The sequence below is a fragment of the Chlamydiales bacterium genome (assembly GCA_016185065.1).
GTDB lineage: Bacteria > Chlamydiota > Chlamydiia > Chlamydiales > Rhabdochlamydiaceae.
In genome coordinates this window covers 1-57671 of sequence record JACPOL010000008.1, presented here as the reverse complement: position 1 = coordinate 57671, position 57671 = coordinate 1, and the positions used below count along the sequence as shown (strand labels likewise).

The 57671-nt window shown below is 48.2% G+C and carries 52 protein-coding genes (1 of these 52 running past the window's edge); 22 read left to right on the top strand and 30 right to left on the bottom strand.

Features of this window, described 5'->3' with window-relative positions:
• From HYX48_04220 to HYX48_04165, 12 genes are all read right to left on the bottom strand, one after another.
• A protein-coding gene (locus HYX48_04220) for a leucine-rich repeat domain-containing protein (GenBank protein MBI2743103.1) crosses the window boundary here: on the bottom strand, positions 1-1275 show its 5' portion. The gene continues 306 nt to the left of window position 1, outside the view; the window shows 1275 of its 1581 coding nt (coding positions 1-1275); its start codon is at positions 1273-1275; its stop codon lies beyond the left edge, outside the window.
• Positions 1272-2975, bottom strand: a complete 1704-nt coding sequence (locus HYX48_04215) for a leucine-rich repeat domain-containing protein (GenBank protein ID MBI2743102.1) — start codon at positions 2973-2975, stop codon at positions 1272-1274. The genes HYX48_04220 and HYX48_04215 overlap by 4 nt, the downstream gene beginning before the upstream one ends.
• Positions 2972-4708 carry a hypothetical protein gene (locus HYX48_04210; protein ID MBI2743101.1) on the bottom strand — a complete coding sequence of 579 codons (1737 nt, stop codon included), beginning with the start codon at positions 4706-4708 and terminating at the stop codon, positions 2972-2974. The genes HYX48_04215 and HYX48_04210 overlap by 4 nt, the downstream gene beginning before the upstream one ends.
• Positions 4705-5931, bottom strand: coding sequence for a hypothetical protein (locus tag HYX48_04205; GenBank protein ID MBI2743100.1), 1227 nt, complete (start codon positions 5929-5931; stop codon positions 4705-4707). The genes HYX48_04210 and HYX48_04205 overlap by 4 nt, the downstream gene beginning before the upstream one ends.
• Positions 5928-7607 carry a hypothetical protein gene (locus tag HYX48_04200; protein ID MBI2743099.1) on the bottom strand — a complete coding sequence of 560 codons (1680 nt, stop codon included), beginning with the start codon at positions 7605-7607 and terminating at the stop codon, positions 5928-5930. Before HYX48_04200 ends, HYX48_04205 begins: the two co-directional genes overlap by 4 nt.
• Complete coding sequence (locus HYX48_04195; GenBank protein ID MBI2743098.1) at positions 7604-9295, bottom strand: hypothetical protein; 1692 nt, start codon at positions 9293-9295, stop codon at positions 7604-7606. The genes HYX48_04200 and HYX48_04195 overlap by 4 nt, the downstream gene beginning before the upstream one ends.
• The gene (locus HYX48_04190; GenBank protein MBI2743097.1) at positions 9292-10947 is read right to left on the bottom strand and encodes a hypothetical protein; all 1656 of its coding nucleotides are present in this window, start codon (positions 10945-10947) and stop codon (positions 9292-9294) included. Before HYX48_04190 ends, HYX48_04195 begins: the two co-directional genes overlap by 4 nt.
• Positions 10944-12119 carry a hypothetical protein gene (locus HYX48_04185; GenBank protein MBI2743096.1) on the bottom strand — a complete coding sequence of 392 codons (1176 nt, stop codon included), beginning with the start codon at positions 12117-12119 and terminating at the stop codon, positions 10944-10946. Before HYX48_04185 ends, HYX48_04190 begins: the two co-directional genes overlap by 4 nt.
• A gap of 149 nt (positions 12120-12268) precedes the next feature.
• A complete protein-coding gene (gene acpP, locus HYX48_04180; GenBank protein ID MBI2743095.1) occupies positions 12269-12502 on the bottom strand; it encodes an acyl carrier protein in 234 nt (77 codons plus the stop codon).
• Positions 12503-12545: 43 nt separating this feature from the next.
• A complete protein-coding gene (fabG, locus tag HYX48_04175) occupies positions 12546-13295 on the bottom strand; it encodes a 3-oxoacyl-ACP reductase FabG (GenBank protein ID MBI2743094.1) in 750 nt (249 codons plus the stop codon).
• On the bottom strand, positions 13296-14243 hold the full coding sequence (gene fabD / locus HYX48_04170; protein ID MBI2743093.1) for an ACP S-malonyltransferase: 948 nt from the start codon (positions 14241-14243) through the stop codon (positions 13296-13298). It abuts the gene before it with no gap.
• On the bottom strand, positions 14240-15238 hold the full coding sequence (locus tag HYX48_04165) for a ketoacyl-ACP synthase III (protein ID MBI2743092.1): 999 nt from the start codon (positions 15236-15238) through the stop codon (positions 14240-14242). The genes fabD and HYX48_04165 overlap by 4 nt, the downstream gene beginning before the upstream one ends.
• A gap of 142 nt (positions 15239-15380) precedes the next feature.
• Here HYX48_04165 and recR point away from each other — a divergent pair, with 142 nt between their 5' ends.
• The 10 genes from recR (at position 15381) to HYX48_04115 (ending at position 24825) form a co-directional block, all read left to right on the top strand.
• On the top strand, positions 15381-15980 hold the full coding sequence (gene recR / locus HYX48_04160) for a recombination protein RecR (GenBank protein ID MBI2743091.1): 600 nt from the start codon (positions 15381-15383) through the stop codon (positions 15978-15980).
• 1 nt (position 15981) lies between these two features.
• Positions 15982-17208 (top strand): DUF1343 domain-containing protein, encoded by a 1227-nt coding sequence (locus tag HYX48_04155; GenBank protein ID MBI2743090.1) that lies wholly within the window; start codon positions 15982-15984, stop codon positions 17206-17208.
• Between the two features lie 79 nt (positions 17209-17287).
• Entirely contained in the window at positions 17288-19654 is a 2367-nt protein-coding gene (bamA, locus tag HYX48_04150; GenBank protein MBI2743089.1) for an outer membrane protein assembly factor BamA, read from the top strand.
• 26 nt (positions 19655-19680) lie between these two features.
• Positions 19681-20307, top strand: coding sequence for an OmpH family outer membrane protein (locus HYX48_04145; GenBank protein ID MBI2743088.1), 627 nt, complete (start codon positions 19681-19683; stop codon positions 20305-20307).
• Positions 20308-20311: 4 nt separating this feature from the next.
• A complete protein-coding gene (gene lpxD / locus HYX48_04140; GenBank protein ID MBI2743087.1) occupies positions 20312-21403 on the top strand; it encodes a UDP-3-O-(3-hydroxymyristoyl)glucosamine N-acyltransferase in 1092 nt (363 codons plus the stop codon).
• A 419-nt stretch (positions 21404-21822) separates the two neighbouring features.
• Complete coding sequence (locus tag HYX48_04135) at positions 21823-22224, top strand: hypothetical protein (protein MBI2743086.1); 402 nt, start codon at positions 21823-21825, stop codon at positions 22222-22224.
• A 6-nt stretch (positions 22225-22230) separates the two neighbouring features.
• The gene (locus tag HYX48_04130; protein ID MBI2743085.1) at positions 22231-23151 is read left to right on the top strand and encodes a magnesium transporter CorA family protein; all 921 of its coding nucleotides are present in this window, start codon (positions 22231-22233) and stop codon (positions 23149-23151) included.
• A gap of 180 nt (positions 23152-23331) precedes the next feature.
• On the top strand, positions 23332-23859 hold the full coding sequence (locus HYX48_04125) for a hypothetical protein (protein ID MBI2743084.1): 528 nt from the start codon (positions 23332-23334) through the stop codon (positions 23857-23859).
• 25 nt (positions 23860-23884) lie between these two features.
• Positions 23885-24334 carry a hypothetical protein gene (locus tag HYX48_04120; protein MBI2743083.1) on the top strand — a complete coding sequence of 150 codons (450 nt, stop codon included), beginning with the start codon at positions 23885-23887 and terminating at the stop codon, positions 24332-24334.
• A 23-nt stretch (positions 24335-24357) separates the two neighbouring features.
• Positions 24358-24825: a hypothetical protein gene (locus tag HYX48_04115; GenBank protein ID MBI2743082.1), complete on the top strand. Its 468-nt coding sequence runs from the start codon at positions 24358-24360 to the stop codon at positions 24823-24825.
• On the opposite strand, the gene HYX48_04110 is transcribed toward HYX48_04115, so the two are convergent.
• From HYX48_04110 to HYX48_04090, 5 genes are read right to left on the bottom strand one after another with little or no spacing between them, the layout of a single operon-like run.
• The gene (locus HYX48_04110) at positions 24794-26098 is read right to left on the bottom strand and encodes a pyruvate dehydrogenase complex dihydrolipoamide acetyltransferase (protein ID MBI2743081.1); all 1305 of its coding nucleotides are present in this window, start codon (positions 26096-26098) and stop codon (positions 24794-24796) included. The two genes, HYX48_04115 and HYX48_04110, sit on opposite strands and share 32 nt — an antisense overlap.
• 1 nt (position 26099) lies before the next feature.
• Positions 26100-27059, bottom strand: a complete 960-nt coding sequence (locus HYX48_04105) for a pyruvate dehydrogenase complex E1 component subunit beta (GenBank protein ID MBI2743080.1) — start codon at positions 27057-27059, stop codon at positions 26100-26102.
• A 14-nt stretch (positions 27060-27073) separates the two neighbouring features.
• Entirely contained in the window at positions 27074-28129 is a 1056-nt protein-coding gene (gene pdhA, locus HYX48_04100) for a pyruvate dehydrogenase (acetyl-transferring) E1 component subunit alpha (protein ID MBI2743079.1), read from the bottom strand.
• A gap of 9 nt (positions 28130-28138) precedes the next feature.
• Entirely contained in the window at positions 28139-28321 is a 183-nt protein-coding gene (locus HYX48_04095; protein MBI2743078.1) for a hypothetical protein, read from the bottom strand.
• A 48-nt stretch (positions 28322-28369) separates the two neighbouring features.
• Positions 28370-28939: a DUF1669 domain-containing protein gene (locus HYX48_04090; GenBank protein MBI2743077.1), complete on the bottom strand. Its 570-nt coding sequence runs from the start codon at positions 28937-28939 to the stop codon at positions 28370-28372.
• Between the two features lie 92 nt (positions 28940-29031).
• Here HYX48_04090 and HYX48_04085 point away from each other — a divergent pair, with 92 nt between their 5' ends.
• Entirely contained in the window at positions 29032-29724 is a 693-nt protein-coding gene (locus tag HYX48_04085; protein ID MBI2743076.1) for a DUF3820 family protein, read from the top strand.
• 152 nt (positions 29725-29876) lie between these two features.
• Here HYX48_04085 and HYX48_04080 read toward each other — a convergent pair whose 3' ends face one another.
• The 6 genes from HYX48_04080 to HYX48_04055 form a co-directional block, all read right to left on the bottom strand.
• Positions 29877-30539 carry a carbonic anhydrase gene (locus tag HYX48_04080; protein MBI2743075.1) on the bottom strand — a complete coding sequence of 221 codons (663 nt, stop codon included), beginning with the start codon at positions 30537-30539 and terminating at the stop codon, positions 29877-29879.
• Positions 30540-30551: 12 nt separating this feature from the next.
• Entirely contained in the window at positions 30552-32486 is a 1935-nt protein-coding gene (locus HYX48_04075) for an ABC transporter ATP-binding protein (GenBank protein ID MBI2743074.1), read from the bottom strand.
• A 12-nt stretch (positions 32487-32498) separates the two neighbouring features.
• Positions 32499-33458, bottom strand: a complete 960-nt coding sequence (locus HYX48_04070) for an acetyl-CoA carboxylase carboxyltransferase subunit alpha (protein ID MBI2743073.1) — start codon at positions 33456-33458, stop codon at positions 32499-32501.
• A gap of 14 nt (positions 33459-33472) precedes the next feature.
• Positions 33473-34480 (bottom strand): L,D-transpeptidase, encoded by a 1008-nt coding sequence (locus HYX48_04065; protein ID MBI2743072.1) that lies wholly within the window; start codon positions 34478-34480, stop codon positions 33473-33475.
• Between the two features lie 300 nt (positions 34481-34780).
• Complete coding sequence (locus tag HYX48_04060) at positions 34781-35125, bottom strand: HU family DNA-binding protein (protein ID MBI2743071.1); 345 nt, start codon at positions 35123-35125, stop codon at positions 34781-34783.
• A 75-nt stretch (positions 35126-35200) separates the two neighbouring features.
• Positions 35201-36472 carry a tyrosine--tRNA ligase gene (locus tag HYX48_04055; GenBank protein MBI2743070.1) on the bottom strand — a complete coding sequence of 424 codons (1272 nt, stop codon included), beginning with the start codon at positions 36470-36472 and terminating at the stop codon, positions 35201-35203.
• A 93-nt stretch (positions 36473-36565) separates the two neighbouring features.
• Between HYX48_04055 and rpiA the strand changes: the two genes are divergently transcribed.
• Together rpiA and HYX48_04045 are read left to right on the top strand one after the other, a co-directional pair.
• Positions 36566-37252, top strand: a complete 687-nt coding sequence (rpiA, locus tag HYX48_04050; GenBank protein MBI2743069.1) for a ribose-5-phosphate isomerase RpiA — start codon at positions 36566-36568, stop codon at positions 37250-37252.
• 201 nt (positions 37253-37453) lie between these two features.
• Positions 37454-37867 (top strand): bifunctional nuclease family protein, encoded by a 414-nt coding sequence (locus HYX48_04045; GenBank protein MBI2743068.1) that lies wholly within the window; start codon positions 37454-37456, stop codon positions 37865-37867.
• An 8-nt stretch (positions 37868-37875) separates the two neighbouring features.
• On the opposite strand, the gene HYX48_04040 is transcribed toward HYX48_04045, so the two are convergent.
• Entirely contained in the window at positions 37876-38778 is a 903-nt protein-coding gene (locus tag HYX48_04040; protein ID MBI2743067.1) for a hypothetical protein, read from the bottom strand.
• 178 nt (positions 38779-38956) lie between these two features.
• Between HYX48_04040 and HYX48_04035 the strand changes: the two genes are divergently transcribed.
• Positions 38957-39958 (top strand): hypothetical protein, encoded by a 1002-nt coding sequence (locus tag HYX48_04035; protein ID MBI2743066.1) that lies wholly within the window; start codon positions 38957-38959, stop codon positions 39956-39958.
• Positions 39959-40054: 96 nt separating this feature from the next.
• Positions 40055-41149, top strand: a complete 1095-nt coding sequence (locus HYX48_04030; GenBank protein ID MBI2743065.1) for a hypothetical protein — start codon at positions 40055-40057, stop codon at positions 41147-41149.
• Between the two features lie 30 nt (positions 41150-41179).
• Here HYX48_04030 and HYX48_04025 read toward each other — a convergent pair whose 3' ends face one another.
• The gene (locus HYX48_04025; protein MBI2743064.1) at positions 41180-41458 is read right to left on the bottom strand and encodes an HPr family phosphocarrier protein; all 279 of its coding nucleotides are present in this window, start codon (positions 41456-41458) and stop codon (positions 41180-41182) included.
• A 97-nt stretch (positions 41459-41555) separates the two neighbouring features.
• Positions 41556-43388, bottom strand: coding sequence for an oligoendopeptidase F (gene pepF / locus HYX48_04020; GenBank protein ID MBI2743063.1), 1833 nt, complete (start codon positions 43386-43388; stop codon positions 41556-41558).
• A gap of 190 nt (positions 43389-43578) precedes the next feature.
• Between pepF and HYX48_04015 the strand changes: the two genes are divergently transcribed.
• From HYX48_04015 to HYX48_04005, 3 genes are all read left to right on the top strand, one after another.
• Positions 43579-43890, top strand: a complete 312-nt coding sequence (locus HYX48_04015; GenBank protein ID MBI2743062.1) for a co-chaperone GroES — start codon at positions 43579-43581, stop codon at positions 43888-43890.
• Between the two features lie 18 nt (positions 43891-43908).
• Positions 43909-45540, top strand: coding sequence for a chaperonin GroEL (gene groL / locus HYX48_04010; GenBank protein MBI2743061.1), 1632 nt, complete (start codon positions 43909-43911; stop codon positions 45538-45540).
• Between the two features lie 138 nt (positions 45541-45678).
• Positions 45679-46437, top strand: a complete 759-nt coding sequence (locus tag HYX48_04005) for an AsmA family protein (protein MBI2743060.1) — start codon at positions 45679-45681, stop codon at positions 46435-46437.
• 115 nt (positions 46438-46552) lie between these two features.
• On the opposite strand, the gene HYX48_04000 is transcribed toward HYX48_04005, so the two are convergent.
• Positions 46553-47533, bottom strand: a complete 981-nt coding sequence (locus tag HYX48_04000; GenBank protein ID MBI2743059.1) for a class I SAM-dependent methyltransferase — start codon at positions 47531-47533, stop codon at positions 46553-46555.
• Between the two features lie 82 nt (positions 47534-47615).
• Here HYX48_04000 and HYX48_03995 point away from each other — a divergent pair, with 82 nt between their 5' ends.
• A complete protein-coding gene (locus tag HYX48_03995) occupies positions 47616-48629 on the top strand; it encodes an inverse autotransporter beta domain-containing protein (GenBank protein MBI2743058.1) in 1014 nt (337 codons plus the stop codon).
• A 322-nt stretch (positions 48630-48951) separates the two neighbouring features.
• Here HYX48_03995 and HYX48_03990 read toward each other — a convergent pair whose 3' ends face one another.
• Complete coding sequence (locus HYX48_03990) at positions 48952-50388, bottom strand: hypothetical protein (protein MBI2743057.1); 1437 nt, start codon at positions 50386-50388, stop codon at positions 48952-48954.
• 163 nt (positions 50389-50551) lie between these two features.
• On the opposite strand from HYX48_03990, the gene HYX48_03985 reads away from it, so the two are divergent.
• From HYX48_03985 to HYX48_03975, 3 genes are all read left to right on the top strand, one after another.
• Entirely contained in the window at positions 50552-51610 is a 1059-nt protein-coding gene (locus HYX48_03985; GenBank protein MBI2743056.1) for a hypothetical protein, read from the top strand.
• A 130-nt stretch (positions 51611-51740) separates the two neighbouring features.
• On the top strand, positions 51741-52589 hold the full coding sequence (locus HYX48_03980) for a hypothetical protein (GenBank protein ID MBI2743055.1): 849 nt from the start codon (positions 51741-51743) through the stop codon (positions 52587-52589).
• Between the two features lie 41 nt (positions 52590-52630).
• Positions 52631-55303: a glucosidase gene (locus HYX48_03975; GenBank protein MBI2743054.1), complete on the top strand. Its 2673-nt coding sequence runs from the start codon at positions 52631-52633 to the stop codon at positions 55301-55303.
• On the opposite strand, the gene rlmD is transcribed toward HYX48_03975, so the two are convergent.
• Positions 55267-56571, bottom strand: coding sequence for a 23S rRNA (uracil(1939)-C(5))-methyltransferase RlmD (rlmD, locus tag HYX48_03970; GenBank protein ID MBI2743053.1), 1305 nt, complete (start codon positions 56569-56571; stop codon positions 55267-55269). The genes HYX48_03975 and rlmD overlap by 37 nt on opposite strands.
• Before the next feature lie 3 nt (positions 56572-56574).
• Complete coding sequence (locus HYX48_03965; GenBank protein MBI2743052.1) at positions 56575-57471, bottom strand: type II methionyl aminopeptidase; 897 nt, start codon at positions 57469-57471, stop codon at positions 56575-56577.
• Positions 57472-57671 lie beyond the last annotated feature (200 nt).

Genomic DNA, 57671 nt, shown 5'->3' with positions numbered 1-57671 from the left:
AACACGTTCAAGATCCCACTGACGCAATCCCAAATAGAGCTCATTCGAGTACATCATAGGCCCTCCTTCATGAAAAAACTGCTCATATGCAGATCTAGCTAACATGCCCAAACGATTTGTGTGCAGCTTGCGTGCAATCCCATCTGGAAGTGTTGTGATTGGCGGGGTATTTGCAATTATTTGCAAATGAGTTAAGGCAGGAAGATTCTCTAAAAGAGCAGGAACTTCATTAAAACTACTGTTATAAAACATCAAATTCTGAAGATTAGGTAGCCTTGCGAACTCATTATGGAGGTGTGTAATTGCTCCTGTAAACGTAAGCGATCTTAGACCTTGCATCCTCTCGATTACACGCGGGATGTCTGTAGACCCCTGAATTATAAGCTGAGCCACTCTTTCTAGAGCTCCTCTATTTCCCTCCGCTTCCACCCACCCACGTTGCACCATATAGTCCCCATAAGGAACTTGAACGCCTTGCATGCGTAAGGCAAGAATGAAATTATCCCAAGAATCTGCTATCTGAGCCTCATTTCTATCTGCAATCGCCCTAACCTCTAGAAAGCGCGCGCTATTTAACTTTCTTCCAGCATCTGTTTGCAGAAAAGCTACTAGCTGGAAGCGTCCTCGCCCTGTTTCTCTTGCTAGCTCAAGATCTCTTCCAGCCCACCTCTGCCACCTCTCATTCTCTGGAATAGCTTGATCAGAGAAGACTTGATTGAAGCTGTAGGTGAGCTTCTCTCTAGTAAAAAAATCTTTTAAAGCCTGGGTAGCTACTGGAAGTCTGCTCGTTAACTCTGCTTCTTGATTGAGCTGGAGTCTGTCTTTTAGATCTGTAATAAAAAGAGCATGTCGTTGCGCTACGACTTGTGAACCGCCGACAAAACGAAGAGAATCGCACCAGTATTTTTCCCAGTTTTCACGAAAATCTTCTAGCTCAACAGATTCTCCTGCAACTATTTGGATCGAGGAGGTGAGATTACTCTTTCCAGACCTAACAGTAAAAAAGTTAATGAGAGGCGAATATATACTACCGCGAAAAGCGTTCTCATAACCAATGCTCACTCTACTCTCTAAATCACTGCTTGCTTGTCGAATCTCCATAGAAACTACAGCCAGCGTACGCCTGGTGACCTGGTCTCTAAAAAATGTGCAGACTCTGGCTACCAGGCCAAGCTCATGCACAGTGAGCATGCTGCCCACACCAGTCCCAAACGCATCTTTAAAACCCGAAAAGTCGCAGGGCCTTGCACTGGTAGACCAGCGTACTATTGTCATACGTCCACCATTCGGCTATACCCAAGGCGGTCGCGGAAGTAGGTGACGACCGGCTCGATGGCGAGGTTGAGGAGAAGGTTGTAGGCGAAGATGGGCAGGTTAAGAAGCAGAACAAGTGGAGCGGTAATAAAAGCGAATGAATAAAGAACGCCGTTCCAAAAAGCGTTTAAAAAATTTGGAACTTCACCGAAACACCCTCGAATAATCTCTCCTATAAGCCATCCAGGAATGATAAGAGGTGTAGCCAAAAAGTAGTAAGGAGAATAGGGAAGTGAGAGCTCCTCTAGAGCGATGTAAAAAGGAATACGCTCGAGGTCCCATCGTTTTAGTCCCAAATAGAGCTCATTCGAGTATTTCCACATCCAGCCTTCATCCAAGAACTGCTCATATGCAGATCTAGCTAACATGCCCAAACGATTTGTATGCAGCTTGCGTGCAATCCCATCTGGTAGCTCTCTTATTGAGTTTTGAAATATTCGCAAATGAGAGAGCGCAGGCAGATCCTGCAGAAGAGCAGGAACTTCAACAAAACTACTGTTATAAAACGTCAAATTCTGAAGATTAGGTAGCCTTGCAAGTTCATTTGGAAGATGAGTGATCCTACCTATAAATCTTAAAGATTTTAGCTCTTGCAACCTCTCGATCGCACGTGGGATGTCTGTAGCCTCCTCAATTTCAAGTCGCTCAACTCTTTCTAAGATTCCTCTATTCCTGTCATCTTCAATCCACTCACGACAGCTTAAATAGCTTTCTCCTTGGATACCGACACCCTGAGCTCTGAGAGCCACAGCAAAGCGCTCCCAATTCTTTTCAATTTCATCTTCACTTCTCTCTGCAATAGCTTGAATTTCAAGAAAACGCGCACTACTTAGCTTCTTTCCAGCATCTGTCCGTAAAAAAACATCTAACTCTGAAGATCCACGCGCTGTCTCTCTTGCTAGCTCAAGATCTCTTCCTGCCCATCTCTGCCATCTGCTATTTTGAGGAACTGCTTTATCGTTAAAAACTCTATTGAAGCTCCGAGTTAGCGTCTCTCTTGAAATGAAACTTTCTAGCATTTGCTGAGCGCTACGCAGCTTTTCATCCTGAGCTGCAGCAATCACAGCGAGCTCGCCTCTTTGAGTCTCTATCCTCTCATCGATCGTAGCAGCGGAATCTCCCCTCTCTTGCAACTCAGCACGTCTTAGCGTTTCCCAGTCTGGATTCAGTGCCCATTCATCCTCCTTTTTAAGTAAGCAGTCAGTAACTCTTACAGTCAGTCTTCTTTCGAAGACTAAGTGACGCCTTCTCGTTAATTCGTCGCTAGAGGTTTTTGAATTGAACATATACTTTCCACAACTCTGTATCAAACGCATAAAAAGTAGAGATCTCTCAAAAGGAGTTGTTCTTATTCCCAAAATCGCATCACTACACTTCTGCTCTTCATTTTGAAAAATACTGAGCGATACACGCTCATCGGGCTCAAATGTCGCTTCATAGTCAGCACTTACTCTTTCTGCTAATGGAGCGCTCGCTTGTTGAATCTCCAGAGCAGCTACAGCCAGCGTACGCCTGGTGACCTGGTCTCTAAAAAATGTGCAGACTCTGGCTACCAGGCCAAGCTCATGCACAGTGAGCATGCTGCCCACACCAGTCCCAAACGCATCTTTAAAACCGGAAAAGTCGCAGGGCCTTGCACTGGTAATCCAATTTGTTGTCATACGGCCACCATGCGGCTATAGCCAAGCTGGTCGCGGAAGTAGGTAACGACCGGCTCGATGGCGAGGTTGAGGAGAAGGTTGTAGGCAAAGATGGGTAGGTTAAGAATGAAGAGAAGAGGAAGAGTTGGAAGAGTAATTGCGGCAAGAAAAATCATGAAAGGACCGCTTAGCAGGTGTCGCACTCTTCCTTCAGGAACTAGGGATTCAAAAAGGGTTATGAAAGGCCAGGCGAAAAGCCCCCCTGGAATATAGGGAATAGAGAAGCTCTCTTCGAACCAGAAATAGAAGGGGATATTTGTAAACTGCACGCGGCTCAATCCAAAATACTTTTGACGCTCATACTTTTCATCCCAGTCTGGAGCCGAAAACTCTGCAGTAAAGCCCTGCCAGGCTGAAGTCCACATCATATCTAAGCGACTCGTGTGCAGCTTGCGCGCAAGACCATCCGGAAATTCTCTGATCGGCAACATGTTAAAGATCCGTAGCTGTGTAAGAGCAGGCATACGTTCTAGAAGAGGAGGAAGAGAACTAAAGTTACTTCCCCAAAGCACCACGCTCTGCAAATTAGGTAGAGAAGCTAGCTCATCGGGAAGGTAGGCTATCCGGCCATCAACTCTAATGCTTGTTAGCCCTTGAAACCTACCGATAGCGCGCGGAATATCTGAACACTCAAATAACATAAGCGAAGCGATTCTTTCGAGCCTCTCTCTTGCCCGCTCACTTTCCAATAGACTCCGAGGGTTATCGGGATCAAAATCAATACCCAGCCCCTCCCTTGAAAGAGCCGAACCTAAACTACTCAAACTCTTTGCTATCACAGGTTCAGTCTCATCTACGATCCGATGGACTCCGAGCATGGTTTCTCGAAGAGGCCTGCTGTTCTGAATAAGAGCTCTTAGCTGAACGCGCCCAACCCCTGTCTCCCGAGCAGTAGCGAGCAGATCTCCAGCCCACCGTCCCCACCTCTCATTCTGGGGAATAGCAGCATCTGTAAAAACTCTATTGAAGCTATGTGTGAGCCTCTCTCTCATAAAAAACTCTTGCAGTGCTCGAAGAGCTCTACCTAGATTTTCATTCTGCACTGCAGCAATCGTGTTGAGCTCGCTCCTTTGGGACTCTATCTTCTCATCAATCGTAACAGCAGGGAATCCTCCTTCATGCAGCTCAGCACGTCTTGCCGCTTCCCAGTCTGGTTTGAGCGCCCACTCGTTCTCTTTGGAGATCATGCAAACAGAGAGTTGCCTACTCAAGTTATGCAAGAAAATCGCATGCCGTTCTTCTGTCACCTTGTTTCTAGGGCTTAAGCCAAGTCCCGATCTTCCCTTCCACCACTCTCTCTCAATTTCTCGTGAGAAAGACTCATACTGCTTCCAGCAAGATTGCAAGTCATCACAAAGGGTGCCTTCAACTACAACTAGTCTTACCTTTCCCATGAGAGCATAACACTCCCTTCGGTAAGTATCGAAAATAGAGCTGGGATGACGCTTATCACCCTTAAAAAGGGCGTCGTAGTCAGTTTTGACTTTCTCTACGAGAGAAGAGCTCGTCTGTTGAATCTCCAGAGCAACTACATCAAGCGTACGCCTGGTGACCTGGTCTCTAAAAAATGTGCAGACTCTGGCCACAAGGCCAAGCTCATGCACAGTAAGCATGCTGCCGACACCAGTCCCAAATGCATCTTTAAAACCCGTAAAGTCGCAGGGCCTTGTACTGGCAATCCAATTTGTTGTCATACGGCCACCATGCGGCTATAGCCAAGGCGGTCGCGGAAGTAGGTGACGACCGGTTCGATCACTTGATCGAGGAGGATGTTGAAAGCGAGAATGGGAAGGTTCAGAATGAGAAGAGGAATCGAGGTGGCAAGAAAGGTGAGTATCATACTTAATGCAGCAGGAGTGGTGATAAACATGCTCTCCTCTTCAAACAGACACTGCTCTAATTCTTGAAAAACCATCTGAATTAGGCCCACGAAAACCAGGGATGGAATATATGGAAGAGAGAAGTTCTCTCTAAACCAGAGAAAAAAGGGAATCTGGTGCAGCTCTGTTCTCTTTATTCCCAAGTAGTGGTCATAAAGAGCTCCATCTTTCATATGATCGAACTCCAAAATATTGTTGCACGTCTTATTAGCAAACTCTCTGAGCAGCACGTAGATGCTATTTGTCTGCACTCTGCGCGCAAGCGCATCAGGAAGCACGCCTATCCTGTTTACAGGAGACTTGCGCGAAGAGATCTCTAGGTGAGAGAGCTGAGGAAGGCTTTCGATAACAGAAGGAATCTCAGCGTAATCCGCATCCAGCACATCGAGTCTGGTTAAATTTACAAGCTGCCCAAATCCATCGGGAAGGCTAGAAGGAGCAGCGCCGGTGTGCTTAAACCCTAGATATCGAAGCTCTCTTAGCTCACAAACCTCTGGTGGCAGTTCTGCTCTGTAGGCAAGACTCTGAACTCTCGATCGAATCTCCCTGCTCTCATCACTTTTAAACCATGCCCTGAGCCCATTTACATAAAGATTCCTTGGAATGGGAATGAGATAACGCAACGTCTTTATAAACGCTAGAAACACCCTATCCTCTATCGCCACACCAAGGGTGTAAATAGCTTCAAAGCGGGCCACGGAGAACTTCTGCCATTCGGGCTTCTGCTTCAAAAGAGCAAGCTCCCTGGGTCCTGCAACATCCCGATTCACTCTCGAGAGCTGCTGCTCGCACCAGCGCTGTAAAACCATCTCTCTTGGGATGATGAGAAGAGCAGCTTTGAGGCAAGAGGGGCTGAGCAGATCATCCCGCAAAATCTCTCTTTCCAGCCGTTCTTTTACTCCTCTAAAAAGCTTGCAAATGAGCCGATTGGTTTGGCTAAACTTAGCTAGCTCCTCCGTAGTAAGCATATTGAATAAGACCGCCTGGACAAGATCGTCTGGAAGTCCACGAAACTGAGCGAGCTGAACACTACTCATACGGCCACCATGCGGCTGTAGCCAAGACGGTCGCGGAAGTAGGTGACGACCGGCTCGATGGCTTTATCGAGGAGGATGTTGTAAATCAGGATCGGAATGTTGAGGAGGAGCGCTGTGCTACCGCTTGCGAAATATAAAAAAAAGGTTAGAAACATACCCAGAACCTCTACAATATCCCCCAAAATTGGAACGCGACCATTTTCTAATGCGTCTAGCAGTGGTATAATCGGCCGAATCAGCCCGGTGCCCGGCACGTAAGGCAGAGAAAAGGTCTCATTAAACCAGATAAAGAAGGGGATCTGCGTAAGATCGCGTCTACTCAGCCCGAGATATTGAAGATCGTTGACATAGTCATCTCTACTCTCAAAAAGCGTCTCCATGGCGCTGGCGAAATGGGTGACGAGCGAGTTTGACTGCATCTTGCGCGCAAGAGAGTCGGGAAGGAGATGGATGAGCGAACCAGCGATACGCTGCCGTATCGTTAGATAAGAGAGCGAAGGAAGCCCTTCAAGGACGGCTGGAATCTCCGTGAAGAAGCTTTGCCTGATTTGCAAAGATGTTAAATTGCGCATCTCTTGAAACCAGCTAGGAAGATAAGAGAGCCGACCAACTTGTCTATTGTTTATCTCTAGACGCTCTAGGTTTCTTAACCTGGTAATCTCTCTAGAAATTCCTGAGCACCCACGCAGCGCAAGGACCCGAATCTGATCTAGCTGTGGCAGGTGAGCATCGTCATTTAACCACTCTCTTATCTGATGAGGAAACTCCCCAGGAATTTGAACGTTTTGATTGCCAATCGCATTCCGCAGGAGTAGTAGATTCTGGTCTGCCTGATCTTGACAAGCCAGACGAACTGCTTCCTGTTTTACAAAGTGCTCATATCCTAGACGCGGATGTAGGCCTTGAAGAGGTTGTGCTCCTAAGCAGCTTCTCATCTCCTCAATCTGCGATCTATTCAGCGCTTTTAATGCATGGGTCGCGGGCAGATCTCTCCACTCCACAGTCGATCGGAAGAGATGAGAGAGCTTCTCCTGTGCCAAGAAGTTCTTAAGACGGGTGATTGCCCTCTCTAGGTTATCGCCCTGTCTTTTGGGTAGCCCGCTTCTTTCAACTCTCCTATCCTGTGCCTGAAAGTCGTTTAGTATCCAGCGCTCATCCTGCGCAAAACAGCACGCCTGAAGGTCTGCTAGGTGGCTATCAAAAAAAATGGCAAAGCGCTTTTCTCCTAACTCACCGAGATCAACACGCGAGTAGATATCAATGAGCTGGGTGGAATATCTTTCTAACGTTTCCTGGTTTGATACAGCCCTGCGCGCATCTAGATATCCGCCATGTCCATTCAGTTGCGCAAGCTGCTCTGGAGCCTCTATCGCATTTCGCGCAAGTGTCCATTGGGTTTTAACATCTGCCCAGATCTCACTCACTGAGCGTGTATCACTGCCAAATCTCCTTGCAAAAAGAGCTTCGACATCTTCAACTTGAGGCTTAAATGTGAATGCAATCTGGCCTTTAACGAGAATAGCTCTTTCTGCAGCAGCCTGATGCAACGCTTTACAAAGCCCAGCTACCTTATCGAGCTCTTCCAGAGTCAAAAATCCAAACATCACGTTTGCCATCGGCGCCTTCACGCTTGCAAAGTCGCAGGGCCTTGCACTGGTAATCCAATTTGTTGTCATACGTCCACCATGCGGCTGTAGCCAAGGCGGTCGCGGAAGAAGGTAACTACCGGTTCGATGGCTTTATCGAGGAAGATATTGTAGGCAAAGATCGTGAGATTAAGAGCTAAAGCCGGAAGTAGAGCGACTAGAAAGAGTGGCAGCTCGAAAGCAAACTGCAGGGGTTGATTAATAATGAAACGACCCCAAATTCGATCTACTGTTAGGAAGTGCTTCACTGTGTCCGCATAGGAAAAGATCCAAATATAAGGAAGGGAGAAGGTCTCTCTAAACCAGAGAAAGAAAGGAATCTGAGTAAATTTAGTTCTATTGAATCCTAAGTAGCTCTTGTTGTAAGGATTAGAAAGTGTAGTTTTAGGTTGTAAAGACCAGCACTGATCAATAGCACTACTAAAAAGCTGAGAAAAGGAGTTTATCTGCACTTTTCTAGCTACTCCATCTGGAAGAATCTTCACCTTATCGTCCGTCCAATCTAGCTCGGTAAGAGCAGGAAACCTTTCAAATCCCTGAAGAATTCTATTTGAATTTACCTCCAACCCGTTGGACACCTCAAGTTTAGAAAGATGTGGTAGAGAGGCGAGTAGATCCTCTAACTCTTTATCATAGTGGTAAACGTTAAACTTTAGAGACGTTAAACCTTTTAATTTTCCAACTTCTAATGGCAAGCATGTTACATCTAGAGCTTGCACCTGGGCGAGGAGTGGTTCATTCTGGGGATCGCAAAACCAAGCTCGTAGTTCTTTTCCAGAAAGGTTGGGAATATCTACATTCTGGGATAAGATCGCCTCACGAAACTCACTTAGCTGCTCGTCCGCATCTTTCAGATTAGAAGTGTAGATCGTGTGAATACGCGTAAAATTATCTATTGAGAGCTTTTTCCATAAGCCTTCTGCTCTTAAATTCAGAAGCTCTACACGCCCACGAGATGTTGCATGGGCAACCGCGCGCACCTCGCTATACCAGACTCTAAAGGCCTGATGAGTCGGAAGATGTTGATCTCCTCCACGTATCTGCTTGAACGAGAGTGTTAACGCCTCCCTTTGCCAAAAGGTAGTTAGATCACTTTCTACACCTTGGATCGCTGTTGTTCTCTTATCCAGGATTTGATGAAATCGCACGCGGAGCGCAGCTTCATCTGCTGTGTTAACTCGAAGTGGATACCTCCAATTTCCGTCGAAGTTTACCTTGGGTTTCTCAAACATATTACATACTCCAAGCTCCTCGTCTGAAAGAACACACTCCTGCAACCCGCTTCCAAAACGATTATAAAAAACTGCAAATCGCTTCAGATCGGATTCTCTCTCTTCTGCCGTAAAAGAAACTTCAATAAATTTAGAGCAGTGCTCCTTAAGCCAATGTCCTTCTCGATCTACACAATCTTGTTCCTTTATTCGATTTAGAAGCTCAATGCAGCGGCTCTTGCAAGCGTTACGGACTTCTAAAACGGGGCGATTTTCATCTTCAAAAGTCAGATTATAATTTTGCGAAAATCTCTCTGTCTGGTTTTTGCTCGTCTGACAGATTTCCGATGCAACGCGATCAAATACAAGCCTGACTACTCCTCTAAAACATCTATTGACCCGGCTTACTACGACAAGCTCTTGCGGGCTCAACATGGTGCTATACGCTTGCGCAAGAACCTCTCTATCCTCTTCAAAAAGTCGAGGAGATACTGCTCTTATGCTCATACGTTCACCATGCGGCTGTAGCCAAGCTGGTCGCGGAAGTAGGTGACGACCGGCTCAAGGGCTTTATCAAGGAGGATGTTGTAGATTAGGATCGGAATATTGAGGAGGAAAGCGGGAATCGCGCTTGCAAGATATATGAAAGGGGTAAGTATGCAAGCGGGAACGAGCGCAATATACTGCAAAATCGGAATGCGGACGTTTTCAAATGCGTCCAAGAGAGGCATGATCGGTGTTAACAGGAACATGGCTGGAATGTAGGGAAGAGAGAAGTTCTCTTTAAACGAGATGAAGAAAGGGATCTGCGTAAGATGGCGTCTATCTAGTCCGAGGTATTCAAGATTGCGCAGGTCATAGGTCTTCGTCTCAAAAAAATGCTCAAATGCAGAGGCAAAATGGGTAGAGAGAGCATTGCACTGCATCCTGCGAGCAAGTGCGTCTGGAAGCACGGGTATTGGATGCGCATCGTCCTGTATTATCTCCAAGTAGGAGAGGTGAGGAAGTCTTGCTATGGCATCTGGAATCTTTTTAAACCAGCTAGAGCGAATGGATAGCTCTCTTAAATTCTGCAGCTCTTGAAACCAGTCGGGAAGCCGAGTGGGCTGATTCAAGCTCTCGCGATTATCCACTCTGAGGACCTCCAGATTTCTTAATCTGGTGATCTCTTGCGGAATGCCCAAGCGGGCGAGCATGTTGAGTCTGCGGATTTGATCGAGCTCAGGCAGATGAGCTGGATCATTAAAATACGTGCGCATCATAACAGCAGTAGTTGCGGCATCTATTCCAGCGATTGCAACAGGAGAATGTAGGATACTCTGGCGCAGTTGCATCATATTCAAATCGTTCTCGCCTTGGCAAGAGAGTACGACCTGCTCCAGTCGAAGCATGTGGGTCGGGCTAAGAGTAGTTTTTTTAAGGAGTTCAGGGGTAGTCCTTGCTACTTCCATCCTTCTCATTACAAATGTCCACAAGTCTTTTACGGGCTGGTCCGTACTGGGAAAATCTCTATCAATGGAGCGCATTAAACTCTCCATCCCCGCAAAACTCTCAATGTGCTCAAGTGCGTCTTTTAAATTCTCCTTCTGCCTATTTGCTAGCTGCTCTCTCTCTTCATCTCTACCATCAAGTGCATTGAGCCTCCCAAATAGAAGATGCTCTTCAGGAGTAAAGCGGCAAGCTTCAAGTTTCTTTGCAAAAGAGTGAAGAAAGTTGATGAAGCGCATAAAATTGTCGTCAGCCAAAGAGGGAAGATGCAACTGATTCCAATATCTTACTATCTGGTTCTTATCTCTCGTGGCTTGATCTCTTTCTCCTATATCGTTGCCAGGAAAGTCGTAGCTTTGAGGGACGCGTATTGCATTAAGGCTCGCCCGGCAATTTGTACGAAGCTCGGAATGAATCTCCGAAAGGGGCCGAGCATCCTGACCAAACACTTTTGTATAGGCTCTTGGAGCATCCGCGTCTTGTGCTGTAAATGTTCTGGCGATCTTCTCTCTAACTGCAACTACCCTCTCTCCGATGATTACTCGAAAGACTTTGCAGGTCTTGCCCACAGCTTGGAGATCCTCCAGAGTCAAATACTCAAGCGCAATGTTTGCCATCGGCGCCTGCACGCCTGCAAAGTCGAATGGACGCGTTTGAAGAGCTGTTGTCATACGGCCACCATGCGGCTATAGCCAAGCTGGTCGCGGAAGTAGGTGACGACCGGCTCAAGGATGAAATTTAGGAAGAGGTTGTAAGAGAGGACCAGGAGGTTAAAAGCAAACAGTGGGAGTAGCGAGGCTATCAAGATTGGCAAGGCTATCCAGAAAAAATCTCCTAGGTTATCTCTGATGAGGTCTGGCAGGGCAAAGAATGAGATGTGGGGAAGGGAGAAGGTCTCTCTAAGCCAGATGAAGAAGGGAATGTGCGTGAGGTGGGTTCTATCTATTGGCAAGTTGTTATTTCCAGAGACCGTTCCTAGCTTCATAACTGCATTTTTAGCATCCCTAAGAAAAAAGCCGAGATCATTTCTCGTCTGCACTCTGCGAGCAAGCGCATCCGGAAAGGCGCGTATCGGAGAGAGATTATCAAATATATTCAGAGCAGTAAGGTTTGGAAGATCGAGAATAGCAGAAGGAATTTCCAAAAAATTGCAAAAACTAATCTCTACACTTTCTAATGTATGAGGAAGAGGTGGAAGATATGAAGTGCGACAATCTTCTTCTTGTACACTTACAGAAATTATAAGATCTCTAAACGAGAGCTTAGAGATCTCAGGTGGAATGTCACCTAGTTCCCAGCGAAAAAATGTAACTCGTGAAAATAACTCCTTTGTTCCATCGCTCCGGTGCCACTCTCTTAATTGCTTATCCTGAAGATGAGCAGGAAACGTACATCTACTCTCATTGTTGCATAGCTGACCAACAAAATATCGAAAGATCGCATCTACCTGTGCCTGATGCGAAGTAGCAATGAGATAGAGCTTTTGAATGCCCGAAGGAGTAAGCCTTTTCCACTCAGAGGTAGTTTTTAGCGCACTAAGCTCAGCTCTTCGTTTACGAAAAAGCATGCATTCATCAAGCTGGTTTTGGCACCACTTCCCGAAAATTTCATGGGTAGGTGCACCCGGATGGCTTAGCGAGACTCTCTGGTAAGAGAAGGCGAGCGCCTCGTTTTTTAAAAGGTTCGCAGTTAGTAGCCCTATTTTCTCTCTAAAGAGATCGCGAAAACGCAGGCACGTTTGAGCGCATGTGGCTACTTCTGCGGGCGTTAGCATGCCGAATATGACGTCCCTGATAACAGGGGGTGGCACTCCAGAAAAACGAGCAGATTGGACAACTGCCATTCTTAACCATTAGTGAAAAATAGTGTGTATATTATAGCACGTAGATGAGTATTTTTTGAGGATTAAAAAATTTATAATTAGAGATTTGTATAAAAAGAAAGGAGCCCAGAAACTGAGCTCCTTTAGAGTCGAAAAAGAAAAAATTTACTTTAAGCTTTCTTCTTCTGGATGTAGGTGACGACATCGCCTACAGTCTTGAGCTTCTCAGCTTCTTCTTCTGAGATTTCAAAGCCAAAACGCTCTTCGAAGGTCATGATTAACTCTGTGAGGTCGAGCGAATCGGCGTTAAGGTCTTCAACAAAAGACTTTGCAAGCGTAACGTCAGCCGCATCTACACCGAGCTGTTCGGTGACGATGTCGATGACTTCTTTTTCAATCGTCATGGTTTTTTCTTCCATTTTTTACTCTCCGTTTTCAAAATAAAATTTACATTACCATTCCGCCGTCAACTGTGAGAACTTGCCCAGTGATGTAACTGGACAGGTCGCTCGCCAAGAAGACTGTGGCGTCTGCAATCTCGCGAGCAGAGCCCATGCGGCCCATGGGTATCTTTTTCAGGATTCCCTCTTTCTGAGAATCCGTAAGGACATCGGTCATTCGGGTCTGAATAAAGCCAGGCGCAATGCAGTTTACACAGATACCGCGCGAGGCTAGCTCTTGAGCTAGGGCCTTTGTAAAGCCGATCATCCCCGATTTGGATGCAGCATAATTCACTTGGCCCGCATTTCCTGTCAAGCCGATGACAGATGATATATTAATAATTTTACCCCCGCGGGCCTTCATCATGGGTCTCACAAGCGTCTGGCAGGTGTTGTAGACCGACTTGAGATTGACATCCATCACCTCATCCCAATCCTGCTCGCTCATCTTCATCAGGAGGTTATCGCGTGTGATGCCGGCATTGTTAACCAGAACATCGAAGGTTCCAAATCCAGTGAGTAGATGCTGGATGGCGCTCTCAACAGCCTTCTTATCTGCAACGTTCACAGCTTCCGCAAAGAACTTCTGCTCAGGAGAGATTCTTGCTCCTTCAAGCTCTTGAAGAATCTCCTGAACGCGCTCGGGGTTTGTTCCAAAAACGGCGACATGCGCGCCTTCTCTAGCAAAACGCAGAGCGATCTCTTTGCCGATTCCCGCTGTTCCGCCAGTGATGAGGGCCTTCTTATCTTTTAGCATCTACACTCCTGCCATTAAGGATGTTATAACTGTGTCTAGATCTGTGACCTTTTCGAGAGTAAGTGTTGGAGCGAGCGTTCCAATCTTCTTATTCATGCCAGAAAGGGTCTTGCCGCAGCCCATCTCGATATAGAGGTCGACGCTGCCTTCCACGCTGCGAATCCCCTTCTCCCAGAAGACGGGGTGAGTAACTTGATCTGTCATAGACTTTCTGATCTCGTCGAGAGAAGAGACGACTCTACCCACGCTATTCATAATGAGGGAAACGGGGGTCTCTTTAAGGGGTGTAGCTTGAATGATAGGGCTTAATCTCTCTTGAGCCTCGCGCATCAGCGGAGAGTGAAAGGCGCCGGAGACATCAAGCGGCAGTACGCGTTTTGCGCCGCGCACTTTTAGGTGTTCTGCTGCCTTATCCATGTGAGCTAGATCACCTGCAATCACGACCTGTCCGGGACAGTTGAGGTTGGCGATCCAGACCTTTGAATCAGAACCGAGCTCTGCTAGAGCCTTTTCTACAGCTTCGACCTCTAAACCGAGCACAACGCGCATCGTACCAGGAGAGGAGAGGCACGCCTCATGCATGTAGAGGCCTCTCGCCTTTACGAGCTGGAGGCAGTCTGCAAAAGAGACCTTGCCAGCCGCTGTAAGTGCGGTGTACTCACCGAGGCTGAGCCCTGCGCAGAGAGTGGGGTGAACGTCTGGGCACTGCTGCTGAAACGTTCTCCAGATAGCAATGCTTACGATATAGATTGCAAGTTGACTGTTTTTTGTGAGGGTAAGCTCCTCGCCAGGCCCTTCAAAAATAAGCTTAGAAAAGGTCTGTCCGAGAAGATCGTCCGCCTCTTCAAAGGTCTGACGCGCGATGGGGAACTGGTCGTAAAAATCCTTTCCCATCCCTACATACTGCGCACCTTGTCCAGGAAAGAGATAAGCAAAACGTCTACTCATGACTCCTCATCTTTATAGGTTAAAATACAGCTGCCCCAGGTAAGTCCGGCGCCAAAGGCTGTAAGAAGAAGATTTTCTCCGCTTTTAATCTTATACTCCTGCAGAAGCTCATCGAGGGCGATGCCGAGCGAAGAGGCTGAGGTGTTTCCATACTTATGAACTGTCATGAAGACCCGCTCCATCGGCACTTCAAAGCGTTTAGCAATGCCTTCGATGATGCGGATGTTGGCCTGGTGTGGCACGAGCCAGCTGATCTCTTTTTCTGAGAGACCGGCCTGAGCTAGACACTGGTTGCAGGCAGCTTCCATCCTACGAACGGCGTGCTTATAGACCTCTTTTCCTTCCATGGTCAGGTAGTGGAGATTTGCTGCGACGCTCTCTTGAGAGGCTGGAGTGCGAGAGCCCCCTGCTGGCAGGGTGAGCAGGCACGCCTGCTCTCCATCTGCGCCAAGGCAGATCTCACGGATATGAAGACCTTTTCCTTTTGCGCTAACGATGCAGGCAGAGGCTCCATCTCCAAAGAGGACGCAGGTGTTGCGGTCTTTATAGTTCACAATTGAAGAGAGCTTCTCAGATGCGACGAGCAAGACATTTTTATACATGCCCGACTCAACAAAACTCTTAGCGATAGAGAGCCCATATACATACCCGGTGCAGGCTGCCTGTAAATCGAAGGCTGCGGCGTTGGGCAGTTTAAGGAGAGATTGAAGGATGCAGCTCGTGCTGGGGAAGATGTGGTCTGGGGTGAGCGTTGCGACGAGAATAAGATCGATCTCTTCGGGCTGAATCTTCGCATTCTCAATTGCCCTCTTCGCGGCTTCAAAGCCCATGGTAGATGTGTGCTCGCCCTCTGCAGCAATGCGGCGCTCTTTAATACCAGTGCGTGTGAAGATCCACTCATCAGAGGTCTCTACCATCTTCTCTAAATCGCTATTGCTCAGAACTCGCGTAGGAAGATAGGAGCCTGTTCCAATGATTCTCGCTTTTGCCAGCATCTGTTCTGGTTCCTAAAATTAAAATTTTTTGTTAAACGATCCTTCAATTTTAGCTTAATCGCGAAAAAAAACAAAGCTTCTTCCTCCTTTAAAAGTTTTCATTTGAAACACAACAAGCCGCTTCGCTATCCTGTTGGTCCTTATGTCAAAATATCCTTCACCACTTGTAAAACTGATCGCCAACTTAAAAAAATTTCCTGGTGTGGGTGGACGCACGGCCGAGCGCTTTGCGTTTCACCTTCTGGGCTGGTCGGATCATGAACTCAGCGAACTAGCAGAATCGATCTCAACCGCAAAGGCGCGCATCCGCACCTGCCCCGAATGCCACTGTCTGATGGATGAGAAGAGGTGCGACTTCTGCGATTTAACCAAAAGAGAGACGAGCCAGATGTGCGTCATCTCCTCGGCAAAAGATCTCTTTGCAATCGAAGAGACGGGCTCCTTCCGCGGCCTCTACCACGTGTTGGGAGGGCTCCTCTCCCCTCTCGAGGGAAAGCACCCTCAAAACCTCAATTTTGAGGGGCTCAAGCGCCGGATTCGGACTCATAATATTCAAGAAATTATTGTAGCGCTCGACTCGACACTGGAGGGCGATACAACAGCTCTCTATTTAAGAGAGCAGCTGCAAGGTTCGGGCATCAAGATCTCCAGACTCGCGTTCGGCCTTCCGATGGGAAGCTCTCTGGATTTTGTAGATGGCGGAACGCTACTACGCGCTTTTTCCGGAAGGCAGGGATTCTGATATGAAAACTCTTTTTTTAACTCTTTTTCTATTTCTCTCGCCATTTGTTACAGCTTCAGAAGGCGTAAGCACAGGTGTAGATCTTTTTTTTGAAGAGGGACACGCCGCTTCTCTCTTAATGAACAAGAAGGTTGGCCTCATCACCAACCATACAGGCATCAATAGAGATTTTAAATCGACAATCGACCTCTTCCGAGAAGCAAAAGAGTTCTCTCTCGTTGCTCTCTTTGCACCAGAGCATGGATTAAATGGTAACGCCTACGCTGCCGAACATCTCCCCCACTCTGCAAAATCGATCCCTATCTATAGCCTGCACGGAGAGACGAGACGCCCCACCGATCAGATGTTAAAGGGAGTTGATGCCCTTGTATACGACATCCAGGAGATCGGATGCAGGTCCTACACCTACGCCTCAACCCTCTATTACGTGATGGAAGAGGCTGCAAAAAGAAACATCCCCGTCATCGTTCTCGACAGGCCTAATCCGATGAATGGCATCGTTGTGGATGGCCCGATGATGAAAGAGGAGTTCCGCTCTTTTCTGGGTTACGTCAACATCCCCTACTGCCACGGGATGACAATCGGCGAGCTCGCTCGTTTTTTTAACGAGGAGTATAAAGTTGGATGCAACCTTAAAGTGATTACGATGCGGGGTTGGAAGAGATCGATGAGCTTTAAGGATACAGGGCTCCCTTGGATCCCAACGAGCCCCTACATCCCTGAAGCCGACACCCCCTTCTTCTACGCCTCTACCGGGATTTTAGGGATGCTAGAACTGGTGAACATCGGGATTGGGTACACCCTGCCGTTTAAGCTCGTTGGGGCTCCGTGGATCAATGCCGCAGAGTTTGCAAAACAGCTGAACAAGCAGAAGCTGCCGGGGGTTAAATTTCTCCCTTTCTACTTCCGCCCCTTCTACGGTCCTTACAAGAATAAAGAGTGCCAGGGGGTAAAAATTATTATTACCTCTCCCACTCAATACCGGCCGTCGGCGGTGCAATCTCTGCTTCTGGGAATGCTAAAGACTCTCTATCCCAAGCAGGTAGATTCACGACTTGCTGCAATCAGCCCAGCAAAGAAAAAATCTTTTTGCAAGGTCTGCGGAAATCAAGAGATGTGGAACCTCCTTTTATCGGATCGCTATGTCGCCTGGAAGCTAATCCCCTTTCAGCAGGAAGAGCGCGAGGCCTTCCTTAAAACACGGGATAAGTATCTGCTCTATCGTTAAGAGGGTGTTTGCAAATATTTCATCCCGATAACTATAATCGACCAACATTTTGAAACGCCCCTGCGGAACACTCCGACTGATGAACAAAACCTCTTTTCGCGCGCTCTCTTTAATCTTCTTCACATGCGCATCTATTTCCGCTCCGACAACTCCCCTTCTTGCGGCTGCAGTCGAGGCCTACGAAGAACGCGTTATCGGCAATATTTCCGTTACCCTTGAAAATCCACCGCCGCTCTACTCTTTTGATTCGAAGCTGATTGTCTCTAGACTAAAGACAAAAGTGGGAGACCCCTTCTCACAGACAACTTTTGATAATGACTTGAAGGCTCTTTCTGATGAGTATGACCGAGTTGAACCATCAATCGATGTCGTCAATGGCGAGGTCTACATCACGCTCAAACTCTGGCCCAGACCGACCATCCGCACGATCAACTGGTATGGAAATCAGTTTATTAAGACCAAGACTCTACAAAAAGAGCTCGGAATAAAGGCCTCCTCCTCATTCAACCGCCAGACCTTCAACAGCGCATTCAACAAGCTGAAAGAGTACTACGTCAAAAAGGGCTACTTCGAATCGCAACTCAACTACCGCGTTGTTTCCGACACAAAAACGAATGAAGTAGACATCGAGATCAGCATCACCGAAGGGCGCTCTGGAAAGATCGACAAGATCGTCTTTAAAGGGTTCACAAGCGAAGAAGAGTCTGAACTCTTGGATATGATCCACACCAAGAAGTACAACTTCTTCACTAATTTCGTTTTAGGAACTGGAATTTTCAACGAAGAAGCTCTTGAGCAGGACAATTTAACTATTGTTAACCTCCTCCAGAATAATGGTTATGCCGATGCACGAGTAGACATTCAGATCCTCGAGTCTTCTACACAGGGAAAGATCATCATCGAAATCACCGCCGATCGCGGTCCTGTTTTCCATTTTGGAGAGATCACTTTTGAGGGAAATACCCTCTTTACGGATCAGGAGATTGAGAACCACTTCTTGGTACATCCAGAAGATACCTATTCGCCTGAAAAGCTTCGAGAGACAACCCAGTACATCAAAGATCTATACGGCCGCAAAGGTCATATCGATGCGAGCGTTCAATATGAGACTCAACTTGCGGAAAACGCCCCCATTTACAATGTGCGCTTCACAATCGAAGAGGGGCAGAAGTACAAGATCGGAATGATCCGCATCGTGGGAAACTCTCAGACGCAGGCTCGTGTGATTCTTCACGAATCTCTTCTAATACCAGGAGAGACCTTCGACTCTGCCAAACTTAAAGCGACACAGGCTCGTCTAGAAAACATCGGCTACTTCAAGAATGTAAACGTCTATGCGGTGCGGACACAGGATGATCAGTCCCTCGGCGAGAGCTACAGAGATGTCTTTATCGAGGTAGAAGAGACGCACACAGGCAGTATCAGCCTCTTTTCAGGGTTCAGCTCTGCGGACAACATCTTCGGGGGTATCGATATCTCCGAGAGTAACTTTAATTACCGCGGCCTAGGGAAGGTCTTCTCTAAAGGCGCCTCTGCAGTGCGCGGCGGTGGTGAGTATGCTCAGGCGAGAATTAACGTCGGTGCGAAACAGCAGAACTACACCGTCTCCTGGCTGACCCCCTACTTCCGCGATACCCTCTGGCGCGTGGGTGTCAATGGAGAACTGGGAAGAAGCGGCCTGCAAGCAAAAGACTATACTATCCGCACCCTCGGTGGGAGCGTCTTCGCCTCCTATCCCCTTACTCCCTACTGGTCCTTTAACTGGAGATATCGCATCCGCGAATCGAGCACACAAGTAGATCATGGCGCGACAAAACGTGAGCGCCAAGAGGCTAGATCCGGCGGCCTTCTCTCAAGCAGTGGCGTCTCACTCAACTACGACTCTACAGATAGCGCACTGAAGCCGCATAATGGCTTCCGCTCACTAATTGAGAGCGAGTTCACGGGTATCGGCGGTGATTTCACCTTCTTACGCTTCGGCTACATCAACAGCTTCTACCAGCAGCTCTGGAGACGCGGCATCATGAAGTACCGCGCCGAGTTCCGATTCATCGAACCTGTAATTAAAACGCATCACGCCGATGACATTCCTATGAGTGAGCGCTTCTTCTTGGGTGGTGAGAACTCCGTTCGCGGATACAAGGCCTTCGACCTCGGACCTCGCTTTAGCAACGGAGATCCTACCGGGGGTATCTCTTCTTCTCTCTTCTCTGTGGAGTACCTGCAAGAGATCTTCAAAGTGGTAGATGGATTTGTATTCGCGGATGCGGGTGCAGTCTCCATGAAGCGCTTTAGAGTCGGTCACTACAACTTGAGCTACGGCTTTGGCGTAAGACTCGAGCTGATCAACCGCGTTCCCGTCATCTTGGGTATGGGCTTCCCTGTTAACCCAGACAACCACGGCCAGGTCCGCAAATTCTTCTTCTCGATGGGAGGACAGTTTTAATCGTGAACATTTTAAGGAGCAACATTATGAAAAAACGTTTCATTCTCACCTGTTTAACATCTCTAGTAGCACTCTCTTCTGCGTGTGACGCAGCCGAAGGCGCACAAAACGTCGGAGTTGTAAACTTCGCTTCATGCATTACCGACTCTAAGCTAGGTAAGCAAGAGCAGTCTTCATTCGAATCCCTCAAAAAACAGCTCTCTACTCTTCTCGAAGATACAGACAAGCAGCTCGTTGAGATCAACAACAAACTCAGCGACACTGAGTTCATGGATGGACTCTCTCCTGAGGGCGAAGAGGAGCTAAAAAATAAGTTCCGCGTTTTAAACGAAGAGCTAAACCGCTACCAGCAGCAGTACTACCAAGTTCTTAACCAGGCAAACATGCGCATTGTCCAGATGCTTTCAAGCAGCATCAGCAGTGCCTCTGAGCGCGTGGCAAAAGAGAAGAAGCTGACTATGGTGATCAACAAAGAGGCTTGCTTCTTCTATGCACCTCAGCTCGAAGTTACCAACCTAGTTGTAGGTGAAATGGACAGAGTGTTTGAGCAAGAGTCTAAGAAGAACGCGCAACTACCAGCCGTTCAGCCTGGAGCAACTGTTCAGAACACACCAGAAGCTGTCCAGCCTGAAGCACAAACACAAGTGAAGTAAGTCTGTGGAAAGGGCTGTTAAATATTTTCGACTTAAGGAGCTCGCCGAGCTAGCGGAAGCTACGCTGGTGGGCGACCCTGACCATCAAATTTGTGGAGTGGAGGCGCTGGAATATGCAACTATTGCAGACGCCTCCTTCTTAGCAAATCCGCGCTACCGCACGGCGATGGAAGCGTCGAAAGCCGGGGTTATCTGCATTGGAAGAGAGACTCCCCTCACTGAGGGCAGAAATTTTCTCGTTTCAGATAACCCTTCTCGCACTTTTCAAATCATCGTCGAAAAGCTACTTCTCACCGACTCTATCCGCTCGGGATTTACAGGAGTTCATCCCACTGCCGTTGTACACCCTAGCGTCAAGCTGGGTAAGGATGTGCAAGTAGGCCCCTATGCTGTTATTGATGCTAACTGCACGATTCAGGAGCGCACACGCATCGCCTCCTTCGTCTTCATCGGAGCAGGGAGCACAATCGGAACGGACTGCACCATTCACCCCCATGTCGTCATCCGCGAAGCCACTACAATTGGCTGTAGAGTTGTATTGCAACCCGGAGCAGTTATCGGCTCTTGCGGGTTTGGCTTTACAACCGACAATAAGGGAGAGCACAAGAAGCTCGATCAGCTCGGCTCTGTCGTCATCGAAGATGATGTAGAGATCGGCGCCAACACAACTATCGATCGCGCCCGCTTTAAAGTTACAAAGATCTCTCGAGGCACAAAAATAGATAACCTCGTGCAGATCGCTCACAACGTCAGCATCGGAGAGCACAACATCATCGTCTCTCAAACCGGCATCGCGGGCTCTTCCAAAACAGGAAAGCACGTGATCATCGGAGGACAAGCAGGCATCGTCGGCCACATTGAAATTGGCGATCACATCATGATTGCAACGCGTGGCGGCGTAAGCAAGTCCATCTCAGAACCAGGCAAGTATTCGGGCAGTCCCGTCATGTCTCTTGCCGACCACAACCGCCAGCAGGTCCATCTCCGCAAAATTGGCGAGTATGTCAAAAAGATCGAGGAGCTCGAAGAGCGCCTCAACGCTTTAGAAATCGAGAAGCTCGAAAAATGCATTCACACCTCAGAAAAGCTGAATTGACAGCCCCTGGCAAAACCGGGGCGGCACCTATAGCTCATAAAGTTTCTTAGATTTTTCATGAGTTTTACGAACAGCCAGAGTAGACATGTCAGATAGTGTGCGCTCCATGCGAAGAAGGAGATCGGGCACCGGCACGGGCACGCACACGTTCACGAAAGAAAGAGGCGTATCCGATCTTCTCCCCTCTCTTCCGTGTCCCCTCCCTTTTTCTCTTTCGTAAACGTGCCCGTGTGCGTGCCCGCGCCCGATCTTCTCTCTCCCTTCTTTAACTACAACTGCGACTGACGCGAAAGCGAAGCTTTCTTCGGCCTACCCGACATGTCTCTACAACTAATCATCACTCTCCTTAAGCGACTCCAGTATTTATCTGCTTTTCAAAGAATTAGTAATAGGTTAGGAAGGGGGTAAGGAGATGAGCTATGCATATTCCCCCTGTATCTTCGGGCAGAGCGCCCGCGTTTGGACCTGGTGGTTTTGGACCTCAACAGGAGCTTAGAGCCCTTGTGGAGACGGTCGAACAGATTCACACCCAGATGGCACACAACAGCGGCAACCGCACGCTCATGGATACCCTCCAAGAAGAGTACCAGCACACTCTTAGCCAGATCCACAAGTTCCTCATACGACTCCCCTCTTCTCAGCAAGACGTCTTCAAAGGACATTTAGAGGCGTTGAAGGGTCATATGCATACATTCTATAGCCAGCTGATGGAAGGCTCAGGCGAAGAAGAGACTCACACGAGCAGCGTGGCTGTTACTACAAACCTAGCCCTCTTGCAGCAAGACCTGGGGTTCACACAAATTAGATCATCGCTCTATTGAGGACGAATGCTACGCTTCTACTCTAAAAGTGCCGATGACGAGGAGTTCATACTGATCCCCAATCCCGAAGAGGGGTGCTGGATCATTGCGGATGAGGCCAACTCTTCGGACATCAACGCCATCTGCGCCCTCACAGGGCTCGAGTATGCCGATCTGCAAGACTGTCTCGACCGCTACGAGATGCCGCGTCTTGAGCAGATCAAAAACCACCTTCTTATCTTTACCCGCTACCCCACAGATCACGAGATCGGCCTCTATACATCTACACTGACGATCATTCTGTCGGAGAAGTATTTTATCACCATCTCTCCTGATAAGAGCCTGCTGATTGAAACCTTTGTGCAGAGAGCTCCGAAGATCTCTACGAGGCAGAAGTCTAAGCTCCTTCTCCTGCTCCTCTTAAAAATCAGCCAAGAGTTCAATATCCAGATTAGACGCGTCCGCTACCTGGTCTTGACTCAAGAAAAAGAGATGATCAGCGTGGAAAGCGAGGACATCACAGCCCTAACAAAAAACGAAGAGGTTTTGAATCAGATGCTCTCGGCATTAGTGCCGCTGCGCACTGTTCTGCAGAACATAGCGCTAGGAAAGTCGCAGATCATAGAAGAGCGAGATAAAGAGCAGGCTGACGACCTTTTAAACGCGATAAGGCAGTCGGAGGAGCTCTGTTCAAGTGTTGTGAAGAGTATTCGTAGCTTGAGAGACTCCTACCAGATCATCTTCACAAACAACCTCCACAAGACGATTAAGCTCCTCACCTCGTTAACCATCATCTTCAGCATCCCTACGATGATCGCCAGCCTCTATGGCATGAACGTAGGCCTTCCCCTATCTCAGGGACCCCATGCATTCGCACTTGTAATGGGAATGATCTTCTTCCTCTCCATTACAGGCCTCATCTTCTTCAAGCGCAAGCGCTGGCTCTAAGAGGATGTCTACAAAGGCAGCAACATGCTTTTTTAGTCTTTTTTGTAGACACTCTCTAAGAAGCTATCAATTTAAAGATATATTTTCACAAAAAAACTTAAAATATTTTTCAATTGTATTTTCTTAAAAAAAGCGTTATAATATTATATCTACTTGCAATTTTTACATGGAGAATAAGAAATGGTAATCAGCTTAAGCCTACGAGATCTGAGAAACTTTAACCTTCAAAGCTTCATTGAAGCGAAAGATGAAAATGCCAACTTAATGCCGCTAACCTACATTGCGCTGGACAAGGTAACAGAGTTTATGAGTCCTAAAGTAGCGGTTGCTGAAGACTCCGGATACGTAAAAAAAGATGTAGAGATGGAGTGTTTAGAGAGCATGGGACGGCGCGTTTTCGGAGCGCTCAGCTACGCCGGACTTCTAGGTGCCCTCTTCGTGGAAGAGTTTGCACGACTCTGTTTCTTTTCTATTATGACATGCATGGCAACCGCTTATCACTACTGCTTGGACGAGAGAGACTTCATTACCTGGAACAACAGCCAAGGCGAAGTTTTTGCAACTCAAGTTTTTGCAAGCTGCATCTACCTCGTCGATGGACCCGTGCGCATAGTTTCAGCCCTGGTTCAAAAGTGCCTACTCGATGCCAAGAATGAGGATGGAACGCGTAAAGATCTGGATGACGTGGCTCTTATTCACTGGTCTTAAAATAGCATAAAAAAGAGAAGAACTCATGGTAATGCCAATTAACCTAGATAATATAAGAAATCCAAATACTGAAGGTTATGCATACGCGCCACTAACCTATCGCCTTCTGGATCTGGTAACGGGGTTTACATGTGTAGATAGAGAGATTGAATGTTTAGAAAACATGGCAAGAAGAGTGATTGGAGCGCTCTGCTACGCCGGGCTTCTGGTTGCTCTCATCGTAGAAGAGGCTATACGGATTCCCCTCTTTCTTGCAGCTGCACTCGTCACAGCTCCTTTTTCTTTTTTCAGCAGCGAAGCGTGCGAAAAAACCTGGTCAGGCGCCTCTCTAGTTCAAGTTTTTGTGGGCTGCGCATATCTTGTTGATGGGGTGGTGCGCGTACCCTCGGCTCTGATACAGAAGTGTCTGCTGGATGCACGAGACGAGTTTGGCATACCTAAAGATCTATCAGAACTTACGATCTGCACTTGCTAAAATTTTAATAAGGAAAAGAACTCATGGTAATATCAATTAAAGAAGCAGCTATCAGAGATGCAGACGAACAAGGTCACGAATGGTTTCCTTTAACCTACGACCTTATGAATGAAGTCACTAATTTTATTGATGCAAACAATGAGCTCTATTTAGAGAACTTAGGAAGAAGAGTGATTGGAGCGCTCTGCTACTCAGCTCTTCTTGTTGTACTCATTGTAGAAGAGGCTATCCGGGTCCCCATCTCTCTTATTGCTATGGTCTTCACAGCACCTTCTGCTTTTTGCAGCAATGAATCGCTCGACGAAAGCTGGGCTGCTGCGTTTTTATGTCAAGTTATCATGGGCTGCGTTTTTCTTGTTGATGGACTGGTGCGCGTACCTTCAGGTCTGGTACAGAAATGTCTGTTCTTTGATCCCGAGATGAAAGATTTCGACGAGCTCAATATTTGCGAGCTCTCTTTTACAGCAGCAGAAGAGCCGGATTCTCCATAAACTTCTGGATAGTCTTGATGAACTTAGCCGCATCTGAACCATCGATCACTCGGTGGTCGACAGAGAGCGTTAGCATCATCGTCTTTCCTGGGACGATCTTCCCATCACACACGACAGCCTTCTCCTCGGCAGCGCTCACCGCAAGAATTGCCGCTTGAGGAGGGTTGATGATGGCAGCAAAGTCGCTGACGCCATACATACCCAGATTCGAGATTGTGAACGAGCCGCCCATGTACTCTTCTCGGGCGAGTTTTCCGTGGCGCGCCTTGTCGGCCAGCTGCTTAACTTCTGAAGAGATCTGTCCAAGATTTTTGTAATCGGCATGCCGAACAATGGGAGTGATCAGCCCAAGAGGTAGACTGACGGCAATCGAGATGTCGATTGTTTTAAAGCGGATGATATTGCTGGTCGTGGAGTTGAACCCACTATTGATGGCTGGATGCTCGCGTAGAGAGAGGGCTGCTGCTCGCACAACGAGGTCGTTAACAGAGATTTTAAGGCCCCCAGCTTTAAGCTGCTCGCGCAGTTGCATGAGAGCATCTGCACTCACCTCCTGCCGGACATAGAAGTGGGGAATAAATGTTTTAGACTCTTGCAATCTCTTTGCAATCGCCTTTCTCATCGGAGTTAACGCCTCTTCTTCGAAGGTGCCAGGCGCAACTTGCGGCACTTCGCGTCTGCCAAAAGTGACAGCCCCTGCTGGTTGGCCGAGTTCCAGATCGCGACTCACGATTCTTCCATGAGGTCCTGTTCCCTTTACTGTAGAGAGATCGACTCCCTTCTCTTTAGCAAGGCGCCTCGCGAGTGGAGAGATGGGCTGGTGACCCTCTACAACCCCTGTAGGCCCTTCAAATGTGTAGTTTGGAAGCGGAGCCTCTGGAACAAATGATGGCTGCTGCATAGCCCCTGCTGCGGGAGCCGCTGGCGCCGCCTGGGGAGCGGTCGGTTTTTCAGCTATCTTTTCAACTGGAGCTGCGGGAGCGGGTTTAGCTTTAGAAATGCCTTCAGGAGTATAACCATCGATGCTCTCGTTTGCTTTTTCAGTGAAGATGGCAACTGCCTGGTTAACCTGAGCAGACTCTCCATCTTTTACGAGAATCTTGCGGAGCCACCCCTCATCCAGAGCGCTATGCTCGACAGTTGCTTTATCCGTTGCAACCTCAAAAAGAAGATCCCCAGCCTTTACGAGCTGTCCCTCTTTTGCGTGCCATTTGGCAATCGTTCCCTCTTCCATCGTAGGAGAGAGCTTTGGCATGGTGAGTGTAAAAGGCATCCTAGGCTAGAACCTCTTCAATGGCGTGAATGATTTTTTCTCTTGTCGGCATCGTCTCTTTTTCCAGCGTCTTTGAATAGGGCATCGGGGTTTCACACTGGGTGACGCGCTTAATGGGAGCATCGAGATAGTCGAAGCAGTGCTCCATGATCTGAAAGCCGACTTCGGCACAGATGCCCGCAAAAGTATGTCCCTCTTCAACTAGAACGCAGTTGTGAGTTTTACGTACAGACTCTGCGATCGTGGTGATGTCCAGAGGTTTAATTGTGCGCAGATCGATGACTTCAACTTGAACTCCCTTCTTGACAAGCTCTTCGGCAACATCTCTGCAAAGGAGAACCATACGACTATGCGAGATAAGAGTGACGTGCTTACCCTCTCTAACTATGCGCGCCTTTCCAATTGGAACCAGGTAGGGCTCCTTCGGAATCTCCATCTTATCGCCATAGATCAGCTCATTCTCAAGGAAGAGAACGGGATTGTTGCTGCGTATCGCGCTCTTTAAAAGACCTTTTGCGTCATAGGGGTTGCTTGGAGCGATCACAATCAGACCAGGCAGATTCCCATAGATCGCTTCAACGCAGTGAGAGTGTTGAGAAGAGACTTGAGCTGCAGCGCCATTTGGCCCCCTAAAGACGATAGGAACCGTGTATCTGCAGCCAGACATGTAGTACATTTTGATCGCATTAGAGATGATCTGGTCGCACGCGACGAAGGAGAAGTTGAAGCTCATGAACTCAACAACAGGACGCAGTCCTGCCATGGCAGCGCCGATGGCAAGACCTGCAAAACCAAGCTCCGCAATAGGAGTGTCGATGACGCGCTCGGGGCCCCACTTGTCGAGCATTCCCTTTGTAACTTTATAGGCTCCGTTGTACTCGGCAACCTCTTCACCCATAATGAAAACGGTAGGGTCGCGCTCCATCTCCTCATCCATTGCTTGTCTGAGCGCTTCGCGCATCTCAATAACTTGCGTCATGATCTCTCCGGAGCAAAGACATCTTCCCCTAGCTCGATGGGGTCTGGCCAAGGACTCTCTTCAGCATATTTCATTGCAGCGACGACTATATCTTTCTGCTCTTTATCCATCGCTTGATACTCGGCTTCTGTGATCATTCCCATTGCAGCTAGAGTCTTAAACATGATGATTAGCGGATCGCGCTCCATGCACTGCTTTAAATCCTCTTTAGCTCGGTAGAGCGCAGGATCCGAGATTGAATGTCCGCGGAAGCGTTCAGTAATAGCTTCAACGATAACTGGACGCGAGTCCTTCTTTATCTGCTCGTAGATGTGCTGGAATCCCGCGATACAGTTGAAAAAATCCATCCCATCTAAGGTGTAGGCCTGCATATCAAAACTCGGGCCCTTTTTTTCTGCGATCGGCTTCACACAGATTGCGCGATCGACGCCTGTTCCCATTCCCCACTGATTGTTCTCGATCACATAGATGGCAGGAAGATCCCAGAGAGAGGCGAGATTAAGAGACTCGTGGAAAGCTCCTTGTGCTACAGCCCCTTCCCCGAAGAAGCAGACTGCAACCTCGCATGCGGGCATCGGCTTAGCCATTTTGACACTCTTGCTATACTTGACTGCAAAAGCCGCTCCGGTAGCAATAGGGATCTGTCCGCCAACAATTCCAAAACCTCCAAGCAGACGATCGGTAAAGAAGTGCATGGAGCCCCCTCTTCCCTTCGCATTTCCCGTGACTTTGCCATAGAGCTCAGCCATCAGCTCGTTAGGAGACGCTCCAGAGAGCAGCGCGAGCGCATGACAGCGGTAGGAGCCTGCCCACCACTGGTCTCTGCCCATCGCTGAGAAGGCAGCGGTTGCGATCGCCTCTTGACCCATGTACGAGTGGAAGAAGCCGCCGACCTTTCCCTGCTGGTAAGCAGATTCGGCTCTTATCTCAAAATTGCGAATCAGAAGCATCGATTTCAAGACATCCAGAAGACGCTTCTCTCCGATTGCCCTTGCGAGCTTTTCAGTTTCATGTGGAAAGTAGTGGTATTCGACAGATTTTGCGCTTTTCATCACACCCTCTTAAAAGGCAGCTCCTGGAGCTGCTCTTGTCGGACTACTGCTTCCGATGATATGCGGGTTATTTGTCGAGGGAACGGTGCGCAGATCATCATCAGAATGAGCCTGATAACATCCTGTAAACAGGAGTGTTTGAACTGCTAGCAGAAAAATTACAAAAAAAGTTTTTCGAGAGAAAAGACGCATCTGGGCTCTCCTTAATTGTAAGGACAAGCTTAGCAAACACACGAGAAACTATCTATCTTTTATTCTACTACGAACGGGATACGCTCTGCAGCCCCTCTCTTTAAGAATCTGGAACTGCTTTTTAAATTTTTTGACAATTGCCTTATCGTGGATAACGATGGCATTCTCTTGATTGGCGTTGTCTGCTTTATGGGTGAAGTTAAAAGAGCCTGTCCAGACAAATTTATCTCCAAAAAGACAGAACTTGTCGTGCATAAGAGCTCCATTTACGCGCCTCGCGCTCGACTGAAGAGGATCCCAGATAGAAATCGGGATACCGGCTTCTGCCATCTTGTCTAGAGAAGCAGTAAAATTTAGGGAGTAGGGGTCGATAATGACCTCCACCTCTACCCCGCGCGCTTTTGCTGCGCAGAGTGCTTCTGCGATCTTTTTATGCGAGAAAGCATAGACCGCAACCATGATGCTCTTGTTCTCTTGATTGATGCACTCGATCAGACGATCTGCGAGGTGGTCCTCGGGGGAAAAATAGACCTGACAGACCTCTTTCTCTACCTGCTGCTTCTGAGCATGGAGAGGAGCCAGTGAGATGATGAGAAGAAGAGCTAGATGTTTTAACATAAAAAATTTACTTAAAGGCTACCAGATGTCAGATAAATTGTGTAATTTTTTCTGAGATATGCGTAGACTCTGGTTTTTACCACCCAATTAATATGACAAAACGCCCAATCTACTACGACACAGAGACCACAGGAACACGCTACGACAAAGACCATATCATTGAGATAGCGGCTTTTGATCCTGTTCAGAATCGCACCTTTGTACAGTTTGTAAATCCCGGCGTTCCTATCCCGCCAGAAGCCACAGCAATCCACCACATCTCTGACGAGATGGTAAAGGATGCCCCCTCGTGGAAAGAGGTCGGTCGCATGTTTGAGGAGTTTTGCGGAACTGGAATCGTGCTGATCGCCCACAACAACGACAGCTTCGACAAGCTTTTTCTAGAAGATGCCTATAAACGCGCTGAGATGCCCGTGCCCCAGTGGACCTATATCGACTCTCTAAAGTGGTCTAGAAAGTATCGCAGCGATCTTCCGCGACACACGCTTCAATCTCTCCGCGAAGTCTACCAGATTTCTGCAAATCAGGCTCACAGAGCCCTTGATGACGTGATGGTCCTCTGCCAGATCTTTTCGCAGATGATCGACGATCTGTCAATGGAGCAGGTGCTTGAACTCCTCTCAAAGCCAACAAAGCTAGATCGGATGCCGTTTGGAAAGCACCAGGGCAAGATCCTCTCTAGCATTCCAAAAGATTACGTCGCTTGGCTCAAAACAAGCGGCGCCTTCGACAAACCCGACAACAAAGACCTCAAAGAGGCCTTCGTCAAAGTCGGCCTCCTCTAGTAAGTAGAAAGCAGATTCTCTTGTTTGGAGTGCGGCGACCCGGCGCCGCTTTTCCCGAGATCGACCTGGCGATCTCTCCTCAAAGAAACATCGCCGAGGCGATGTTGAAAAAAGCGGCGCCAGGTCGCCGCACTCCAAAAAAGAGCGCTTTGTTAGCGGTTGAGGCGCTGGATGATCTGGAAGGCTTCGGTCTCGTCGATGATGATGAAGCGCTTGAAGGCTTCCTCGTAGGCGTAGACATCGCCTGTTGCGATATCAAAGTACCAGCCGTGGATATTCAAGGTGCCGCTTTTTAGTTTCTCTTGAATGATCGGATAGGTTCTCAAATGGTCCATCTGCTGAAGGATATTCATCTGAGAGAGTTGATTGTGTGGAGCAAGATCTGCTTTAACACCATTTTCTGTCGCGAGCTGTTCATGCGAGCAGCAGCAGTTCTCAAGCCAGCTTTTAAGGCTTGGACTTTCAATCTTATCAGTGCCAGCTAGAATCGCCTGCATGGCTCCACATTCGGAGTGGCCGCAAACAATGATATTTTCAATTGGCAGATTGGTTAGTGAGAACTCAATAGCAGCAGCTTCCGCTGTGGCGTTATTAATTGCAGTAGCAAAAGGTGGAATCAGATTTCCAACGTTGCGGAGAACGAAGAGATCGCCGGGATTTGTGGAAGCAAATAGGTTGGGAACAACGCGACTATCTGAGCACGCAATGAAGAGCGTGTCCGGAAACTGTCCAAGCGCGAGATGAGCGAACTTCTCTCTATAGGTTGAGAGAAGATTCTGGCGAAACTCAAGAATGCCGTTAACCAGTTTTTCCATAAACCTATCCGTTTACACGTTTACTGTCGCTCCGCTGCGCTCATGGAGAGTAAACGCCTCCCACATGAGTCTAAATCCTTCGCAGTTCTTTAGAAGCTCTTCGCGCGTTCCTTCAGCTACTTTCTCCCCTTTTTCAAGGTAGATGATCTTATCAGCGTGTTCGACAGTTGCTAGGCGGTGCGCAATGATGATCTGCGTGACCTCTCCATGAAGCTCTGAAATCGCTTTCTTAATTCGAGTTTCGCTGATCGCATCGAGGGCAGAAGTCGCCTCGTCTAGAATGAGAATTGGAGCATTTTTAACGAGCGCCCTAGCAATCGCAAGCCTCTGCTGCTGGCCGCCAGATAGATTCTTGCCCGTCTCTGCAAGCATAGAGTCATATTTTTCTGGGAGGCGCACAATGAACTCATCCGCGTAGGCGCGCTTTGCAGCATTCTCCACAGCCGATCTTGAAAAATCGCGACCGAAGGCGATGTTTGAAGCTACAGTGTCATAGAATAGAAAGGGCTTCTGAGAGACGAAGGCCATGTTCTCTCTCAGCGACTTCTGTTCAAACAGATTGAGCGGGTTTCCGTCGATGCGGATCTCTCCCCTTTCAACATCATACAAGCGAGGCAGCAGCTGAACGATGGTAGACTTTCCAGCGCCAGTAGGACCGACAATCGCAACCGTCTCCCCTTTTTTCACAGTGAAGCTGACATCCTTTAGGATCCACTCGTTTTCGTAGCGGAACCAGATATGGTCAAACTCGATCTGATCTTGGAAATCTTTAAATGGAACAGCTCCGGGCTTATCTTCGATATTTGAGCGCTGCTTGAGCACCTCAAACATTCTCTCCGCAGCGACAATCCCTCTCTGAATATTCGCATTCTCATCTGCAAACTTCTTGACGGGCTCATAGATGAGCTGAAGAAGGCCACAGAAGACGATTAATCTAGGAACGCTCATTCCGAGTGTATAGAGTCCAAATAGAACAACGCTCGCCAGACACAGTGTCGTCATTGCATGCAGAATCGGTCTTGTCAGCAGGCCATATTTTGCTGTCTTACTCTCTAGAACAGCCATGCGATCATTCTGCTCTTTATATTTCTGCAGTGAGAACATCTCCATCGCAAAGATCTTCACAGTTTGAATGCCAGCGAGAAAATCGATTAGCACCGAAGCGAACTTCTCTTGATTCGACTGGAGCTGTCTCGAGACGCGCTTAACGCGCTTTGCTAAGAGGACGATTGGGACAACGATGAGCGGAACGCCAAAAAAGATTACAAGAGAGAGCTGCCACGAGAGGTAGAAGCACATGATGAGGCAGGTGATCAGTGTAAACGGCGTTTGAAGATAGTTGGTGATCCAGGAGTTGATCGATGTAGCTATCTGCCCTGCATCCCCAACGACTCTCGAAGAGAGGCTTCCAATATTGTGCTGCTGATAGAAGCTCATGGGAAGAGACTGGATATGCTCGAAATACTGCTGTCTTAGATCGCGGCTGACGCGAATAGCCAGGAGCTGTGTTGTGTATCTGCTGGCAAAGAGCCAGATCGCTTTAAAAATCGCTACACAGACCAGGATCGCAATCAGCGCGTTGATATTGTCGCTTAGATGAAACCTCTCCTTTACCTCTTTCATCACCCAATTCAGGGGATTTGCCTCTTTTCTCTCAGAGAGGTATGCGGCAGCTTCCTGCTTCGTAATCGAACCTTTTCCTGTGGTGTCGATCTGGCTCCATCTCGCCTTAACCTCTTCAAGAGAGATCTCCGGCTGCTGGGTTACACTTTCAGTTTTTTCAGGAGAGAAGAGGGCGAAGAAGTCGGAGCCGTTGTTTGACAGAACTCCGAGAGCAAACATCTCCATCTGGCTTGCAATCGTCAGAGCAAATAGAGTTAAAAATGTTGCAACTAGAAGCATTAGATGCTTTCTACTGCGGAGCGCCGCCTCAAGGATTAATTTCATAGTCTCTTACAATTACACGTTGCTGGTATCGACAGCAAATCTACCCATTTTGCGGAATTTTAAATAGCGCTCATTTACAAGCTCGTCCGGAGGGATCTGCTTGAGAAGATTCCATCTCTCTAAAATAAACTCTTTGACACTCTCATAAACCTGCTTCACATCGTGATGAGCGCCGCCTAGAGGCTCTTCAATAATCTCATCGATAATTTCGAATTGAAGAAGGTCTTCTGCATGAATTTTTAACGCGCTTGCTGCGACTGCGTTTTCGCTCGCATCCTTCCAAAGAATCGATGCGCACCCTTCAGGAGAGATCACAGAGTAGTAGGAGTGCTGGAGCATCGCAATCACATCGCCGACTCCCATTCCAAGAGCTCCACCTGAGCAACCCTCTCCGACTAGAATAACAATAATCGGTGTTCTCAGCCCAGACATCTCAAAGAGATTCTTAGCAATCGCCCACCCCTGGCCGCGCTCTTCGGCAGAGAGGCCTGGATATGCCCCTGGGGTATCCAGAAGCGAGAGGACCGGCAGATTGAATTTTTCAGCCATCTGCATGCAGCGGAGCGCTTTTCGATAGCCTTCAGGATGCGGCATGCCAAAGTTGCGCTCGAGGCGGCTCTTCGTATCGCACCCCTTCTCCTGAGCCAAAATCATGAATTTAACACCGCCAATCGTCCCGAGTCCTGCGATGATTGCAGAGTCGTCGCGAAAGAGGCGATCCCCAGAGAGTTCAGTGAAATCTTCACAGAGATTTTTAATGTAATCGATTCCGCGAGGACGGCCGGGATGGCGGCAGATTGCCACTCTCTCCCATGCTGTGAGATTTGAGTAGACTCTGTTTTTTAGCTGTTCTAGCTTAGTTTCAAGTTTATGCAGCTCATCTTCTGACCAGAGCGGATGGTTCTGATTCTGCTCTTTGACCCTAGCGATTGTTTTCTCATACTCTAAAATCTGCTTCTCATGAGGGAGCATGTTATAGCCTATAATTAGCGGGTTGGTGTTGCGACTTCAATTCCTGGCATCCGAGCTTCGCGAAAATCTTTGACAACCATCATATAGCTTGGCTTTGTGATGATAATTGCAAAGAGCTCTTCCACATCTTCTGCCGAAAGAAGAATCGAGCCGTCGCTCTCACATTTTCCAATTATTTCTCTGTTCTCTACGAATTGACCGGCCTTAGAATCAAGCGTCCACGGAGCTCCGTGAATTCCATATCCTTTAGCAAAAGAGGTCGATCCTTCGACCGCTTCATGGATGGGAATCCAGCGCGTTCCAAAAACGGAGACCATCTCAACTTTCTGGTCTCGGAAAAAACCGGCGGTTCCCGGCTTATAAATTGCAATTTTGCTTCCCAGAGAGTAGGTCCCCAGAGGGGTTAAGCTGCCGGAAAGGCTCTGGGGGTCTGGCCTGCCGACGCCCACACGGTAGGTTTTAAGAAGGACGCGCTCTTTCGTATCGAGATCTAAGTAGTAGAAGCCCATCTTGCAGCGAGAGAGGTCGACCAGCAGATAGAAGTTAATGTGCTTATCTTTTCGGAAGACGTTAAAACGGTTGCCCGGAGAGACCTTCTGAGACAGGTAGTCTGTTGTTCCGTTTAGACCGCTATTTAGCCCCCTGGCAATAAAATGGCGTGAGGTAGCGTAGTGGGTCGCATAGTCCGCAAGCCAGGCGGGTCTGCCTTTAAGCCATGGCACGGAGCTTGCATAAGTTACAGTTTCAACGATCGGCAGCTTCGTTGGCCCTAAAGTAAAAAGTTGAAACACTCTGTCGATTGTGGGGAAGTCCTGCACCGTGTTGTCGGCGGGAAGCGGCTTCTGAGGCGCAGCCACCCTCTTCTCTTTAACAGGCGGGGCTTGGACAGCCTCTTTCTGGACATGCTCCTTCTTAGGAGGTGTAACCTCCTTTGAAACGCCCCTCTTTTTATAGAGGGCTAATCCGCCGATAATTGCAAAGACTGCAATCGCGCCTAAAAAAAGAATTTTTGGAAATGACAAAAGCCTTTTTCTCCAATAAAACTATCCCGTCAATTATCACTATTCATGAATAATTTTCAACTAAACATCCCTGTTGATATAAAAATTTTCTTGAGAGAAAAGCTTTTATTTTAAGGAGGATTCTTTCTTTGATTGAGCGAAGCGAAATCCCTGGAGTGCGTGCGCTCTGCGCCGCCCTGTCTTCGTCTCTAGAAAAAAACCGTAAGCGTGATCTAAAAAAAATTAGGGCGGCGCAGAGCGCACGCACTCCAGGGACCTCTCTTCGTTCGGTCAAAGAAAGAATGCCCCCCCCCTTAAAGTTTAGGAGAGTTGGGGCTTGTTCTGAGGAGCTGCCTGGGTCTGCTGCTGCTTTAAACGATCTCTTTCAATCATTTTGCGCATCTTCTTACCAGGAGTGAACTTAACCGCCAGACGAGCGGGAATCACGATGGGGACGGCGGCATTTTTAGGATTGCGCCCGATCTTCTGCTTTCTTTCAACGATCTCAAAGACGCCAAAGTCGCGGAACTCGAGGCGGTCGCCTTTACCGAGGAACTGAGTCATCGCGTCTAGGAAGGATTGAACAACGTTGCGCACATCATTAGGATGGAGACCCCTCTCTTGTGAGATGACTTGGATCAGCTTCTTTTTTGTGATCGTGCCCATTGTATAAAACTCCTAGTTTTCTGAACCTACTCAGTTAGGCTCATTGTTGTATCGCGTTGATTTTCAAGCAAGTGTTTATGTTGTCTGTAGTAAAATTTTCTTTTTTTTGCCAGAACCGATGAGGAGGTAGCGCCCCCCAATGAGATCCTTCTTTTCTATGACCAGCTGCGGATCTTGGACCTTCTCATTATTGAGGTAGGCCCCGCCATTGCTGATCAGTCGGGTGGCTTCTCCCTTGCTTGGCAGAAAGCCGATCTTTACCACCAGGTCGACGTAGCGCTGGCCTACCGTCTCATCCTCTTTTAGTGAGACGTGGGGCATATCTCTTGCGATCTCTTTCAAGACTTCGGGATCTAGACTAGTCTCTGCACCCGGCTTTGCTCCGCCTGTCACCTTCAGCGCAGTTTGAAGCCCCTCCTCTCCGTGCACGAGTCTTGTGATCTCTTCTGCAAGGCGCCGCTGCGCTGTGTTCGGAGTGTAGTCTGGCTTCTTCATCATCTGTTCATACTGCTCGATCTCCTCCATCTCCATATAGGTGAGAAGCCTCATGAGCTTAATGACATCTGCATCCGGCATGCCAAAGAGATACTGGTAGAACTGGTAGGGAGAAAGGCGCTCCGGCGAGAGCCAGATCGCCCCCTCTTCCGTCTTTCCAAACTTCTTCCCATCACTGCGTGTGAGCAGTGGGAAGGTAAGACCATAAGCCGGCTTCGCAAGAACTTTGCGGATGAGTTCAATCCCGCCCGTGATATTGCCCCACTGGTCGCTTCCACCCATCTGCATCACGACTCCATACTCCCTTTGAAGATAGAGGAAGTCGTAGGCTTGCAGAAGCTGGTAGCAGAACTCGGTAAAGCTCATCCCCTCTTCAGATTCAAGGCGTGAGCGGACGCTCTCTTTTGCCAGCATGCCGCTGACGCGGAAGTGCTTGCCCGTGTCTCTTAGAAACTCGATGAGCTTATACTCGGAAAACCAGTCGTCGTTATTTAATATTACAGGTCGCGTGGCTGCATTTGAAAAGTCGAGGATCTGCTCGAAGTGCTTCTGAATGCAGGAGATGTTGTATTTGATCGTTGCACTATCGAGAAGTGGTCTCTCGATGCTCTTGCCAGAAGGGTCGCCAATGCGGCCAGTTGCTCCACCCAGGATAACAAACGGCGTGTGGCCAAAACGTTGGAACCAGCCAAGCGCGACGATTCCCATGAGATTACCCAGGTGAAGACTATCTGCCGTTGGATCGAAGCCCACGTAGACCTTCGATGGGTTTTTCATGACAAGGCGAATCTCCTCGCTCGTTAGAGCATCGACAAATCCCCTCTTCTGCAGGCACGCGATCACATCATGCATTTTTACCACCTCTAGTGTGAGAGATTTATTATGGACCTAAATAGTTTTCCGTCAATAAGATGAGGAGTAGAAAATGCGTAAAGGCCATTTGCCATGAGTAAATTCCCACCCGAAGCGATAAAAAAAGCGGTAGGCTATGCAGCTGCCGAGTTTGTCCAGAGCGGAATGATCGTCGGATTGGGCACAGGATCGACCGCAGCGTTTTTTATTGAGCGATTAATTCAGAGATGCAAAGAGGGCCTCTCGGTTCGGGCGGTCTCCAGCTCGATCGCTTCAGCTTCCCTCGCGCAGAGAGGTGGCATCCCCCTCATCGATATCGAAAGCATCACTCACATCGACCTCACCGTCGACGGCGCCGATGAGATCGACCCGCAGAAGCGCATGATCAAGGGAGGAGGTGGCGCATTCGTCCGAGAGAAGATCGTCGCCAACATGAGCCACGAGATGATCGTGATCATCGACGAGTCCAAACTTGTCCCTCACCTAGGAACGCGAAGGCTACCTGTAGAGATTCTCCCTTTTGCCCACACAGCCACCGCCCACCACCTGCAGAAGATCGGCTACACCGGCAAGTGGCGAACAAAGGGAGATGGCTCTCTCTACGTTACAGATAACCAGAACTTCATATTCGACATCCAACTCGCGCAGCCCTGCCTGACCCCTGAAAAAGAGCATGAGACCCTCATCCGCGTTCCAGGCGTTGTCGACACCGGCTTCTTCTTCAACCTCGCCGGCCGCGTCGTCGTCGGCTTCCCCGACGGCCAACTCATCATTCAGTAAATAAAAAAAGATTCTTCCCGTTTTTTGGAGTGCGGCGACCTGGCGCCGCTTTTCTCGAGATCGACCTGTCGATCTCTCTGTGAAAAAACATCGCCAAGGCGATGTTGAAAAAAGCGGCGCCGGGTCGCCGCACTCCAAAAAAGATAGCTTCAAAACTGCTCTGGATCTAGGATGCGGATTAAGAGGCTACCCTGGAGCGCTATGTCGTCTGAGCTAATTCCTATCTCTTTTAATAAGATCATGCAGTCGCGCTCGTATACGGTGATCATCCTGGGAACGGAGGAGAAGAAGTTTGCCATCTATACCGAGCCAACCGTCGGCCAGAACATCCAGACCTACCTCACAGAAGAGCATAAGCCAAGGCCCTACACTCACGACCTGATTAAGTCGATCTTCGATGGATTTGAGATCAAAGTGCTTCAAGTCGTAATCAACAACGTCGAGGATACGATCTACTTTGCTAGAATCTTCCTCGAGCAGCAGCTCGGCGAGATGCGCCAAATCGTGGAGATCGACGCAAGACCGAGCGACGCCATCACCCTAGCCCTCATGCACAACGCACCCGTCTTCTGCAGAAAAGAGATACTTGAAAAGGCCGTCCCCATCCAAGAGTAGATTGATTCCTACTCGCCTGACAGGAAGGAAGCAAAGGCGGGAATAAATACACCCGTTGCTTCTAAAGCTTTTCGATCTGCTTCATACTTATCTATAAACCGCTGCATCGCCTCGTTGTCGCGAATTTCGAGCTTTCCGCTCTTCCAAACTGCAGCGAGTCTTTCGGGAGCAGATAGGCTATCACTCCAGTATAGATACATCTGATCAGCATATTTGAAATAAGCGCTCATTCTCTGCGGAAAGAGCACTCCCTTAGAGACTGCATCTTCAGGAGATGACTGATAAAAACGCATGACGCGATTGCGATAATCAACAGCCTGATAACGCACATCGTCTGGGCATGAGCAGAGCAGCAGGACGATCTGGTAATCATTCTGTTTCAGCTTAGCAAAAAAATCTGGAGTGTGGCCGCCTGTTGAAGTTGTTCCGTAGACAATACTGCGACCCAGCGCAAAAGACTCCTCAAGCAGAGATAAAACAATGTAGTTTGAACCACCCCGCCACTTTTCGTAGGCGTTTTTTATCACCTGGTCGTAACTTGTCGTTGCAGATGCAACAAGAGGATTTAAAGACATAGCGTAGTAGGTGTGAGCCATGAACTTTAGAGTTCTTGGATCGGGATCTAAGTAGACTCCACTCTGGTATTCAGGGTGCGTGGATACAAATTTTTCAAGAATAGTGGTTTTACGAGCTCCTGGAGCGCCTGCCGTTGCCAGATAAAAACGAGTTTTAGCATTGGTTGTGTTATCCAAGCAGACGCTACGAACAACGTTAAGGTCCTTTTTTATTAGATCCACCTCTTCAGGTGAGTACCCCTTCAGGTGAGATGAGATCATCTCCGGAGTAAAAAAAAGTTCCGCTTGAAGAGTAACGCAGAACAAACATGCCAGAATTGAAAGTACGCGCTTCATTTTTACCATCCTTGTAAATACTGGAACCAGTTTAGATCGGCTGTTTTGAAAAATTCAATTAAAAATTGAACCGCAAAAAAAACCAACACATCTTTCCATATAAATAATTATTAAGCTGATTTGTTTAGATCCAGGCTGATAATGTATTAGAACTTAAAAAAATTAAAACACAAAGTTTATGTCAACAGTATTAGTTTCAAGTAGTTCTCCTGCCACACTATTAAGGGAAGTTCAGCCTCAACCTGAGAACAGCAGGATGACACGACTTACCTCTCCTCTTATTCGACTGATTAGCTCTTTCCTTGCTCCTGGACAAGAGACGTGCCGTTTTGCAGCTTCTTACAGGAGCTTTGGCAAAGAACGCTACTGGTTCACGCATGTAGACCTCTATCGATTTGCAGGACTAGACTTTAAAAAGGAGATCTCTTCTTGGAGAAATCCCACTGCGAGCGAAGAAATATTTGAAAGGCTCAAGGAGGCAGCTGTCAAATGCCAAACAGCATTTCCCCATGCGCGAGGATTCCATTTAGCAACGAAAAAAGATTGGCTCCTTTTTTATGAATGGTCTAATTTGACACGCATCATCACCTCATTGCCTACCACGAGAATAGACAGCCTTTTTGTTCAAATTGGGAGAGATTTCGAAAGCGAGACCTTTGCAGAAAGACTCGATGAAGGATTTCTAAATGCTTTGAATGCTCATCTGCAAGGGAACAAAAAAATCACCAGGCTTATTTTGAACCTTCCTACGTCCAGAGTAGAGCATGGTTTTCTTAAGGAGCCTTTCTTGGCTTCAAACACCGTGAGAGAGCTGCGCTGCTCAATCTACCGAGATACTAGTTCGAATCTTGAAGAAGTCGGAAGACACTTTCCAGCGGTCACGCATTTAACAGTGCGTGTGCTAGGGCCACGTATAGACAAGCCCTCTTTTATCCATGTAGCGATTGAAATTTTCTATTTAAAACCTTTGACCAGATTGAGATCTCTCACGGTTTATGACACCTGTGTAAAAACCTTTTTCACTTCAGCTCTTGAAAAATATTTACAAGGACAAATAGCTGAAATAAGACTGTATAATTGCGACGTTCGTTTTGTAGACTATTCTGAAAGAAGAAAGCTTCATGAAAAACTATTCGCTCAAAAACTATTCTTCCACAGTTGCAGAATTAAGGATTTTTAAAAATATAATTATTTTTGATTAAATATTAGTTTGGAGTTGTTTTCATACCTTTATATTTGGTAATATTTTCTTATCAAAATCAAAATAATTGGCTTTATGTCAACAGGATTAGTTGCAAGTTTAAGAAGGATGAGAATTTCAGAAACGGTAGAACAGCCCAGATATTCACTTGCGAGACTTCCTGCTAACGTTCTTCAAACAATCAGCTCACTCCTTGCTCCTGGCCAGGAGGCGTGTCGTTTTGCAGCTTCCTATCAATCGTTCGGAAGCCAGCGCTACTGGATCACGCATCAAGATCTCTTTCGATGGGGTGAAGAGCTCTCTGCAGCTGCTATCAAATGCCAGAAGGCATTTCCTCATGCTCGAGGATTTTATCTGGAAGAGAGAGCCGGCGTTCTTTTTAATACTCACTGGGCCATGATGGTGCAGACCATCTCTGCCCTACCAGTGGAGAATATACACAGCTTAGTTATCCGCATCGACTCTCAAGCGCAAGAAGAGGGCTTTGCTGAACGTCCATTAAATGTGGAATTCATTAAAGCGCTAAATGCCTATTTCAACAGAAATCGGCGCATCACACAACTGATGTTAAACTTCGTTCCCTTCATCATATCTCAGAGACTTGATCCTGAAAAAGCACACATCAGAGATTTAACTTTTTCACTGGAAGAACCTTTTCTCTCTTTAAAAACTGTCACGAGATTACGCTGCGCAATTCGTCCCGCAACAACTGAACTTACCAATGAGATCTTTCAAAAGATGGGGGAGAACTTTCCTGAAGTGACTCATCTAACGGCTTCTGTAATTGCAAGTCCTTCTGAAGAATGGCGAAGGTATCGCCGCGATACTCAAGACATCTCTCTTGATGGAATCGCAAATTATTTCAAAAACATTAGATCTCTTGCGATTTCTGGGGCAACCATACACTATCAAATATCTTACTTACTTACTCACAATGTACAAACTAATACATTAGTAAGCTCTCAAAGAGAACTTAGATTATTTCACTGCACTCTCAACTTCAAGGACTATGTTGAAGAAAGACAAGCATGCGAAATGACCTATACCCAAAAACTCCTTCTTCACGATTGCTCTTTAAGAGACACTTTTGACTCCCTCATTGCAGGGAGTGTCCATAGCAAGGATCTCACTTGGGAAAAGATCAAGGAGCTCAAGAAAGCTGATCTCTAATCAGGATAACAAGGCCCAGTGAACCACAGACTAGTACTTGATGTTGAATTTGTTGCGGGCGAGGGTGAGGATCGTCTTGATCGCCTGCTCTGCATCGTCGCCTTCAGCTTCAATCTGGATCTTGGCGCCTCGAGAGGCCGCCAGCATGAGAATCCCGAGAAGGGATTTGGCATTGACACTCATCTCCTGGTAGCAGAGGGTAACCTGCGACTTGAAGGAGGAGGCGCACTTCACGAGCTCTGTAGATGGACGTGTGTGGAGACCCTTTTCGTTGACAACTACAAAAGTGTCTTTGAGTTTTCGTGCCATCCGTCGCCTCGCAAAATTAACGCGGTGAAGTAAGTTCATTATCTAGAATCATTAGATGAAATACTTCGGCGAGAGAATTTTCAGCAACAGATTTCTTTTAGATCAACTTGGCAAGCTCATCCACAAGAGAGTCGAAGAGTCGGATTGTCGCCTCTACAGCATCTGGTTTGCGCATGTCGACGCCTGCAACTTTAAGAAGATCTAGCGGATACTGGCTGCCGCCGGAGGAGAGGAAGCGCAGGTAGCGCTCTTTAGTATCTCCCCCCTCTTTCAAGACCCTCTCGCAAAGAGCTAAAGCAGCGCTAATTCCGGTTGCATACTGGTAGACGTAGAAGTTGTAGTAGAAGTGGGGAATTCTCGCCCACTCGATATCGATCTCCTCGTCGATTACTAGATCTTTACCAAAATAGTCGCTGTTTAATTTTCTATATTCGGCTTTCAGAAGAGCTGGCGTGAGAGGGACTCCCTCTTCTGCCCACTGGTGCAGGCGGAGCTCAAACTCTGCAAACATCGTCTGTCTGAAGAAGGTCGCGCGGATATCTTCGATCTTCTGATTAATGAGAAAGGCGCGAAGCCCCTTATCTTTTGTTTTAGCAAGCAGATCGTGGCTTAAGAGCTCTTCGTTAAATGTAGAGGCGACCTCTGCAACGAAGATCGGGTATTGAGAGTCGTGGTAGGGCTGCGTTTTACAACTTAAGAAAGAGTGCATGCTATGGCCGGCTTCGTGCGCAAGCGTCATTAGATCCTGGAAGGTCCCCTGGTAGTTCATCAGAATATAGGGCATGCTGTCATAGCAGCCGCTCGAATAAGCACCAGAGCGCTTTCTTAGGTTCTCATACTTATCCACCCACTTGTCGCGCTTTAAACCATTTTCAAGAGCCTTCTGATACTCTGCTCCGAGTGGAGCTACCGATTTGACAATCTGGTCTACTGCTTCTGGATAGTCGATAGAAAAGGAGACCTCCGACACGAGAGGAACGTGTAGGTCGTACATGTGAAGTTCATCATACTTCAGGATGCGCTTTCGGAGGCTCATGTAGCGGTGGATAGAGCCCAAATTCTTACGCACAGTGTCGATGAGCGAACAGTAGACCTCAGGATCTACCTGGTGGGGAAAGAGAGCCGCTTCAACGCACGACTTATACTTTCTCGATCTCATGTTAAACACGTGCTTCTGCACCTGCCCATTGATGAGCTCGCAGAGTGTATTCTCATACTCTCTATAACTCTTATGCAGGGTTTGAAACGCCTCCTTTCGGAGTTTGCGATCTTGGCTGCGCAGATAGAGGGAGAGCTTTCCATGTGTGAGCTCGAGCTTCTTTCCCTGGCTATCTTCGACGTGGGGAAATTTCAGGTCGGCATTGTTAAACGAACCAAACGCCTTCGAAGCTGTCTCTAATGCGTTGCCAGCGAGTGCAACCAGCTCCTCCTTCTCAGCCGAGAGTGTGTGTGGCTTGAGCCTGACGATCTTTTCGAGATAGATATGATACTCTTTAAGAGCGGGCGCCTTGAGATACTGACCAAGCTTCTCTTCGGGAAGAGCGAGGATCTCCGGCTCGATCCAAGAGGTCTCTTGTCTCAGGTCAAAGAGAAGAGAGCTGATCCGCGCGTAGGCCTTTTTATAAGTATCATTTGCCACATCTTCGTCGTGGCGCAAGTGGGCATAGGTATAAATTTTTGAAAGGACTCTTTCGATTTCAAAAAGAGTTTTAAATAGAGAGCAGAGCTTTTCTGGACCTTCGGCAAGGTGCCCTTTAAAGGCTGTAATCTCAGGCCAGTGCCCCTCTTTCTTCTCCTCTCTCCCCCACTTCTTCATATCCTCTTCCCAAGCCTTATCGCTCGCGTAGAGGGCCTGAACGTTCCAGCGGTCTTCTTGAGCGATCTCCTCTCGAGATCTAGTCTTCTTTTGTTCTGTAGATGAAGAAGTCATATGAGTCCAAAAAAATTGTTATTAATGGGGAGATACACTATCTTCTCCTGATCTGTAAAGTCAAGATTTTATACCTCATACTAGAAAACTTAGCAGAAACAAACGCAGACTGCTAAATCATTGCAAAAAATCGATTCGACCTGTAGAATCCTATCTTCCTGTAAAATCAATTGAAACTAAGGAGAAAACCATGGCGCAACAGACAGAAAAAAAGACCTCTTTAAAACCACTCGCAGACCGCGTTGTCGCAAAACGCTTGGAGCAGCAAGAGACTCTTAAAGGTGGAATCATCCTCCCCGATTCAGCGAAGAAGAAGCAGGAGTCGGCGAAAGTTATGGCTATCGGCCCTGGCCGCACAAACAAAGAGGGAAAGCTGATCCCTATGCCAGTTAAAGTCGGCGACGTCATTCTCATGGATAAATACTCTGGACAAGAGGTCACTGTAGACGATGAGGATCTCGTCATTGTGAAGGCTGATGATATCATTGCTATTGTAGAATAATTAAAAGGAGAAGAAAAAATGGCTGCAAAAGACATTAAGTTCCGGGAAGAAGCCCGCCAGAAAATTTTAAAAGGCGTACGCGCTTTATCTTCTGCTGTAAAAGTTACACTCGGTCCTAAAGGCCGCAACGTCGCTATCGATAAAGCATACGGCGCACCGCACATCACAAAAGACGGTGTGACTGTCGCAAAAGAGATCGAACTCGAAGACAAGCACGAGAACATGGGCGCTCAGATGGTGAAAGAGGTTGCTAGCAAGACTGCCGATAAAGCAGGCGATGGCACCACAACTGCAACCGTCTTAGCCGAAGCGATCTACAGCGAAGGCCTCCGCAATGTGACTGCTGGCGCAAATCCGATGGAGATCAAACGCGGAATCGAGAAAGCGGTTAAAGAGATCACTTCTGAGATCCAGAAGATCAGCAAGCCAATTCAAGACAAGAAAGAGATCGCACAAGTTGCGACCATCTCCGCTAACGGTGACACAGAGATCGGCGAGATCATTGCAAATGCGATGGAGCGCGTCGGGAAAGATGGCACGATCACAGTTGAAGAGGGCAAGGGCTTTGAGACTGAGCTCAGCGTCGTTGAAGGGATGACCTTCGACCGCGGCTTCCTCTCTGCTTATTTCATCACAAATCCAGAAGCGCAAGAGTGCGTGATGGAAGATGCGTTTGTTCTCATCTACGAGAAGAAGATCGCTGCGATGAAGGAGTTCCTCCCTATCCTGCAAGCTGTAGCAGAAACTGGACGTCCTCTGCTTATCATCGCTGAAGATGTCGAAGGCGAAGCTCTTGCAACTCTCGTCGTAAACAAGCTGCGCGTTGGACTGAAAGTCTGCGCTGTAAAGGCTCCTGGCTTTGGCGACCGCCGCAAAGCGATCCTCCAAGACATCGCCGTCCTAACTGGCGGACAGCTGATCAGCGAAGAGCTCGGCATTAAACTTGAGACTGTCACAATCGACATGCTCGGCAAGGTCAAAAAGGCCGTAGTTATGAAAGAGGAGACAACTCTGGTTGAAGGCGCAGGCAAAAAATCTGCAATTCAAGAGTGCATCGCTCTCATTAAGAATCAGATCGAGAAGAGCACCTCAGACTACGACCGCGAGAAGCTCCAAGAGCGCCTCGCGAAACTAGCTGGCGGTGTTGGCATCATCAGCGTCGGAGCTGCGACTGAGATCGAGATGAAAGAGAAGAAAGACCGCGTCGATGACGCCGTCCATGCGACAAAAGCTGCAGTAGAGGAGGGCATCCTCCCAGGTGGCGGCGTGGCACTACTTCGCTGCATCCCAGCTCTTGAGAAGCTCGCTGCCTCACTAAAAGGCGATGAGAAGCTCGGTGTTGAGATCATCATCAAAGCGATCAGCTATCCGTTAAAACAGATCGCTGAAAACGCGGGATGCGAAGGCTCGATCATCGTTCAGAAGGTCGCTCAGATGGCAACTTACGAGGGATGGAACGCCCAGACTGAAGAGTATGGAAACATGCTCAAGATGGGTATCGTCGATCCTACAAAGGTCGTCAGATTGGCAATCGAACTCTCAGCCTCAATTGCGGCGATGCTTCTCACAACAGAGGCGATCATCACTGAAGAGGCGGACGAGAAGAAATCTCCTTCTGGCGGTCACGCAATGAGCGGAGCCGACTACTAAGTCGACCCTCTCTACTCTCTTCCCACAAAGGCACTCCCTCCGGAGTGCCTTTTTTCGTTGTATCTCTTCTTTCTTAGCTTGCGTATTAAAAATAAATTTAATACTTTGAGGTAGAGAGAAAAAAAGCAGGGAGCCCCTATGAAAAAGACCTTGTCCATCATTCTGGTCATACTAACATGCGCGGTAGTAGTCGCATTTGTCGCCTGGAATAGGGTGCCCGATATGCTTTCAACGCGCCTTTCGAAAGCTCTCGGCGTCGGAGTCTCTATTGGCGGAATGGGAATCACCCCAGCTTCACTTAGCATGAAAAATCTAGAAATTGGAAATCCAGCAGGCTCGATACTCGCTAAAGCCTTCTCTTGCGGGCTTATCGGCGTTAATGCTCCTCTCACCCGCTACTTAAGCGACGATATCGTGATTGAAGAGATCAGACTAGAGAACGTCTACCTCGGCCTCGAATTTAAAAACGCCAAAGGAACAGACGGAAACTGGACTGTCATCATGGGAAATCTACAAAAGTCTATAGCAAGTGAGCAGCCTAAAGAATCAAAAGGCCCCTCAAGAACTGTACTCATCAAGAAGCTCGCTCTCGTCAATTTGGATACTGATGTGGTCTACCGCGAAGATGGGGGCAAGGTGAAACATCTGCCAACAATCCCTTACATGGAACTGACCAACCTAAGCAGCGAGGGGGCCTTCCCTGTCGATCAGCTAATGAGCAGCGTCTTAGGCCAGATGCTTAAGCAGGTCTTCATCAAGCAGAACCTCAATAACATGATTCAAGATGTACTCAAAGACCCTACCGGCACAGTAGATAAGTACCTCGGCCCATTCAAAAGATTCATCCCCTCTTCATACAATCACAAGCAGCCTCAATCCAATGAGGCTGCTTCCTAGACAATCCCATTCTTTTTGGAGCGCCCCGACCCGGCAATCTCTTCTTAAAGAAACATCGCCGAGGCGATGTTGAGAAAAGCGGCGCCGGGTCGCCGCACTCCAAAAATTTCGCTTATTAACCTATCTTGATGATGGTGACGACGAGAGCCGCATCTCCAGTGTAGTACTTGCAGTTGGGAGGGACTACGATCGGGATGCGGTGCTCGTGATACTCCAGGAGAGGATTCGTGATGATCATATTGAAGAACTTCTCATCCTCGAACTTGGAAGTCGCATCGGTTAAAAAGCAGGAGAAGCGAGAGCCGACCCTCATGTGCTTTTTAAGGCATCTATCTAAAAAGTCGAAGAGGCGATCTCCACAGCTGCGCATCTGAGCAGAGATCGCAGGCGGCTTCTTCTCTGCCAAAAATTCTGTGATCTGCTTATCGGTAATGAGCCCCTTCTCTTTGAGGCGTTTAAGAGCCCACTCTCTCTGCTTCTTTGTGATGCCCCCCTTCTCTTCTAGCTCTGCAAAAAAGCGGATGAAGAGCTTTGGATCGGCTCTCCCCTCCTTCTCGGCTAGGGTAAAAAACTGCTCGATATCCTCATCGCTATACTTAATGCCCTTGAGACAGTGCGAGAGCTCCTTTTCTAACTCCTCCATCTTCTTTCTACCTGCATTTACAATTGAGCTTGCGCGGCTCTTCTCAAGATCGAGCTTTAACAGCTCCTCCTCGCTCTGCAAGGGATAGTCGTCAAAAAAGATCGCATCAAATGCGCCCAGTTTATCCAGGGCGTTTTGCCAAGTATCTTCAACGATCTTCACATTAGGGTAGTTCTCTGCCCACTTGCGCGCCCGCTCTGCCACCACGGGATGGTATTCGATAATCGTGTGGCTTTTGGGCTTATAGTCTTGGATGCGCTTTGCAGAATACCCGCAGCCAAAGCCTATTTCGAGCACGTCGCCGCTGGGCTTAAGCGCGTCGATGCACGCCTCCATGTAGGGTCTTTCCCACTCCATCATCACCTGGAATTTGCCATCTTTGAGAAGGATCTCGTGTCCCAACTCATCGGTACCAAACTCCATTTTGCACTCATCAGCTCTCTTTTTCTTCATGGCGCGTCATCTTCCCTTTTCTAGTATTTACTTACGGTTTATATTAAAAATCTTTCTTTTCAAATAGCGAGATGGGTCTTCTATGCCGATTTCTGAAAAAGCGCTCCTCCTCATTCTCCTCACCTCTCCCCTCCTTGCCGAGGAGAGCAGAACTCCCCGCTTTATCATCACGAATGAAGAGATCGTGTTTCATACAAAGGAGCCGCGCTGGGTGAGTGATGCCCAAGAAGAGTATGGTTCAGCTCCCGTTAACAGAAAAGATAGCGAGCCCGCGTCGATCTCCACCTGGAACTGCCAGAATGCAGCCCATCCATTCTTTATGGATCTCAGACACAGAGAGGAGAAGGGAATCGGCTATAGCAAGGGCTACTCATCCGCCGACCTCTTCCTCTCACACATGACTGAAACCTGGCTAACCCCCTTCTTTGATCTAAGAGGCCACTACTTTAACGATGAGAAGTATGCTGCAAATGGCGGATTCGGCCTGAGAGACATCTCCCAATCGCTGCAAGTGGTCTTCGGCGTGAACATCTTCTACGACTGGAGACAGATTCAGCGCGGACACTTCCAGCAGGTTGGAGCGGGCATTGAAGTTCTAGGAAAAAAATGGGACTTTAGAGTGAACGGCTACCTCCCGATCATCAGAAGAAGAAAGTCGATTGTTACGGAGAGAGAGCCAGAAGCTGGCGGAACAGAGATCAGCAGCAAGGTGATCTACAACTTCATCGGCGGAGATATCGAAATGGGTAGAACCCTGATTAAGTGCCACGACCTGCACTTAAAAGCCACCGGCGGCTCCTACTATCTAAATGGCCTCTTCAACAAGCAGGTGATCGGCGGCTTCCTCCGCCTCTCGGGCTACGTCTCTCCCTACGTCGCCTTCGAAGGCCAAGGCTCTTACGACCCCCACTTCAAGTGGATCGGTCAGGGACAGCTCTCCCTCGTCATCCCCTTCGGCCGTCGCCTCTTCGATCTTAAAAAAGGCGGCTGCCCCAACGAGCGCTACCTGCCGCAAGAGCGCCTCCTCGAGCAGGTCTCCCGCTTCGAGATCATCCCCACCTCGAAGCACCACCGTAAATTCTTTAAGAGATCTTGATTCTCCTTTTTGGAGTGCGGCGACCTGGCGCCGCTTTTCTCAAGATCGACCTGTCGATCTTTCTCGGACATATCGACAAGTCGATATGAAGAAAAGCGGCACCAGGTCGCCGCACTCCAAAAAATTCAAGGAAAGAAATTTATTGTTCGGAGAATTCGATGACTTCGACGTCGCGGGTAGTCTCCTCACCCATCTGTACAGGTCTTGTGACCTTTCTCATTCTGGAGGTGAAGTAGTTGAGATCTACAGTTCCAAGAACTGCACGCATCCACCGCACTGCTATTCTCAATCACATTTGTAAAGTAGGAGCTTAAACCGTTTGTCATGACGGCTTTTCAGCGAATGTGATGACTTGGGTGTCGCGGATAGTGACCTCTTTATTTCCGCTTTTGAGGCGCTGCTGGACGTCTTGGAAGCTACCGCTTGGACCCGCGGCAAAAACGGGGTCAGCGGAGCCTAACCAAAAAGTGGGTCTGGTTACTACTTTAAATCTAGAGGTGAAGTAGCTGAGATTCACGGTTCCGAGAACTGCTGGGAGGTCTGTGAATACTCTTCCACCGTATGAGAGATCACGGCGCTCGCTGGCTGCAATGTAGCGCGGAGAGCGCTCCCACCCGCCATTGAAGAGCCCGACCACTCTTCCGCTTAGAAGTTTTTTTAGCTTCTTCCCGTTCTCTTCATCATTCAAGAAGGATAAAGCCAGGTTGCTGAATAGACTATATGTCTGACGAACAGCTAACTGTTCTAGAGATAACCCTTCAGCGGCTCGTCTGCGAGAGAGATACTCCGGATTGTCATCTTTATGCAGCTTCAACATATCGTGAATGGCCCACCCGTGGCCCTCGCTTTCTAATAATCGGCGGTAGTCTAGCCAGCAGCATGTCTGTTTCACGCAATCCGCAGGGATAAGCTCCTCTTGCGGAACAAATAAACTGTATTTTGCGAAGATGACTTCTACACGTGGCTCTCGCTCTTTTGTTAATCGCAATCTGAAGAGAGAGGGACGCGCAGCAAAACCTTCTCCTTCAATGAAAGCCTCTATCTCGCTTCTGGGAAGAGTTGGATCTTCCACTTCCATGGCAAAGAGAGGCAGACGAAGGATATTATGTGCTCCGCCAAAGAGCGTTATGAGATCCTTGTCATAATTAAACCTTCTAATATGGTCTCTGTAGGAGAGAGAGAGAGTATGTAGGGTGGAGGTAGCATCTACAGCCGGCAGCCCTTTAAAATTTGCTCGATAGGCCACAACGACGGCGTGAGGAGAGTGGATCTTCTGCCAGAAAACCTTGCTAGTCTCTTCCAACTTAGCGAGCTCTTCAGGGGCAAGATAAAGAAAAATTTTGTTATCAACTAGATCGTCAGTAATTCCAGGTATCAACTCATTATTTTTTTCAGAGACCTTCCCGAGAGCCCCCTCTGTTCCTTGTCGGTGAAAGTGATTGCGGAGAAGCGCATTCTTCTCTGCGACGGCATCATCGCACTGGGCAGCGCCTTTGAGGCAGATGCCGACCAGGGTACCGGGAATGAAAAAGACGAAAAATAAAATAACTTTTATAACTTTCCAGAGGGTGTCTTCAGCTGCTGGGGCTGCTACCTCTTTCACCTCTTGAGGTGTGACGTTAAAGACGCGCACACTCTTGGGACCGTTTACTGTCTCCAGCAGGCCATGCAGAGGCGCTAGGCAGAAGTCTGCACAAGCATCCACCGCACTGCTATTCTCAATCAGGTTCGTAATGTAAGAACTTATTCCGTTTGTCATGACAATGATTATTTCACATTTTCAAATACAAGTCAAATATACAAATTAAAATTAAACTAGCGAAGTCACAACAAATTTTAATTATATACTAACAATTGTTTACGATTGTTTTGATTTTTATAATTTAAGATAATTTCAGCTTATTTAAAAACAGAGGTAACAAATGTCATCAAGAATTAATTCTTCATCACCCTTTAGCAACATCGGCTTAGCGCTTCCAGCTCGCTACTCACCTATCGAAGAGTTCTGCGCAGAGGCACTAACAGAAGTAGGAAAGCCATCACCTGAGGTGCGCGCAGGCTCTCTATTTGATGCGATCAATAATGCAAAGCTAGCAAAGATCGAAGCGGAAAAAAATGCAAAGAGATGGAACAAATATACCATTGCAGCGGCAAGAGCTGAAAAGATGTCTCTTGCAGATAGTTCGGAAGTTGAAATTTTCACAGCTAAGCAGAGACCTCTAGTTATTACACCCCCACTCTCTCCAGTAGAGAGCCAGCCGAGTCCGGTAGAGAGTCGTCCGAGTTCTGATAATGTGCAGATGGCTCCTGTAGCTCCTGCAGCAGCTGCAACAGTAGCAGACACTTTTAAGACTCCGGAAAGAGTTGAAAAAAGCGAAAAAACTTCCGCTCCAAAGCCTTCTAGAAAAAGACAGAGAGAAGAAGCCACCTCTTTTCCTGCACGCGCACAAAAAGCGCAGTCGGCATTCACGAAAGTGAAGAGACAAAAGCTAGAGCATCCAGTAGAGCAGCCTGCTGAACAGGTGCAGCCCGAATCTCCAGTTACACCCAAGACCACCTACAGCCAGCCATCTATCATACGCCCTAGACGCCGTGTAGCACCTGGAATTCTAAGTCTTGCTAAAGCAAAGACTACTAAGAAGGGCAAAGTGACTTTTTCAACAGTAAAGAAGATTTCAGAAGGAAGCGAAATAGCTATGAGTTCATTTACTACCACCCGCGTATCTCTGCAGAAAGATATAGAGCTTATTCAAGAGCGCATCGCGCACTATGAAAAAGTAGCAACGGGTGAAAGACAACTTCTACCATCCGAGGAAATCTTGTACGGTCTCAAGGGAAAAGAAGACGCAGCTACTTTGATTAGATCTCTCAAATTTAAGCTTTTAACCCAGCAAGAGGCTCTCCAGGCAATTCAAAAGCAGATTGCAGAGATTGGCAAATTTTCAGGAAACAAGATCAAAGAAACAAACGTCTTTGCTTAACATAATTTAGAAAAAAACAATGACAAGTACCACACCCATTAGTTCTGGATCTTCGACGCCTTTTGCTTCTCCGATCCCTTCGGAGGAGACGTCGCCCTCAACTGGCTCTCCAGCAGACTCTCCTACGCTCATGTTCGACTGCAATGAACTTGAAGAGCAGATCTTAGAGATGGAAAAAAGTGGCTATCAGTTGATGCGCACAAGAGCAAAATTAATTGCGAGACTCGAATTTCTTGAGGAAAAAAGAAGCTTGAGAAGCTTTGAAGTAGATTTAAAAACCGCAGAGGATCTTGCAAAATATCCAGGTAGAAGAGCGGCTATATGCGATGATGCAAGGCTTGCTAAACAGCGCATGGATGAAGAGTTTGGAAAACCAACTCTTCGCCTTGAGCGGCATATTGAGAGCATAGGCAAACTATTTGATGAGACGGTTGAAAAATGTAGAAAGCTTATGGTTCGCTATAACGAGGTTTCAAGCGATGAGAGATTCGCAGCCCTAACAAAGAGAGTGTCGTTTTATTACTATCCTCCAACGTCTGAAGTCGAGCATCCCTGCTGCTCATATTGTGTAATTGATACGTTTGAGGACATAGAAAAAAGAGTGTTAGAGCTTATAAAAGAAGTCTATAAACCCTATAAGCTAGAAAGAAAATTAGTTGGCAGACGCAGCGCCCTTATCAGTAACAGAAACCAATTCTTAGAGCGAGTCTCCCTCTGGGCGGATAAAAAAGCTGAATTAGATTTAAAGAGGAAGTTAAATGCACTTGCGACGGTGCAGGTAACTAAAAAAACGTTCAGAGAAGCTTATGGCCGAGTACAGAAAACAAAAAGATTGTTTATAGAGCACATGGAACAACAGTTTGATCAGAAGCTCTCGCGTCTAACTCGTCGAATTGACGATGTAAGAAGATTCATAGATGCAGCGAACGCTGAAGTCGCAAAGCTTGCAAGAATACACATCTCTCTACTCTCGAGATAGAAGATTGCAAAAATACTCTCCTCCTTCTAAAAGGAGGAGAGATGAAGAAAAAATCCACTCACAATCCAGAGCAGCTAAGAATTGAGGAGAGGTCCTTAAGCGAGGTGCCCACTTGGCATAAGTGGGGGCCTTACGTCTCCGAACGCGCGTGGGGAACTGTCCGCGAGGATTATAGCTGGAATGGAGACGCTTGGGCCTACTTTCCCTTTGAAGATTCTCACAAGAGAGTCTACCGCTGGGGCGAAGATGGCATTGCGGGCTGGTGCGACAGGTATCAGACGCTCGTCTTCTCACCCGCATTCTGGAATGGAAAAGATCCCATTCTAAAAGAGAGGCTCTTCGGCCTCGCCTCCCTTCAGGGAAATCATGGAGAGGATGTTAAAGAGTGCTACTACTATCTGGATGGCACTCCGACCCACTCCTACATGAAGTATCTCTACAAGTACCCGCAGAGCGAATTCCCCTATCAGCAGTTGAAAGAGGTGAATGCTCAAAGAAGCACTAACGAGCACGAGTATGAGCTGGTAGATACGGGGGTCTTCGCAGAGGGCCGCTACTTCGATATCTTCATCGAATATGCAAAAGCCTCTCCTGACGACACTTGTATCCGCATCGAAATCATCAACCGTGGAAACGAGCCCGCTCTGCTCCACATCCTCCCACAGCTCTGGTTCCGCAACCGTTGGGGCTGGGAGGATGAGAGGCTGCCGGAGCCTGTAATCTCAAAAGACCCCCACCATGCCCACTGTTTAATTGCCGACGACGCTCAGACGCTCTCTCCACCGACGCTCGCGTTTGATTACCGCCTGGGCAAGCGCTATCTCTACGCCTCTCCTGGAGGAAAGCCTCTCTTTACCAACAATGAGAACGCCTCTTCCAATCAGCGCTTCTATAAAGATGGCTTCCATCAAGCGGTGATCCACGGACAAGATACGGTGAATCCCGAGATGCAGGGAACCAAAGCTTGCTTCCACTACTTCTTTGAAGCGATCCCTCCGAAAAAATCGATCGTTCTGCATCTTAGACTCTGCGATGCACCTCAGCAGAGCCCCCTCTCCGAAGTTGAAGAGATCGTTGCACAGCGAAGGAAGGAGGCAGACGCATTCTACGAGACGGTCCACCCTAAAAACGCTACCGCCGAAGAGAAGATGATCCAGCGCACGGCCCTTGCTGGCATGCTCTGGAGCAAACAGATCTACCTCTTCGATGTGAACCGCTGGCTAGAGGGCGACAACTCCAAACACCCACCTCCAGAGTCTCGCAAGAACATACGCAACGTCCATTGGAACCATCTCAACTCGATGCGTATCCTCTCGATGCCAGACAAGTGGGAGTACCCCTGGTTTGCCGCGTGGGATCTGGCGCTACAATCTTTAAGTTTCGCTCTCATCGACATCGAGTTTGCCAAAGAGCAGCTCTGGCTGCTTCTCTTCGATCAGTTTCAGCATCCGAATGGAGCGATCCCCGCCTACGAGTGGGAGTTCTCCGATCTCAACCCGCCGATTCAGAGCTGGGTTGCACTCCGCCTCTACCAGATGCAAAGAGATAAAGATGGCGTAGAAGATCGAGACTTCCTCAAGAAGTGCTTCCTAAAGCTGATTATGAACTTCGCCTGGTGGGTAAACCGAGTGGACAGCTCGGGACTCAACGTCTTTGAAGGCGGATTTTTAGGTCTGGATAACATCACGATCGTCGACCGTTCGATCGGCCCTGAGGGTGAGGCTAAGCTCCGCCAGTCCGATGGAACGGGATGGATGGCGCTCTTCTGTCTAAACCTCATGCGCATTGCTCTTGAGCTCTCGAAAGAGGATAAGACCTACGAGGCGATGGCGACCAAATTCTTCCAGCACTTTGTCTACATCGCCCATGCGATGAAAAAGCGGGGCAACCAGCACTACGAGCTCTGGAGCGAAAAAGATGGCTTCTTCTACGATGTCCTCTCCTTTCCGGATGGCCACTTCGCCAAGTTTAGAGTGCGCTCGCTTGTGGGCCTCATTCCCCTCTTTGCAGTTGAGACGATTACAGAAGAGGAGCTCGAAGAGTTTCCAGAGTTTAAGCGCGACTTTCTCTGGTTCCTCCAAAACCGCCCCATACTCTCCAAGGACTGTGCTATTCCCTTCGATGGAGAGGAGAGTAAAAAGAGCTACCTGCTCACACTGGTCAATCGCCAGCAGCTTAAAAGCATCCTGAGTTACGTCTGGAACCCGCAAGAGTTCCGTTCCGAGTTTGGACTGCGCAGCCTCTCAAAATTCCATGAAGCCCACCCCTTCTTCTACAAAGACAAGCAGGTCTCGTATGAACCGGGAGAGTCGCTGCATAAGCTTAAAGGGGGTAACTCCAACTGGCGCGGGCCGATCTGGTTCCCCACTAGCTACCTGCTGATCCAGTCGCTTAAGACCTATGCAAAAGTCTACAAAGATGAGGTGCAGATAAAGGTTGGAGAGGAGAGGCCTGTAAGAATCGGAGAGATCTCAAACTACTTCGCAGATAGGATGATCTCGCTCTTTACAAAGAACTCCGCAGGAGTCCGCCCATTTCTTGGAAGCAGCTTCCCTTTCATGCAAGACCCCCATTTTACCGATCACGTGCAGTTCTTCGAGTTCTTCCATGCCGAAACCGGCCAAGGCCTCGGTGCCTCACACCAGACTGGCTGGAGCGGCCTCGTCGCCAATCTCATTCACGAGTACCGCAAAGAGACGACAGATTCGACGTGAGCGGTCTGCGGGAACATGTCGAAGGGTTGAACAGTTTCGATCTGATATCCACCCGAGGAGAGGAGCTGAAGATCTCTTGCAAGCGTTGCTGGATCGCAGGAGACGTAGATCACGCGTTTGGGCTTTAACTCTAGCAGCTTCTGCAACAGGCTAGCCTCGCATCCTTTTCTCGGTGGATTGAGAATGGCAAGATCGATCTCTTTAAGTGTGGCGATAAAATTTTCCGCCTGGTCACAGACAAACCTAGCATTTGAGATCCCGTTTCTCTCTGCATTCTTCACAGCATCGGATACAGCCTCAGCAACAGACTCTACCCCAATGACCTCTTTTGCCTGCTTCGCGAGCACGAGAGAGAGCGTGCCCACTCCGCAGTAGGCATCCAGAACTCTCTCATCCCCTTTTAAGTCTGCAAAATCGATCACCTGCTGGTAGAGGCGTTCGGCTTGAGCGGGATTGACCTGAAAAAAGGAGGCTGGAGAGACGATGAAAGAGAGATCCGCAAGCCTCTCTTCTATCCACCCCTCTCCTGCAAGCGTGACAAACTCTTCTCCTAGAATGACATTCCCTTCAGCGGGATTGATGTTCTGCACGACGCCTTTAATTTCAGGAGCAAACTTCAGAATCTCGCTAGCTAGCTGCTTCAAAGGTGCAGAGGCTCTTCCCATGGTGACGAGAATGACGAGCGCCTGCTCGGTGTGGACAGCTGTTTTAATGATGACGTGTCTAATCTCCGAAGCTGCAGAAGAGCAGGTGATCATCCGGCGGATCCCCTTAAAAATCCTCTCACCGAGCGCGCAGTGAATAAAGCAGCCATCGATCTCAATTAGATCGTGTGTGCTCCGTGCATAGAGTCCAAGACGGCCATCAACAAGAGGCAGCTGAATCTTATTGCGGTAGGCAAGGGGCTGTGGAGAGGGGCTGCAATCGCACACGTCGATATCGAAGATCTTTCCAATCCGCTCGAGCGCATCGACCACCTTCTGTCGCTTCATCTTGAGCTGTTCAGCATAGTCCAAGTGCATGAGCTGGCACCCACCGCAGCGGCCAAAGAGAGGGCAGATCGGCTTGATTCGGTGTGGCGAGCGCTCCAGAATCTGTACAATTTTAGCTCGCCCAAAGCTCTTCCGCTTCTCGTAGAATCTAGCCTTCACCTTCTCTCCGGGAAGCGCTCCATCGACGAAGATCGTGTAGCCATCCAGGCGCGCAACACCCTCGCCATTGATCCCCAGACGCTCCACGGTGAGTTCGACTAGCGTTTCTATTTCCATCAATCAGATCCGCGTTGTGATGGAGACTTGACCCTTCTCGTCGACGAGAATTGAGTTCTCAGCTTGAGCCACCATTCCATGCTCCTCTTCTACAAGAGGGGCGTAGCCTGCAATGATCTCTTCGTTTAAAAGCTCTTTTACTGCGGCCCTCACCTCTGCAAGTGTAAGCTTTTCCAGCACGAGATCGTGCAGTGCAAAAGGAAGCCCTTTAAAGGTGTTGATCTTCGCAAAAAGCTGTTGAGCAACGGCCGACCGCGGCGATCGGTTCTTAATTTGAGAAAAAATAGTGGGATTACCCGCGTCGTAGATTAAACCCTTTCCATTCGTCGCAAAAGGCTCCACAGCGAACGTCATGCCAGGCTTTATCACAGCGGTTGATCTATCGTCGTAGTTGGGGATCATGGGAGGCGTGTGAACCTTGTAGTAGCCAAGGCCGTGGCCTGCGAGGTTTTTAACAGGAGAGAGTCCGAAAGAGGAGATCGTCTCTTGAATGATCTTACCGATTGCGCGCACGGGCATACCGACCTTAATGCTCTTTTCAGCTGCAAGAAGGGCCTTCTCAGCCGCGTCGATAATATTCTGATACTTCCCTGAGAGGTCGATACTCCCGGCACAGTCGCCGATCGCCCCGTTGTAGCAGATGCCGACATCCAGCTTAACCAGCTGATCTGAAAAGAGGATATCCTCGTCTGGCTGCGGCAGGTAGTGGGCTGCAACATCATTTAAAGCGATCTGCGGAGGAAATGCAGGAATGGCGCCAAGCTCGATGATCTTCGCGTTTACCTTTCTGATCACCTCGTTGTAGCTGGCACCAGGCGTAATCAAAGACTTACCATACGCGCGCACCTGCCCAGCAAGTTTGCCCGCATGTAAAAAATCTTGTTTGTACTTTTCGTTCATAATTGCCCCTCTAGAGAAAGAGCAAAAATACCAGATTTACACCCTCTTGTCATCCTCATATTGTATTTGATCAAACGATGAGAGAGGCCTCTTTTTTGGAGTGCGGCGACCCGGCGCCGCTTTTCTCGAGATCGACCTGGCGATCTCTTTTTGAGAAACATCGCCAAAGCCGATGTTGAGAAAAGCGGCGCCGGGTCGCC

Coding starts and splice junctions, on each gene's coding strand:
- HYX48_04215 (MBI2743102.1), bottom strand. CDS start 2,975: ATGACAACAAATTGGATTACCAGTGCAAGGCCCTGCGACTTTTCCGGT.
- HYX48_04210 (MBI2743101.1), bottom strand. CDS start 4,708: ATGACAACAAATTGGATTGCCAGTACAAGGCCCTGCGACTTTACGGGT.
- HYX48_04205 (MBI2743100.1), bottom strand. CDS start 5,931: ATGAGTAGTGTTCAGCTCGCTCAGTTTCGTGGACTTCCAGACGATCTT.
- HYX48_04200 (MBI2743099.1), bottom strand. CDS start 7,607: ATGACAACAAATTGGATTACCAGTGCAAGGCCCTGCGACTTTGCAAGC.
- HYX48_04195 (MBI2743098.1), bottom strand. CDS start 9,295: ATGAGCATAAGAGCAGTATCTCCTCGACTTTTTGAAGAGGATAGAGAG.
- HYX48_04190 (MBI2743097.1), bottom strand. CDS start 10,947: ATGACAACAGCTCTTCAAACGCGTCCATTCGACTTTGCAGGCGTGCAG.
- HYX48_04185 (MBI2743096.1), bottom strand. CDS start 12,119: ATGGCAGTTGTCCAATCTGCTCGTTTTTCTGGAGTGCCACCCCCTGTT.
- acpP (MBI2743095.1), bottom strand. CDS start 12,502: ATGACGATTGAAAAAGAAGTCATCGACATCGTCACCGAACAGCTCGGT.
- fabG (MBI2743094.1), bottom strand. CDS start 13,295: ATGCTAAAAGATAAGAAGGCCCTCATCACTGGCGGAACAGCGGGAATC.
- fabD (MBI2743093.1), bottom strand. CDS start 14,243: ATGAGTAGACGTTTTGCTTATCTCTTTCCTGGACAAGGTGCGCAGTAT.
- HYX48_04165 (MBI2743092.1), bottom strand. CDS start 15,238: ATGCTGGCAAAAGCGAGAATCATTGGAACAGGCTCCTATCTTCCTACG.
- recR (MBI2743091.1), top strand. CDS start 15,381: ATGTCAAAATATCCTTCACCACTTGTAAAACTGATCGCCAACTTAAAA.
- HYX48_04155 (MBI2743090.1), top strand. CDS start 15,982: ATGAAAACTCTTTTTTTAACTCTTTTTCTATTTCTCTCGCCATTTGTT.
- bamA (MBI2743089.1), top strand. CDS start 17,288: ATGAACAAAACCTCTTTTCGCGCGCTCTCTTTAATCTTCTTCACATGC.
- HYX48_04145 (MBI2743088.1), top strand. CDS start 19,681: ATGAAAAAACGTTTCATTCTCACCTGTTTAACATCTCTAGTAGCACTC.
- HYX48_04135 (MBI2743086.1), top strand. CDS start 21,823: ATGCATATTCCCCCTGTATCTTCGGGCAGAGCGCCCGCGTTTGGACCT.
- HYX48_04130 (MBI2743085.1), top strand. CDS start 22,231: ATGCTACGCTTCTACTCTAAAAGTGCCGATGACGAGGAGTTCATACTG.
- HYX48_04125 (MBI2743084.1), top strand. CDS start 23,332: ATGGTAATCAGCTTAAGCCTACGAGATCTGAGAAACTTTAACCTTCAA.
- HYX48_04120 (MBI2743083.1), top strand. CDS start 23,885: ATGGTAATGCCAATTAACCTAGATAATATAAGAAATCCAAATACTGAA.
- HYX48_04115 (MBI2743082.1), top strand. CDS start 24,358: ATGGTAATATCAATTAAAGAAGCAGCTATCAGAGATGCAGACGAACAA.
- HYX48_04110 (MBI2743081.1), bottom strand. CDS start 26,098: ATGCCTTTTACACTCACCATGCCAAAGCTCTCTCCTACGATGGAAGAG.
- HYX48_04105 (MBI2743080.1), bottom strand. CDS start 27,059: ATGCGCGAAGCGCTCAGACAAGCAATGGATGAGGAGATGGAGCGCGAC.
- pdhA (MBI2743079.1), bottom strand. CDS start 28,129: ATGAAAAGCGCAAAATCTGTCGAATACCACTACTTTCCACATGAAACT.
- HYX48_04095 (MBI2743078.1), bottom strand. CDS start 28,321: ATGCGTCTTTTCTCTCGAAAAACTTTTTTTGTAATTTTTCTGCTAGCA.
- HYX48_04090 (MBI2743077.1), bottom strand. CDS start 28,939: ATGTTAAAACATCTAGCTCTTCTTCTCATCATCTCACTGGCTCCTCTC.
- HYX48_04085 (MBI2743076.1), top strand. CDS start 29,032: ATGACAAAACGCCCAATCTACTACGACACAGAGACCACAGGAACACGC.
- HYX48_04080 (MBI2743075.1), bottom strand. CDS start 30,539: ATGGAAAAACTGGTTAACGGCATTCTTGAGTTTCGCCAGAATCTTCTC.
- HYX48_04075 (MBI2743074.1), bottom strand. CDS start 32,486: ATGAAATTAATCCTTGAGGCGGCGCTCCGCAGTAGAAAGCATCTAATG.
- HYX48_04070 (MBI2743073.1), bottom strand. CDS start 33,458: ATGCTCCCTCATGAGAAGCAGATTTTAGAGTATGAGAAAACAATCGCT.
- HYX48_04060 (MBI2743071.1), bottom strand. CDS start 35,125: ATGGGCACGATCACAAAAAAGAAGCTGATCCAAGTCATCTCACAAGAG.
- HYX48_04055 (MBI2743070.1), bottom strand. CDS start 36,472: ATGCATGATGTGATCGCGTGCCTGCAGAAGAGGGGATTTGTCGATGCT.
- rpiA (MBI2743069.1), top strand. CDS start 36,566: ATGAGTAAATTCCCACCCGAAGCGATAAAAAAAGCGGTAGGCTATGCA.
- HYX48_04045 (MBI2743068.1), top strand. CDS start 37,454: ATGTCGTCTGAGCTAATTCCTATCTCTTTTAATAAGATCATGCAGTCG.
- HYX48_04040 (MBI2743067.1), bottom strand. CDS start 38,778: ATGAAGCGCGTACTTTCAATTCTGGCATGTTTGTTCTGCGTTACTCTT.
- HYX48_04035 (MBI2743066.1), top strand. CDS start 38,957: ATGTCAACAGTATTAGTTTCAAGTAGTTCTCCTGCCACACTATTAAGG.
- HYX48_04030 (MBI2743065.1), top strand. CDS start 40,055: ATGTCAACAGGATTAGTTGCAAGTTTAAGAAGGATGAGAATTTCAGAA.
- HYX48_04025 (MBI2743064.1), bottom strand. CDS start 41,458: ATGGCACGAAAACTCAAAGACACTTTTGTAGTTGTCAACGAAAAGGGT.
- pepF (MBI2743063.1), bottom strand. CDS start 43,388: ATGACTTCTTCATCTACAGAACAAAAGAAGACTAGATCTCGAGAGGAG.
- HYX48_04015 (MBI2743062.1), top strand. CDS start 43,579: ATGGCGCAACAGACAGAAAAAAAGACCTCTTTAAAACCACTCGCAGAC.
- groL (MBI2743061.1), top strand. CDS start 43,909: ATGGCTGCAAAAGACATTAAGTTCCGGGAAGAAGCCCGCCAGAAAATT.
- HYX48_04005 (MBI2743060.1), top strand. CDS start 45,679: ATGAAAAAGACCTTGTCCATCATTCTGGTCATACTAACATGCGCGGTA.
- HYX48_04000 (MBI2743059.1), bottom strand. CDS start 47,533: ATGAAGAAAAAGAGAGCTGATGAGTGCAAAATGGAGTTTGGTACCGAT.
- HYX48_03995 (MBI2743058.1), top strand. CDS start 47,616: ATGCCGATTTCTGAAAAAGCGCTCCTCCTCATTCTCCTCACCTCTCCC.
- HYX48_03990 (MBI2743057.1), bottom strand. CDS start 50,388: ATGACAAACGGAATAAGTTCTTACATTACGAACCTGATTGAGAATAGC.
- HYX48_03985 (MBI2743056.1), top strand. CDS start 50,552: ATGTCATCAAGAATTAATTCTTCATCACCCTTTAGCAACATCGGCTTA.
- HYX48_03980 (MBI2743055.1), top strand. CDS start 51,741: ATGTTCGACTGCAATGAACTTGAAGAGCAGATCTTAGAGATGGAAAAA.
- HYX48_03975 (MBI2743054.1), top strand. CDS start 52,631: ATGAAGAAAAAATCCACTCACAATCCAGAGCAGCTAAGAATTGAGGAG.
- rlmD (MBI2743053.1), bottom strand. CDS start 56,571: ATGGAAATAGAAACGCTAGTCGAACTCACCGTGGAGCGTCTGGGGATC.
- HYX48_03965 (MBI2743052.1), bottom strand. CDS start 57,471: ATGAACGAAAAGTACAAACAAGATTTTTTACATGCGGGCAAACTTGCT.